Annotated in this window: 58 protein-coding genes and 1 tRNA gene (1 of these 59 running past the window's edge); 26 read left to right on the top strand and 33 right to left on the bottom strand. The window is 58.2% G+C overall.

Features of this window, described 5'->3' with window-relative positions; translation table 11 throughout:
- The 9 genes from sdhA to IE087_RS18645 form a co-directional block, all read right to left on the bottom strand.
- Positions 1 to 1,561 carry the 5' portion of a succinate dehydrogenase flavoprotein subunit gene (sdhA, locus tag IE087_RS18685; protein ID WP_189370907.1) on the bottom strand. Its footprint begins 245 nt before the window's first position, so the window shows 1,561 of its 1,806 coding nt (coding positions 1–1,561); its start codon is at positions 1,559 to 1,561; its stop codon lies off the left edge, out of view.
- Positions 1,562 to 1,612: 51 nt separating this feature from the next.
- Positions 1,613 to 1,984 (bottom strand): succinate dehydrogenase, hydrophobic membrane anchor protein, encoded by a 372-nt coding sequence (gene sdhD, locus IE087_RS18680; protein ID WP_189370906.1) that lies wholly within the window; start codon positions 1,982 to 1,984, stop codon positions 1,613 to 1,615.
- 13 nt (positions 1,985 to 1,997) lie between these two features.
- Positions 1,998 to 2,381 (bottom strand): succinate dehydrogenase, cytochrome b556 subunit, encoded by a 384-nt coding sequence (gene sdhC, locus IE087_RS18675; RefSeq protein ID WP_189370905.1) that lies wholly within the window; start codon positions 2,379 to 2,381, stop codon positions 1,998 to 2,000.
- Positions 2,382 to 2,532: 151 nt separating this feature from the next.
- A complete protein-coding gene (locus IE087_RS18670) occupies positions 2,533 to 3,192 on the bottom strand; it encodes a DUF1194 domain-containing protein (protein ID WP_189370904.1) in 660 nt (219 codons plus the stop codon).
- A gap of 50 nt (positions 3,193 to 3,242) precedes the next feature.
- Complete coding sequence (locus tag IE087_RS18665) at positions 3,243 to 3,953, bottom strand: DUF4344 domain-containing metallopeptidase (protein WP_189370903.1); 711 nt, start codon at positions 3,951 to 3,953, stop codon at positions 3,243 to 3,245.
- A 76-nt stretch (positions 3,954 to 4,029) separates the two neighbouring features.
- Positions 4,030 to 5,061 (bottom strand): MaoC family dehydratase, encoded by a 1,032-nt coding sequence (locus IE087_RS18660; RefSeq protein WP_189370902.1) that lies wholly within the window; start codon positions 5,059 to 5,061, stop codon positions 4,030 to 4,032.
- On the bottom strand, positions 5,061 to 5,264 hold the full coding sequence (locus tag IE087_RS18655; protein WP_189370901.1) for a DUF1737 domain-containing protein: 204 nt from the start codon (positions 5,262 to 5,264) through the stop codon (positions 5,061 to 5,063). The genes IE087_RS18660 and IE087_RS18655 overlap by 1 nt, the downstream gene beginning before the upstream one ends.
- A 4-nt stretch (positions 5,265 to 5,268) precedes the next feature.
- Positions 5,269 to 5,823, bottom strand: coding sequence for an NnrU family protein (locus tag IE087_RS18650; protein ID WP_189370900.1), 555 nt, complete (start codon positions 5,821 to 5,823; stop codon positions 5,269 to 5,271).
- A 3-nt stretch (positions 5,824 to 5,826) separates the two neighbouring features.
- The gene (locus IE087_RS18645; RefSeq protein ID WP_189370899.1) at positions 5,827 to 6,681 is read right to left on the bottom strand and encodes an HpcH/HpaI aldolase/citrate lyase family protein; all 855 of its coding nucleotides are present in this window, start codon (positions 6,679 to 6,681) and stop codon (positions 5,827 to 5,829) included.
- A 352-nt stretch (positions 6,682 to 7,033) separates the two neighbouring features.
- Between IE087_RS18645 and IE087_RS18640 the strand changes: the two genes are divergently transcribed.
- Positions 7,034 to 7,351 carry a hypothetical protein gene (locus IE087_RS18640; protein ID WP_189370898.1) on the top strand — a complete coding sequence of 106 codons (318 nt, stop codon included), beginning with the start codon at positions 7,034 to 7,036 and terminating at the stop codon, positions 7,349 to 7,351.
- A gap of 143 nt (positions 7,352 to 7,494) precedes the next feature.
- Here the strand turns inward: IE087_RS18640 and IE087_RS18635 are convergent, their stop codons facing one another.
- Positions 7,495 to 7,929, bottom strand: a complete 435-nt coding sequence (locus tag IE087_RS18635; protein WP_189370897.1) for a GNAT family N-acetyltransferase — start codon at positions 7,927 to 7,929, stop codon at positions 7,495 to 7,497.
- Positions 7,926 to 8,678, bottom strand: coding sequence for a sulfite exporter TauE/SafE family protein (locus tag IE087_RS18630; RefSeq protein ID WP_189370896.1), 753 nt, complete (start codon positions 8,676 to 8,678; stop codon positions 7,926 to 7,928). The genes IE087_RS18635 and IE087_RS18630 overlap by 4 nt, the downstream gene beginning before the upstream one ends.
- A 168-nt stretch (positions 8,679 to 8,846) precedes the next feature.
- Between IE087_RS18630 and mdh the strand changes: the two genes are divergently transcribed.
- Together mdh and IE087_RS18620 are read left to right on the top strand one after the other, a co-directional pair.
- Positions 8,847 to 9,809: a malate dehydrogenase gene (gene mdh, locus IE087_RS18625; protein WP_189370895.1), complete on the top strand. Its 963-nt coding sequence runs from the start codon at positions 8,847 to 8,849 to the stop codon at positions 9,807 to 9,809.
- Positions 9,810 to 9,880: 71 nt separating this feature from the next.
- Entirely contained in the window at positions 9,881 to 10,684 is an 804-nt protein-coding gene (locus IE087_RS18620; RefSeq protein WP_189370894.1) for an adenylate/guanylate cyclase domain-containing protein, read from the top strand.
- Here the strand turns inward: IE087_RS18620 and IE087_RS18615 are convergent.
- Positions 10,681 to 11,658, bottom strand: a complete 978-nt coding sequence (locus IE087_RS18615) for a glycosyltransferase family 2 protein (protein WP_189370893.1) — start codon at positions 11,656 to 11,658, stop codon at positions 10,681 to 10,683. The genes IE087_RS18620 and IE087_RS18615 overlap by 4 nt on opposite strands.
- Positions 11,659 to 11,888: 230 nt before the next feature.
- Between IE087_RS18615 and sucC the strand changes: the two genes are divergently transcribed.
- The 14 genes from sucC to IE087_RS18545 all read left to right on the top strand — a co-directional run bounded on the left by sucC (position 11,889) and on the right by IE087_RS18545 (position 25,211).
- Positions 11,889 to 13,082 carry an ADP-forming succinate--CoA ligase subunit beta gene (sucC, locus tag IE087_RS18610; RefSeq protein ID WP_189370892.1) on the top strand — a complete coding sequence of 398 codons (1,194 nt, stop codon included), beginning with the start codon at positions 11,889 to 11,891 and terminating at the stop codon, positions 13,080 to 13,082.
- A gap of 59 nt (positions 13,083 to 13,141) precedes the next feature.
- A complete protein-coding gene (locus IE087_RS18605) occupies positions 13,142 to 13,582 on the top strand; it encodes a hypothetical protein (RefSeq protein ID WP_189370891.1) in 441 nt (146 codons plus the stop codon).
- The gene (locus IE087_RS18600) at positions 13,579 to 14,292 is read left to right on the top strand and encodes a hypothetical protein (RefSeq protein ID WP_189370890.1); all 714 of its coding nucleotides are present in this window, start codon (positions 13,579 to 13,581) and stop codon (positions 14,290 to 14,292) included. Before IE087_RS18605 ends, IE087_RS18600 begins: the two co-directional genes overlap by 4 nt.
- A gap of 62 nt (positions 14,293 to 14,354) precedes the next feature.
- Positions 14,355 to 14,780 (top strand): hypothetical protein, encoded by a 426-nt coding sequence (locus tag IE087_RS18595; protein WP_229801458.1) that lies wholly within the window; start codon positions 14,355 to 14,357, stop codon positions 14,778 to 14,780.
- Between the two features lie 313 nt (positions 14,781 to 15,093).
- Positions 15,094 to 15,570 (top strand): methyltransferase domain-containing protein, encoded by a 477-nt coding sequence (locus IE087_RS18590; RefSeq protein ID WP_189370888.1) that lies wholly within the window; start codon positions 15,094 to 15,096, stop codon positions 15,568 to 15,570.
- A gap of 45 nt (positions 15,571 to 15,615) precedes the next feature.
- The gene (gene sucD / locus IE087_RS18585; RefSeq protein WP_189370887.1) at positions 15,616 to 16,500 is read left to right on the top strand and encodes a succinate--CoA ligase subunit alpha; all 885 of its coding nucleotides are present in this window, start codon (positions 15,616 to 15,618) and stop codon (positions 16,498 to 16,500) included.
- Between the two features lie 92 nt (positions 16,501 to 16,592).
- Complete coding sequence (locus IE087_RS18580) at positions 16,593 to 17,252, top strand: alpha/beta hydrolase family protein (RefSeq protein ID WP_189370886.1); 660 nt, start codon at positions 16,593 to 16,595, stop codon at positions 17,250 to 17,252.
- 23 nt (positions 17,253 to 17,275) lie between these two features.
- A complete protein-coding gene (locus IE087_RS18575; protein WP_189370885.1) occupies positions 17,276 to 20,233 on the top strand; it encodes a 2-oxoglutarate dehydrogenase E1 component in 2,958 nt (985 codons plus the stop codon).
- Between the two features lie 4 nt (positions 20,234 to 20,237).
- On the top strand, positions 20,238 to 21,770 hold the full coding sequence (odhB, locus tag IE087_RS18570) for a 2-oxoglutarate dehydrogenase complex dihydrolipoyllysine-residue succinyltransferase (RefSeq protein WP_189370884.1): 1,533 nt from the start codon (positions 20,238 to 20,240) through the stop codon (positions 21,768 to 21,770).
- A gap of 4 nt (positions 21,771 to 21,774) precedes the next feature.
- Complete coding sequence (locus tag IE087_RS18565; RefSeq protein ID WP_189370883.1) at positions 21,775 to 22,134, top strand: VOC family protein; 360 nt, start codon at positions 21,775 to 21,777, stop codon at positions 22,132 to 22,134.
- Positions 22,131 to 22,523: an MAPEG family protein gene (locus IE087_RS18560; RefSeq protein ID WP_189370882.1), complete on the top strand. Its 393-nt coding sequence runs from the start codon at positions 22,131 to 22,133 to the stop codon at positions 22,521 to 22,523. The genes IE087_RS18565 and IE087_RS18560 overlap by 4 nt, the downstream gene beginning before the upstream one ends.
- 13 nt (positions 22,524 to 22,536) lie before the next feature.
- Positions 22,537 to 22,947: an MAPEG family protein gene (locus IE087_RS18555; protein ID WP_189370881.1), complete on the top strand. Its 411-nt coding sequence runs from the start codon at positions 22,537 to 22,539 to the stop codon at positions 22,945 to 22,947.
- 78 nt (positions 22,948 to 23,025) lie between these two features.
- Entirely contained in the window at positions 23,026 to 24,414 is a 1,389-nt protein-coding gene (gene lpdA, locus IE087_RS18550) for a dihydrolipoyl dehydrogenase (RefSeq protein WP_189370880.1), read from the top strand.
- A gap of 296 nt (positions 24,415 to 24,710) precedes the next feature.
- On the top strand, positions 24,711 to 25,211 hold the full coding sequence (locus IE087_RS18545; RefSeq protein ID WP_189370879.1) for a fasciclin domain-containing protein: 501 nt from the start codon (positions 24,711 to 24,713) through the stop codon (positions 25,209 to 25,211).
- 64 nt (positions 25,212 to 25,275) lie between these two features.
- Here the strand turns inward: IE087_RS18545 and IE087_RS18540 are convergent, their stop codons facing one another.
- From IE087_RS18540 to IE087_RS18525, 4 genes are read right to left on the bottom strand one after another with little or no spacing between them, the layout of a single operon-like run.
- Positions 25,276 to 25,878: a pyridoxamine 5'-phosphate oxidase family protein gene (locus tag IE087_RS18540; protein WP_189370878.1), complete on the bottom strand. Its 603-nt coding sequence runs from the start codon at positions 25,876 to 25,878 to the stop codon at positions 25,276 to 25,278.
- A complete protein-coding gene (locus IE087_RS18535) occupies positions 25,865 to 26,596 on the bottom strand; it encodes a lysophospholipid acyltransferase family protein (protein ID WP_189370877.1) in 732 nt (243 codons plus the stop codon). The genes IE087_RS18540 and IE087_RS18535 overlap by 14 nt, the downstream gene beginning before the upstream one ends.
- Entirely contained in the window at positions 26,593 to 27,495 is a 903-nt protein-coding gene (locus IE087_RS18530; RefSeq protein ID WP_189370876.1) for a cell division protein FtsX, read from the bottom strand. Before IE087_RS18530 ends, IE087_RS18535 begins: the two co-directional genes overlap by 4 nt.
- The gene (locus IE087_RS18525) at positions 27,495 to 28,172 is read right to left on the bottom strand and encodes a cell division ATP-binding protein FtsE (RefSeq protein ID WP_189371094.1); all 678 of its coding nucleotides are present in this window, start codon (positions 28,170 to 28,172) and stop codon (positions 27,495 to 27,497) included. Before IE087_RS18525 ends, IE087_RS18530 begins: the two co-directional genes overlap by 1 nt.
- 148 nt (positions 28,173 to 28,320) lie before the next feature.
- On the opposite strand from IE087_RS18525, the gene IE087_RS18520 reads away from it, so the two are divergent.
- Positions 28,321 to 29,133 carry a zinc-ribbon domain-containing protein gene (locus tag IE087_RS18520; protein ID WP_189370875.1) on the top strand — a complete coding sequence of 271 codons (813 nt, stop codon included), beginning with the start codon at positions 28,321 to 28,323 and terminating at the stop codon, positions 29,131 to 29,133.
- Between the two features lie 3 nt (positions 29,134 to 29,136).
- Here IE087_RS18520 and IE087_RS18515 read toward each other — a convergent pair whose 3' ends face one another.
- From IE087_RS18515 to argH, 6 genes are all read right to left on the bottom strand, one after another.
- A complete protein-coding gene (locus IE087_RS18515) occupies positions 29,137 to 31,737 on the bottom strand; it encodes a TIGR02302 family protein (RefSeq protein ID WP_189370874.1) in 2,601 nt (866 codons plus the stop codon).
- 66 nt (positions 31,738 to 31,803) lie between these two features.
- A complete protein-coding gene (gene lysA, locus IE087_RS18510; RefSeq protein WP_189370873.1) occupies positions 31,804 to 33,069 on the bottom strand; it encodes a diaminopimelate decarboxylase in 1,266 nt (421 codons plus the stop codon).
- Between the two features lie 40 nt (positions 33,070 to 33,109).
- Complete coding sequence (locus tag IE087_RS18505; RefSeq protein ID WP_189370872.1) at positions 33,110 to 34,300, bottom strand: sugar-transfer associated ATP-grasp domain-containing protein; 1,191 nt, start codon at positions 34,298 to 34,300, stop codon at positions 33,110 to 33,112.
- Between the two features lie 88 nt (positions 34,301 to 34,388).
- The gene (locus tag IE087_RS18500) at positions 34,389 to 34,706 is read right to left on the bottom strand and encodes a DUF2834 domain-containing protein (RefSeq protein WP_189370871.1); all 318 of its coding nucleotides are present in this window, start codon (positions 34,704 to 34,706) and stop codon (positions 34,389 to 34,391) included.
- 3 nt (positions 34,707 to 34,709) lie between these two features.
- A complete protein-coding gene (locus IE087_RS18495; RefSeq protein ID WP_189370870.1) occupies positions 34,710 to 34,886 on the bottom strand; it encodes a hypothetical protein in 177 nt (58 codons plus the stop codon).
- Entirely contained in the window at positions 34,883 to 36,274 is a 1,392-nt protein-coding gene (gene argH / locus IE087_RS18490; RefSeq protein WP_189370869.1) for an argininosuccinate lyase, read from the bottom strand. Before argH ends, IE087_RS18495 begins: the two co-directional genes overlap by 4 nt.
- Before the next feature lie 25 nt (positions 36,275 to 36,299).
- Here argH and IE087_RS18485 point away from each other — a divergent pair, with 25 nt between their 5' ends.
- From IE087_RS18485 to IE087_RS18475, 3 genes are all read left to right on the top strand, one after another.
- A complete protein-coding gene (locus tag IE087_RS18485; RefSeq protein WP_189370868.1) occupies positions 36,300 to 36,866 on the top strand; it encodes a TlpA disulfide reductase family protein in 567 nt (188 codons plus the stop codon).
- A 162-nt stretch (positions 36,867 to 37,028) separates the two neighbouring features.
- On the top strand, positions 37,029 to 37,439 hold the full coding sequence (locus tag IE087_RS18480) for a hypothetical protein (protein WP_189370867.1): 411 nt from the start codon (positions 37,029 to 37,031) through the stop codon (positions 37,437 to 37,439).
- On the top strand, positions 37,429 to 38,352 hold the full coding sequence (locus IE087_RS18475) for a sterol desaturase family protein (RefSeq protein WP_189370866.1): 924 nt from the start codon (positions 37,429 to 37,431) through the stop codon (positions 38,350 to 38,352). The genes IE087_RS18480 and IE087_RS18475 overlap by 11 nt, the downstream gene beginning before the upstream one ends.
- Positions 38,353 to 38,442: 90 nt before the next feature.
- Here the strand turns inward: IE087_RS18475 and IE087_RS18470 are convergent, their stop codons facing one another.
- The 7 genes from IE087_RS18470 to IE087_RS18440 form a co-directional block, all read right to left on the bottom strand.
- Positions 38,443 to 39,507, bottom strand: coding sequence for a Hint domain-containing protein (locus IE087_RS18470; RefSeq protein ID WP_189370865.1), 1,065 nt, complete (start codon positions 39,505 to 39,507; stop codon positions 38,443 to 38,445).
- 153 nt (positions 39,508 to 39,660) lie between these two features.
- A complete protein-coding gene (locus IE087_RS18465) occupies positions 39,661 to 40,578 on the bottom strand; it encodes a lipid A-modifier LpxR family protein (protein WP_189370864.1) in 918 nt (305 codons plus the stop codon).
- A gap of 229 nt (positions 40,579 to 40,807) precedes the next feature.
- Complete coding sequence (locus tag IE087_RS18460) at positions 40,808 to 41,986, bottom strand: glycerate kinase family protein (RefSeq protein ID WP_189370863.1); 1,179 nt, start codon at positions 41,984 to 41,986, stop codon at positions 40,808 to 40,810.
- A 62-nt stretch (positions 41,987 to 42,048) separates the two neighbouring features.
- The gene (locus IE087_RS18455) at positions 42,049 to 43,764 is read right to left on the bottom strand and encodes an SLC13 family permease (protein WP_189370862.1); all 1,716 of its coding nucleotides are present in this window, start codon (positions 43,762 to 43,764) and stop codon (positions 42,049 to 42,051) included.
- Between the two features lie 390 nt (positions 43,765 to 44,154).
- A complete protein-coding gene (gene makC, locus IE087_RS18450; protein ID WP_189370861.1) occupies positions 44,155 to 44,556 on the bottom strand; it encodes an alpha-pore-forming tripartite toxin MakABE regulator in 402 nt (133 codons plus the stop codon).
- Between the two features lie 74 nt (positions 44,557 to 44,630).
- Entirely contained in the window at positions 44,631 to 45,029 is a 399-nt protein-coding gene (gene makC, locus IE087_RS18445; RefSeq protein ID WP_189370860.1) for an alpha-pore-forming tripartite toxin MakABE regulator, read from the bottom strand.
- A 26-nt stretch (positions 45,030 to 45,055) separates the two neighbouring features.
- Entirely contained in the window at positions 45,056 to 45,421 is a 366-nt protein-coding gene (locus IE087_RS18440) for a hypothetical protein (RefSeq protein WP_189370859.1), read from the bottom strand.
- A gap of 723 nt (positions 45,422 to 46,144) precedes the next feature.
- On the opposite strand from IE087_RS18440, the gene IE087_RS18435 reads away from it, so the two are divergent.
- The 5 genes from IE087_RS18435 (at position 46,145) to IE087_RS18415 (ending at position 51,695) form a co-directional block, all read left to right on the top strand.
- A complete protein-coding gene (locus tag IE087_RS18435) occupies positions 46,145 to 47,761 on the top strand; it encodes a peptide ABC transporter substrate-binding protein (RefSeq protein WP_189370858.1) in 1,617 nt (538 codons plus the stop codon).
- Positions 47,762 to 47,842: 81 nt separating this feature from the next.
- Positions 47,843 to 48,775 carry an ABC transporter permease subunit gene (locus tag IE087_RS18430; RefSeq protein ID WP_189370857.1) on the top strand — a complete coding sequence of 311 codons (933 nt, stop codon included), beginning with the start codon at positions 47,843 to 47,845 and terminating at the stop codon, positions 48,773 to 48,775.
- On the top strand, positions 48,739 to 49,707 hold the full coding sequence (locus IE087_RS18425) for an ABC transporter permease (RefSeq protein WP_229801457.1): 969 nt from the start codon (positions 48,739 to 48,741) through the stop codon (positions 49,705 to 49,707). Before IE087_RS18430 ends, IE087_RS18425 begins: the two co-directional genes overlap by 37 nt.
- 39 nt (positions 49,708 to 49,746) lie before the next feature.
- Positions 49,747 to 50,694 carry an ABC transporter ATP-binding protein gene (locus IE087_RS18420; protein ID WP_189370856.1) on the top strand — a complete coding sequence of 316 codons (948 nt, stop codon included), beginning with the start codon at positions 49,747 to 49,749 and terminating at the stop codon, positions 50,692 to 50,694.
- Positions 50,694 to 51,695 (top strand): ABC transporter ATP-binding protein, encoded by a 1,002-nt coding sequence (locus IE087_RS18415; protein WP_189370855.1) that lies wholly within the window; start codon positions 50,694 to 50,696, stop codon positions 51,693 to 51,695. Before IE087_RS18420 ends, IE087_RS18415 begins: the two co-directional genes overlap by 1 nt.
- Before the next feature lie 185 nt (positions 51,696 to 51,880).
- Here IE087_RS18415 and IE087_RS18410 read toward each other — a convergent pair.
- From IE087_RS18410 to IE087_RS18395, 4 genes are all read right to left on the bottom strand, one after another.
- Positions 51,881 to 51,956, bottom strand: a tRNA-Trp gene (locus IE087_RS18410).
- A 49-nt stretch (positions 51,957 to 52,005) separates the two neighbouring features.
- Positions 52,006 to 53,244: a CoA transferase gene (locus IE087_RS18405; RefSeq protein WP_229801456.1), complete on the bottom strand. Its 1,239-nt coding sequence runs from the start codon at positions 53,242 to 53,244 to the stop codon at positions 52,006 to 52,008.
- Positions 53,241 to 54,080, bottom strand: coding sequence for an HTD2 family dehydratase (locus IE087_RS18400; RefSeq protein ID WP_189370854.1), 840 nt, complete (start codon positions 54,078 to 54,080; stop codon positions 53,241 to 53,243). The genes IE087_RS18405 and IE087_RS18400 overlap by 4 nt, the downstream gene beginning before the upstream one ends.
- 315 nt (positions 54,081 to 54,395) lie before the next feature.
- Positions 54,396 to 55,685 carry a tetratricopeptide repeat protein gene (locus IE087_RS18395; RefSeq protein WP_189370853.1) on the bottom strand — a complete coding sequence of 430 codons (1,290 nt, stop codon included), beginning with the start codon at positions 55,683 to 55,685 and terminating at the stop codon, positions 54,396 to 54,398.
- Between the last annotated feature and the right edge of the window lie 312 nt (positions 55,686 to 55,997).

The following is a 55,997-nucleotide window of genomic DNA, read 5'->3' as shown; positions in this document are numbered from 1 at the left end:
TGGTCAGCTCCAGTGTCTCCATCAAGTCGGAATTCCAGACAAGTGACGTGTCGGTGACTTGCAGATCGCTCTGCTTTTCGGCCACGGCCTTCATCTTCTCCTCACCCTCGGCCAACGTCTTGTCCGTGCGGAATACGGCGGCGTCCTGCTGCATGGTGCGTTGCATCTCAAGGCGCAGTTCTGCTGTGGGCACGTGGCCTTTGGCATAGCGCAGCCCGTCGAAGCGGCTGAACGCAGCCTCAATCGAGCGTTTATTCGGCGTGGGCACAGGTGCCTCCGCGTCCACCACATCCTTAGCACGGATGGCAGCGGCGCGACCAAACACCACGAGGTCGATCAGCGAGTTGGAACCCAGACGGTTGGCACCGTGCACTGAGGCACAGCCCGCTTCACCCACTGCCATCAGGCCGGGCGAGACGTTGTCGGGGTTGTCCTTGGTTGGTGCGAGAACCTCACCCCAGTAGTTCGTGGGGATGCCGCCCATGTTGTAGTGCACGGTGGGCAGGACCGGGATCGGTTCCTTGGTCAGGTCGACGCCCGCGAAGATGCGCGCGCTTTCCGAGATACCGGGCAGCCGTTCGGCCAGTGTTTCCGGCGGCAGGTGGTTGAGGTGCAGGTGAATGTGATCGCCCTCGGCGCCTACGCCGCGCCCTTCGCGGATTTCCATGGTCATGCAGCGGCTGACCACGTCGCGCGATGCGAGGTCTTTGTATGTCGGCGCGTAGCGTTCCATGAAGCGCTCACCTTCGGAATTGGTGAGGTAGCCGCCCTCACCCCGCGCACCTTCGGTGATCAAGCAGCCCGAGCCGTAGATGCCGGTGGGGTGGAATTGCACGAATTCCATGTCCTGCAGGGGCAAGCCAGCACGGGCTGTCATACCACCACCGTCACCGGTGCAGGTGTGGGCCGATGTGGCCGAGAAGTAGGCGCGGCCGTAACCACCTGTCGCCAGCACAACCATCTTGGCCGCAAACAGGTGCATGGTGCCATCATCCAACTTCCAGCACAGTACGCCCTGACACACGCCATCTTCGGACATGATCAGGTCGATGGCGAAATATTCGATGTAGAATTCCGCGTTGTTCTTGAGGCTTTGACCATAAAGCGTGTGCAGGATCGCGTGGCCGGTCCGGTCAGCGGCGGCACAGGTGCGCTGTACGGGGGGGCCTTCACCAAATTCGGTGGTGTGACCGCCAAACGGGCGCTGGTAAATCTTGCCCTCTTCGGTGCGCGAGAACGGCACGCCGTAGTGTTCCAGTTCGTAAACCGCCTTGGGCGCTTCGCGGGCGAGGTATTCCATCGCGTCCGTGTCACCCAGCCAGTCAGACCCTTTGACCGTGTCATACATGTGCCACTGCCAGTTGTCGGGCCCCATGTTGGACAGGGACGCCGCGATGCCGCCTTGAGCCGCAACGGTATGAGAGCGTGTCGGGAACACTTTTGTCACGCAAGCGGTGCGCAAGCCTTGTTCGGCCATGCCCAGTGTCGCCCGCAGTCCAGCGCCACCGGCACCAACGACCACGACGTCATATTCATGCGTCTCGTAATCATATGCAGCCATTTCGGCCTCCTATCGATTCAAAGCGGCGCTGGCGAAGCGCGCTTGGTTATTTCAAAGCGCGATGCGCGCGATCGCGAACAGGCCTGCCGCGATCATGGTGTAGGCAAATGCCGTGGTTGCGATTAACGTCAACTTACCTGCCGTGCCATGCACGTAATCTTCGATCGCGGCGTGCGCTTCACGCATCAGATGAATCACGATCACGATTAGGGACAGCCCCATCAGAATAGCCGGGATCGGGCGACTGAAGAACGCCAAAACTTCGGCGTGGCTGCCGCCAAGAGCTGAAGCAAACAGGATGACAAGGATCGGCACCAGCGGCAACAGAAGCACGGAACTGACAATCATCTGCCAGTGATGATGGGTTCCTTCACGTCCGGACCCAAGGCCCATGGCGCGTTTACGGTCTGTCAAATAACGCATCTCGACCCCTCTCCTAGACTGCAACGACAACAAAGATGGTCAGCAACGTGGCAAGAATGAACATGCCCTTGCCCATGTCTTCCGACACCGGGACCTGCACAAAATAGCCAAAGTCCCACAACACGTGTCGGAGCCGACCCAGCATATGATAAAAGATGCCCCACATGGCGGCGATCAGGATCAACTGACCCAGAATACTGCGCAACAGCCCATCCACGACCGCAAATGCCGCTTCGGACGACGCCGCAGCCAAAAGCCATGCAACCACAAGCACAGAGGCGATGAGGCACCCAATGCCGGTGATGCGCACCATGATCGAAGACATCGATGTCCATTGTGGTCGATAGATTTGCAGGTGCGGCGAAAGTGGGCGGTTGCCCCGGTTGACGTCTGCCATTGTGCATCCTTTGTGGTCGGTTGCTTCTTGATACCTCTTTTTACGGCCATGTCACGCGCGACGCCTTCACAATTGGCGCGGTTTTTTGGCGCATTTGCAGGATTCTGCGCAAACGTGATCACGGTTGAAATGCGTGTGATCACAAGTTTGGTCACTGTGCAGAATAAGTCACCTGTTTTGTCGTCTCGCGTTGCAGCTTGCGTTTGATCTGCTCGGGGTAGTCCTCGAATCCCCGCGCTGTCACGACGAAGGCACCCGGCCCCGTGATCAGATTTTCAAAGAAATAGGCTGTCAAATCCGTGTCGTCCGTCTCAATCGCGATGGCATTCACGGTGATGTTTTCCCGCATCAGAACTTTGCGCTGCGTCGCAGGCTCCACCCCTTCGTTCGAGACGCCATCACCGGACACGTCGATCACCTTGCGCTGGCAATACGCCACCGGGGCAAAGGCGGCACGCGATACGGCAAGCGCTTCACCAATGGCGGTTGAATAATTCCGCCAGACGCGCGCGTCGCCTTCGATCCGATCAGCGAGGGCCAGCACGTCCTGGTAGGTCTGGATTTCGGTCCATGGCACGGTCTGACGCTGTCGCGACGCACCCGTCCATTGTACAAGGCTGACCTGCGCGCTTTGCGCAATCAGGGCATCCGCCACGATCCCGTCCCGCAACGCATGGGCCACGCCGTCCATCTGGATACGGTATTCATCGGCATCGACTGACCCCGACACATCCACAGCCAGAAGCAGCGCCAGCTCGCACGCACGCGCTGGCGACGCCCATGCCAGACAGATCAAAACCAAGCGCCACATGACAGAAGCCTAGCGCGTCCCGTTATACAGTGCACTTCACAAACGCATCGTCATTCGAGCGCGTCGTAAAGCGTGCGCAGATGGCCTTCGAACTCGGTACACATGATGATTTCGGTGGTCCCAAGGTCATAAAACGCATTGGCCTCGCCGCATTCCTCAACCCGGACAGTCAGCGTAACGGGCAGGTCGAAATCGTCGTTCAGTGCAGCGATTTCAGCCTGCATCAGGTCCGTGGTCAGCAGGGCATGCCCACCGTGGTCGAACTGGATCGTATTGCCCTGACCCGCGATTTCATCAAAGGCCGGGCCCCAGCTGTCGAGCGCCAGCGCAAATTCATCCGGGCAGGTTTCGGCGCGCTCTGGCGGCAACCCGAGGTCAATCGCAAAATCCTCGCGTGCTTCGGGATTGGCACCGTAGAACAGGCATACCGTGTTGTAGAAACGTTGCTCGTCCGGCCCATGCGTGTCCCAATACGCGATATCTGCGGCGGCAGCGGCCTCTCCAAGAAAGCCAAAGGCGGCGTCATAGGCCAGCGCCTGCGCCGCTTCTTCCTCGTAGAATCCATCGATCAACAGGATGGAGGCGACATCCGCCGCGTCCTCCTCCTGTCCAAAGACCGGCAGGGCCAGAATGTCGATCAGTGCGTGTCCCAGTTCATGATAGAAGACACCCAGAAGATTGGCCTCGACAAAGGCCTCACGCTCTTCATCCGCAACGGCCATGCCCGGCACAAACAGGAACGGCAAAACATATCGCAGCATGGTGTCTATCCTTCACGTCCTGCGGGATGGCGGGTGGGGCGTCGTCGTCAGACGCGCGTCACCCAGACATCCCTCCCTACATGGGCATCAAGGCCCAGTAGTCGAGATCAAGCAAGACCTCCGGCAGATACTTGCCGTCCTCGCCCCGCAACTGGAATGGCGCGCCGCCCTTCGTTGCGACCAACCGCAAACGGATTGCACCAACTCCTGGGACCGAGGTTTCGGCCTTGTCCAGCACCTCGGACCAAGCGCGGACCGTATCACCCGCCAGGCAGGGGTTGGCGTGTGCCCCGGCGTTCAGACCCACAACCATCTGCGCATTGGCCAAGCCGTTGAATGACAGTGCCCGCGCCATCGAAATCACATGGCCGCCATAGATCAGCCGTGTCCCGTCGGGGCGTGCAGAGGTATCAAAATGCACCTTGGCCGTGTTCTGCCAAAGGCGGGTCGCCATCATATGTTCGGCTTCTTCGATCGTCACGCCGTCCACATGATCGATCTGTTCGCCAATCTCGTAGTCCCCCCACCGGTGGGGTTCGCCCGCCAGATCGAAGTTGTAGTTTGCAAAGCTCAATCCCTCGGGCACCGCGAGTGTCCCCGCGGGGACAACCTTGTCCAGCTCAGGGATGACAGTCTCAGGCGCGGGCGCATCAAGATCGCCTTTTCGCACCATCACCCAGCGCACATATTCCAGCACCGCTTCATCCCGCTGGTTCCGCCCGGTCGTCCGCACATAGACAACGCCGGACTTGCCGTTCGAGTTCTGCTTGACCCCGATCACCTCGGATTGCGAGGTGAGCGTGCCACCCGGCCAGACCGGTTTGAGCCACCGACCTTCGGCATAGCCCAGATTGGCAACCGCATTCAGTGACACATCCGGAACGGTTTTGCCAAAAACCGTGTGAAAGGCAATCATGTCATCCAGTGGAGAGGCTGCCAGACCGCAGCCTTGCGCAAATGTATCCGAAGAATAGAGAGCATGACGTGCAGGATAAAGCGCGTGATAGAGCGCCCGCTCTCCTGCGCCAACCGTCCGCGGCACAGCATGGGTCAGGACGTCACCGACACTGTAGTCTTCGAAAAACCGGCCTGCATTGGTCTTGGCCATCACTGCTCTCCCAACTTGATATCCGGGGTGTAGTCCCCCGGGACGTCTTTCACGACGGCCTGTCCGCACCGCATGATCCCCGCCGCGTGATCCCATGTCTGGGTTGGTGAGCCATGCAGGTCCCACCCGGCATTCAAGGCCGCAGTAACCTTGTGGCAAAAAGCGGACGTGTCCTCTTCGGACAGAAAGCGGTACAATTTCATGGATTTACCCCGGGAATGGCCAGACACCCAGCCAGTTGTGGACCCAGCCGATCACGCCCAGCAGAACAACCGATCCGACGAGGAACATCGCGTCCTTGGCCAACGTGCCTTCCGGCCCGCGCTGCCAGCCGGGTTCGGCTGCATTGATGATACGTGCTGACGCAACAGCCCAAATCAGTAACCCGCCAAAGAGCAGCATCGACGCGGCATCCCCATTCACCAGCAAATGCGCGATGGCCCAGAGGCTGAACCCGGTCAACATGGGATGGCGCATGCCAGACACCAGCTTGCCGCGCTTGGGTGCCGGGCTGAGCAGGTAGATCGCGATCAGCATAAGCAGGTTGTTAATGTGGACCATGAACTCGGGCGGCAGCCAGACATGGACAAAGGCCACGCCCCGATAGCCTATGACCATCAGCACAATGGACCCGGCCACCGCCAGGGCGACAATGCCCTTGCCGGGATCCCCCATGGACGCCCGCCGTGCGGGTGCAACCCGCTTGAACAGGTGCGCCGCCCACCACAGCGCCACACCCGCAATCAATACAATCCAATACATCGCTTATCCCTTTGCCATCTCCGCGATAGCGTCGGCCTTGGCCAGTATCTCGCGTGCAGTCACGATGTGCAGATTCTCAACGATCCGTCCATCCACAACCGCCACACCCTGACCGGATGCTTCCACCTCTTCAAAAGCAGCGATCTGACGGCGGGCCAGGTCAATTTCGTCCTCGGACGGTGAGAATGCAGCATTGGTGATGTCAACCTGCGCGGGGTGAATCAGCGTCTTGCCGTCAAAACCCATATCTCGGCCCTGTTCGCATTCGGCCTGCAGGCCTTCGTCATCCTTGAAAGCATTGTAAACGCCGTCGACGATGGCACACCCATGCGCCTTGGCGGCCAACAAGCAAAGACCCAACCCGGATTGCAGCGGCAGACGATCCGGCCGGAAGCGTGTTTGCAACTCCTTGGCCAGATCATTGGTACCCATGACCATGCCCTGCAGCAATGGATGTGCCGCGATGGCGGGCGCATTGATCATGCCCAGTGGCGTTTCCATCATCGCCCACAGAGGGATGTCCCCAATGATCTCGGCCAGCGCATCCAGATCGGCGGGCGAGGAGACCTTGGGCAACAAGACTGCGTCGGCGCCCATATCCTTGGCTGCCTGCGCATCATCCCGCCCCCACGCGGTGTCAAAGCCGTTGATCCGTATGATCTTCAGCCGTGCGCCGTAGCCGCCCTGAGCCAGCGCCTTGGCCAATGTGGCCCGCGCGCTTTCCTTTTCCTCCAGCGATACGGCATCTTCGAGATCGAAGATGATCGCATCCACCGGCAATCCGCGCGCCTTGTCCAAAGCCCGAGGTTTCGAACCGGGAATGTACAGAACGGAGCGAAGGGGACGGTCGAGGGCCATGGGATGGATTCCTTGCGAGTCATAAAGTTGCGCGGAAAGGGGCATTTTTTACCAGATAGTTCAAGGTCAATTTTGCTGCATTGCAGAAAATTCTACTCCGTACCCTTGTTTACAGGCCGTTCCATCAAATTGAGAACAACTGCGCACGGTGCGTTAACCACTATTCAAACCTCGATCCGCAGTCTGTTCCTATTCCGATCGCTCTGGGAGGACCGTTTCGGCAGGGCCGCTGAACACTTCACGGAGTGGGCGATGGGATCAGATGTGAACCGGGGCTGCCCGGTCATCGCCGGGGTTCCGGCTGGGCCAGATGACCAGAGGTGACGCCTTCCTTTGTGAAAGGCTGAACGTGATGACACGGATGATGAATGTGATGACAGCGGGCGTTCTGGTGCTTGCGGCAATGGCGAATGCGGCGCAAGCCCAGCAGGCCCGCAATTGCGGACCCCGCGATGTGGTGGTGAGCCGCCTGGCCGAAGGCTACGGCGAAACGCGCCAGTCCATGGGTCTTGGTGCCAATAACTCGGTGATCGAGGTTTTTGCCTCGGATGAAAGTGGGTCTTGGACGATCACGGTGACAACGCCCAATGGAATGACCTGCCTTGTTGCGAGCGGCCAGGCCTATGAAACGCTCGCCGAAGCCTTGCCAGCCAAGGGCAGCGACGCGTGAACCGGCGCGGCGGGCGACACATCCGCCTTACAATCATCTGACAATTCTCAGTAAGGCGCACCCCCGTGCGCCTTTGCATTGCCCGGACCAGACACCATACTAGCCCGACCCATCGTAAGGCGGATCATGATCCGCCATTACCTTCAACGCACAGGACCGCGGCGGATGGTCATCCCCCATTTCTCGTCTGCGCCGAAGCCCAGTTTTTCGTAGAAGCCTCGTGCCTCTGCCGTGCGCCCGGTCAGCAACATAATTTTATAGCAGTCCACCGCCCACGCAGCCGCAATCGCCGCCTCCATCACCTGTCGCCCTTGCCCGGTTCCGCGATGCGTTTCGTGCGTGACCACATTTTCTATCAATGCGTAGGGACGGCCACCTTGTGTCATGTTGGGCAAAACGTGGAGCGTTGCCATCGCAACCAGATGATCCGATAAAAAGGCACCCCAAACCGATGTGCCCGGGTGGTCCACCAACGCGGCAAAGGCCGAGCCCAATGCAAGGGGCTGTTCTCCAACAAGATGCCGATACAACTTCATGGCTTGGTCTCTATCGCCGACTGTCAGGGTCCGCGTAGTCATGTCAGGCCATCCCAGATCAGCTTTGTGCCAGTCATCACCAGCAGCACATAGGTCAACAAAAAGAAAGCACGTTCGGGCACAAGGTGATGCGCACGGACACCAAGCCAGGCTCCCAGCAGCGCAAAGGGTGCCAACGCGATGTTTGCGATTGCTGTCTGCGCCGTGAACATGCCCAGAAAGGCGTAAGGCACAAATTTGAAGATATTGATCGCAGTAAAGATCAGGACGGTGTTGGCCTGATACTCTGTCTTGGACGGGCGCAATGACAGCAGGTAAACGGCCGCGGGCGGTCCGCCCGCGTGGCTGACAAAACTGGTGAACCCGGCAACGGTGCCCGTCCCTGCGCCGACCCATGCAGGCAAAGCGCGCGACGCAGTTCTGATCCAGCCGCGGTTGCGCCCGACTTGCCAGATGACAAAGCCGACCGAGATGACGCCGATCAGCACTCGGAACACGTCCGGCTCTGTACGTGAGTACAACAGCGCGCCCAGCGCAACTCCGGGTAGCCCACCCGCAATCATCAAGGCTGACACACGCCAATCCCACTTGCCCCAGTACGGCTTGAGGGTTGCGGCATCGATCAGCATGAGCAAAGGTAAAACAACGCCCAGCGCCATACCCGGTTCGATCACCAGCGCCAGAATCGACGCTGATGCAAAGGACGCGCCAGACCCGAAACCTCCCTTGGAAATGCCCGCAAAGACCACTGCCGGTGCAGCGATTGCAAAAAACCACAGATCAAGGTTCACGCCCGCACGACCCTTTAAAAAACCCGTTATGGCGCACCCTTAGCGTGCCAACGTGATATTCACCAGCAAGTGCACCAAGGCACGCTGCAGTGCGGCACACTTGCGCACCCCCCATTCTCGCGCTAGGCACCGCGCCAGCAAAAACCCCTACTGCGGAGATTTTCACCCATGGCCAGACCCAAGATTGCCCTGATAGGCGCCGGTCAAATCGGCGGGACACTTGCCCACCTCGCAGCTTTGAAAGAGCTGGGCGACGTTGTCCTGTTTGACATTGCGGAAGGCACACCCGAGGGCAAAGCCCTCGACATCGCGGAGTCTGGTCCATCGGAAGGCTTCGATGCCAAATTGAAAGGCACGCAGTCCTATGCTGACATCGCCGGTGCAGATGTTTGCATCGTGACGGCTGGTGTTCCTCGCAAACCGGGCATGAGCCGCGATGATCTTTTAGGCATTAACCTCAAGGTTATGAAATCAGTTGGTGAAGGCATTGCCGCCAACGCGCCCGACGCCTTTGTCATCTGCATCACCAATCCGCTTGATGCGATGGTTTGGGCGTTGCAGAAGTTCTCAGGCCTACCCGCCAACAAAGTCTGCGGCATGGCCGGTGTTCTGGATAGCGCCCGCTTTCGCCATTTCCTTGCTGACGAGTTCGATGTGTCGATGAAAGACGTTACAGCCTTTGTGCTGGGCGGCCACGGTGACACGATGGTGCCTTCGGTGCGCTATTCGACGGTTGCAGGCATCCCCCTACCCGACCTAGTCAAGATGGGTTGGACCACGCAAGAAAAACTGGACGCCATCGTGCAACGCACCCGTGATGGCGGTGCCGAGATTGTCGGCCTGCTGAAAACCGGTTCCGCTTTCTATGCACCTGCAACCGCGGGCATCGAAATGGCCGAAGCCTACCTGAAAGACCAAAAACGCGTGCTGCCCTGTGCAGCCCATTGCGACGGTGATTTCGGCCTGAAAGGCATGTATGTGGGCGTGCCCACGGTGATTGGCGCTGGTGGGATCGAGCGGATCGTGAACATCAAGCTTAACAAGGAAGAGCAAGAGATGTTCGACATCTCGGTCAAAGCCGTTCAAGGCCTGATGGAAGCCTGCAAGGGCATCGACGACAGCCTCGCGTAAATTTGCCGCGGCGATGAATTTAAGGGCCGGATGCCGTCGCATCCGGCCCTTTTTATGTTTATATGGTTCACATGTCCCAATCGCGTCCCATCGAACGAAAGCTGACCACCATTCTGGCGGCGGACGCGGCCAATTACTCTGGTAGGATGAGTCTGGACGAGGAAGGTACTGTGCGTGCACTCCGTGCAACGCGCGACGTCATAGATCGGTCCGTCGCTGAGTGTGGAGGACGCATTGCCAACACCTCTGGCGATGGACTGATCGCCGATTTTCCGTCTGTCATCGGAGCAGTCAGATGCGCAGTAGAAGTGCAACGCACCTTGAACGCGCGGACCGATCTACTGCCATTTCGGCTGGGCATTCACCTGGGCGACGTCATCATTGAAGGTACAGATCTTTTGGGAGATGGCGTGAACCTGGCCGCACGCTTGCAAGAGATGGCTGACGTGGGCGGTATTCTGATCTCGCAACATGTTTTCGATCACGCGCACGGCAAATTGCAAAAGGTCGAATTGCGCCCACTTGGTCCTGCGACGCCGCGACACCTAGCGGAAGAAGTTGCTGTCTACGCGGTCGTCGCAGACGGGGTGACTGCGCCACGGCACCTCGACAACCTCGGTCCGAAGGTCATGGGCGCGAAGGCGTTTGCGCCAGCTTCGGATGATGCGGCACAAGATGACGAGACAGGAACCCATACAAAGTTCAAGAAGGACCGAAACCGCATTCTCGGGGCAATCGGTGGACTTGTGATCTTGGACTTTGCAACCGGTTTGCCATTTCTAGTCACAGCTATTCCCGAGGCTGCACTGTTGTATATCCTCTATAACAAGTGGCGCACCTATCGAAACAGTCAGGCCGACGTTGCAACGCCCTAGGCTTCGATCAGATTACGCAACCACGGGTATCGGCGGACAACATCCGCGTCGAACTCAGAGGGGCTGAGATCGGGTGCCTCTGCGCCAATCGTCGAGGCCGGGTCAAACGGAACTTTGCAAAGCAAGCCATGTCGTTGCAGCCGTGCCTGCCGATCCTCGGTCAATGCAAAAAGCATATGGTGGGCGGCCACGCCGTCAGTCACCGTTTCACTCCGCTCCAGCATCCAGTCGACCTGGGCCTGTCTGTGCGCCTGCGGGATGGTGTTGCGCGCATTGGGTGGAGTACGTAAATGCCGCAGTATTTTCAGAATGCCGTGTAGCGGTGTGATCCCGTCGAAGTGCAGCAGCCGAGCCGTTCGAGATATCTGCTTTGGCGCCCGATTCCATTTCTCCCGCCCAGGCACGGTTGCATTGTGCACGCCAAGCCTTAACCCCCCGCCAACGCGTATGCCGCTTTTGCCAGCACCATGCGAATACTGTCCGCGTTTCATAAATCCTGTGAAAAGCCCGAAGGCGTCGCGCGCTGCCTCCTCCTTGAGGTCGGACGTTACACGGAACAGACCATCGAAAAGATTTGCCTGACCCGCTTTGGGAAAAATGCGCTCAAGGACAGGAATGTTTAGCTCAACCTCCGGGTTCTGGTGCGCCTCCAGCTCGCCCGCGAAATCGCCGTCCTGCCAGATAAATTCATCCGCATCGACGTGAAACAACCAGTCAAGCGCGCACCTGTTATGCGCCACATTCGCGTTGATCGTCTGTCGACGCATCTGCATATGCGGGCGACCGTGGTTGGGCCTGCGCTTGCGCCAATACATCTGGTCGCACACCTGAACATTGCAGCCAGGAACAGCCTGCACCACGTTAACTGCAGGGTCATGCGGGTCATCGAAAAAGACAAAAACCGCGGATGCACCGGTATGCAGATGCCAAAGGACGTTCGTGAGAACCAGGGCCGCCGGTTCCTTGACCGTCATCACCACGCCCCACCGCACACCGTTTTCCGCAGGTTTTATCAGGTTTTGCGGACCCAATCGTCTGATTCCCTCTCCGTTTCATTTTTGTGATCACACGATTTATTGCAGTGATCACAAATGTTGGATTTTAGCGCACAAATCCGCCGCTGCGACATATTTTCCGTTTACGCGCCGTTCAGTGTTGGTCGTATAGGCCCAACGTTGACGTATCTATACGGGATCAAACCGCCATGAACATCCATGAATACCAGGCCAAAGCCCTTCTGCGCAGCTACGGGGCTCCGGTTTCGGACGGCCGCGTCGTTCTCAGAGCTGAGGAAGCGAAAACGGCAGCGGGCGCACTGGACGGGCCCATGTGGGTGGTCAAGGCGCAAATCCATGCCGGTGGACGCGGCAAAGGTAAATTCAAAGAGGCCGACGCAGGCGACAAAGGCGGTGTGCGTCTGACCAATTCGGTCGAGGAAGCCGCCGAAGAAGCCAAGAAGATGCTGGGCCGGACACTGGTGACACACCAAACCGGACCCGCCGGTAAACAGGTCAACCGCATCTATATAGAAGACGGTTCCGGCATCGAAACAGAGATGTATCTTGCCTTGCTTGTCGACCGTGTCACCAGCCGCGTATCATTTGTCTGTTCAACCGAAGGCGGAATGGACATCGAGGAGGTCGCGGCAGAGACCCCAGAGAAAATCCTGAGTTTCAGCGTTGATCCGGCCACCGGCTACCAAGCCTACCATGGCCGTCGCGTCGCCTTCATGCTGGGCCTCGAAGGCAAGCAGATCAAGCAGTGCGTTGGCCTGATGGGGCTGCTGTACAAAGCCTTCGTCGAGAAGGACATGGAGATGCTCGAAATCAACCCGCTGATAGTGACTGACAGTGGTGATTTGAAGGTACTCGACGCAAAGGTATCCTTTGATGGGAATGCCATCTATCGCCACGCTGACGTGAACGAGCTGCGTGACGAAACCGAGGAAGACCCAAAAGAACTGGCCGCTTCCAAATACGACCTGAATTACATCGCGCTCGATGGTGAGATCGGCTGCATGGTGAATGGCGCGGGCCTTGCCATGGCGACCATGGACATTATCAAGCTGTACGGCGCCGAGCCAGCCAACTTCCTTGATGTGGGCGGCGGCGCAACCAAGGAGAAGGTGACTGAAGCCTTCAAGATCATTACATCCGACCCGAACGTCAAAGGCATTCTGGTCAACATCTTTGGTGGCATCATGCGTTGTGATGTGATCGCCGAAGGTGTTGTTGCCGCGGTGAAAGAAGTCGGCCTGCAAGTGCCTCTGGTAGTTCGCCTCGAAGGCACGAACGTTCAACAGGGCAAGGACATCATCAACAATTCCGGTCTGGACGTGATTGCAGCCGACGACCTGAAGGATGGTGCCCAAAAGATCGTGAAAGCGGTCAAGGGCTGATCTGGTACTGAGGAACGGGTACGGTGTTGAGACGAAATTCAGTCCGGTTTGCGACATGTGTGTTCGCCGTACTGTGGTCCGGCAGCACCCTTGCCCAGCCTTCGGAGGCGGAGATGATCAAGGTGTTCAACGACATCTGCATCTCCGGTTTCCCGGCACATACCCAGATCGAACAACGCTTGTCTGCAAATGGCTTTGTAAAGAAAGAACGTGGTATATGGGATCACCCAAACTACGGCGCATTGGCTCCCAACCGGAGCGGCAACAGAGAGATCAAGTCGTGTTCCTTGGTGTCACGTGACGACTTGAAATCCATCGGAGTGGCCGACCAGCTTCAGCGCAGCATCGGGCAGTTGGGTATTGCAGTCACGACGGCTGAGCGCCATGGCGTTCGGCTGTCTGTTGATTTTGTCCAATCTGGACGCAAAGGGCGTGTGACGGTTGATCCGGCGCGTGGCGGGCGGGCGGTTCTTGCTGTCTTTCCCTTGGAGGAAAAATGATGCGCAAAACCTTGCTGTTGCTATCAACTTTGACCCTAGTAGCCGCTTGCAGCAGTGAACGGCGTCCTGACATTCCGGTGCAGTCCGCTATGCCCCCAGTTGGATTGGCCTCGACCGCAGTATGGCTCGAGCAACGTCAGGGCAATGCGCCGCGCGTGCCGTCAGAACGCGACATAGCCACCTCGGAAATCCGGTCCGTTGTGTCCGGCCGCAGCACTGCTGCCGCAACGCCCGTCGCACAGCCGGCAATCCCCGATCGCGCAGAACCGAGTGGAACCATCGCATTGGCTGCACAGGCCTTTACCGATACCTGTGTCGCATCTTTGCCGGACATGACAGGCGTTGAACAACGCTTCGATCAGGTCAGCCGACGCGATTTCGGGGTCGTGCCCAATGAAGCTGGGCGAAACTACTTTCTATCCGGCCAGCGACGAGGCGACATTTTCATGAGCGTCGCCCTTGGCGCCGGACGCTCCAATATCTTCCAATGCAGTATTTCCGTGCGTCGTCAGGACCAAGCCCAAATGGCGCAAACGCTGGTCAATACCGTGACAGATGCGGGCTACGCATTGACGCGCGTGGCAGCTACCGGAGATGCACAACAGGAATGGACCATTTCCGGCGCTCCGGAAGGAACAAGACTGAAAATGGTGACCCGCACGAATGTCCTGGGTCAGAAACTCACCGGAGTGTGGATTGTATGGCGCTAGGCGCACGTCATATCCTTGGCGCTTTGTGTCTGTGCGGTTTGGCCTTGCCAGCGGCCGCCGGGATGCATCCTGCGATTGATGCGTTTGTGTCCTACTGCTTCAAGGCTGGCCAAACAGTTGCGCGCGCACAAATCAATATGGAACGCGTCGCTGGGGCCCCCTTACCCTTCGAGCTGGTATTCTGGGATAAATCCCTTGAACCCGCGCCGGGAACACCTGATCACGCGGAACGCCGATGCGAAGTGCGTTTTCACGGCGATCACGCGCAGGCAGCGATGTCCGCGGTTCAGGCCAAGATGGCTACGCCACCGATCTTTGGCGTCGCTATTCCCCTGCCTCAGCCTTATGGGCCCGAGCCTGGGACCGTTTACATTCAAGCCCGCGAACTGCTGCTTGAACGTGTGGCCGTCGTCCATATCGGCACACAAGACAACCAAACCTTTATCGCGGTGGATAGGCTTCCTGCAGGTATGGGGCTACCCGAATGACGGACCTGCGCCCCTACCCCAGCTACGCCACGCCAGAGGCGACCCCGTGGGCAGATTACTCTCCGACCCCATGGGTTGTTGCGCGCTGTGTTAGCTGTCATCTAACCTATCTGCGCAATCCCTTGGACTATGTTGCGCTGAAGGAGGATTTCGCCTGGGAAAATACCCATGCCGAGAATCAACAGACGAACAAAGGTTCGACTGAGCTCAGTCCCGCGATCCGTTCAATGCGCAAAAAGCAGAAGCTTGTTCACAAGCTGAAACATGAATGCACGAACACCTGGTTTAACAATGACCAAGTCTTGGATGTTGGTTGCGGCAAACTGGTGAACGTGCCCGAGCCGATGCCCCCTATGGCATCGAACTCAGCAAATCCCTGGATGCCTATGCTGACGATTGGATGCGTGCGCGCGGCGGGTACTGCGTACATGGCGCCGGTGCCAAGGCGATCTGGGATTTCGCACTCGACATGTTCGATAGGGTCATCATGCACAGCCACCTTGAACACGAGGTGGATCTGATGGGCGTTCTAAAAGGTGTTTGGCGTGTGTTGAAACCGGGCGCCCCAGCCTATGTTCGCGTGCCGAACTTTGGGTCGGTCAACCGCCGTGTCACTGGCGGGAAATGGTGCGGCTTCCGCTACCCCGATCACGTCACCTACTTCACGCTTGATACGCTGCGCGATGCTGCAGCGCGTGTCGGCTTCACCGTCGAATTGGTCAACCGTGTTGGCCTGCCCATCGACGACAACATCAAGGCACTGTTGCGCAAGGGGTCCGCCCCCGCATGACACGCCCCGCACATATCATGGATACCCCCGAAGGAGACGCCCAAAATGGCCGTATTGATTGACGAAAACACCAAGGTGATCTGCCAAGGTCTGACCGGGTCGCAAGGCACGTTCCATACCGAGCAGGCCATCGCCTACGGCACCAAAATGGTAGGTGGTGTGACACCCGGCAAAGGCGGCCAGACGCATCTGGACTTGCCCGTTTTCAATTCGGTTCACGAGGCGATGGAAAAGACCGAAGCAAACGCCTCAGTCATCTACGTCCCTCCACCCTTCGCCGCCGACTCGATCCTCGAAGCCATCGACGCCGAGATGCCCCTGATCGTCTGCATCACCGAAGGCATTCCGGTGCTGGACATGATGAAAGTGCAGCGCGCTTTGGAAGGGTCAGCCAGCCGCTTGATCGGCCCCAACTGCCCTGGTGTCATCACGCCTGATGCGTGCAAGATCGGCATCATGCCCGGTCACATTCACAAGCGCGGGAGCGTGGGTGTCGTCAGCCGGTCGGGTACGCTTACGTATGAGGCTGTGAAACAGACAACGGATATGGGTCTGGGCCAATCTTCGGCCGTGGGCATCGGTGGCGACCCCATCAAGGGGACCGAGCATATCGACGTGCTCGAGATGTTCCTGGCAGATGACGAGACCGAAAGCATCATCATGATTGGTGAGATCGGTGGCTCGGCAGAAGAAGACGCCGCCCAATTCCTCGCCGACGAGAAGAAAAAAGGCCGCTGGAAGCCAACCGCTGGCTTCATCGCAGGCCGCACCGCCCCTCCGGGCCGCCGCATGGGTCACGCAGGCGCGATTGTCGCCGGTGGCAAAGGCGGCGCCGAAGACAAGATCGAAGCGATGCGGTCCGCGGGCATCGTGGTGGCCGACAGCCCGGCGACGCTGGGTGAAGCGGTGATGGAAGCAATCAAGGGATGAGGCTTTCGCCCCACATAACGCTGTCACGTGCAGCGCTGACCATGTGGATCAGCGCATTGATTTTGGTGCCCGGGCTCGCATCGGCGCTAAGCATGGGTCAGTTGACAGGCGAAGTGTGGGGCAGCGGCAACCGGAATCTCGTGGTGATACTGCATGGCGATGGTGGGCCAGGACGGTACGACAGCTATGCAGACACATTGGCTCAAAGTACCCGTGATACCACTGTCGTGACCCTTAATCGGCCAGCCTACCAATACAACGGTCAGAGCAGTCCCGGGCAGAACCCGTCGAAAGATCACTATACCGAGACGAACAATGCGCTGATTGCGCAGTCACTTGCCGCGATGAAGGCATCGCTTGGAACGCGCAACCTGATTGTCATGGGACATTCAGGCGGCGCAGCCCACACCGGTATCATCATTGGGGCCTATCCTGGTATTATAGATGTTGCGATCCTCACGGCCTGCCCCTGCAATGTTCCGCTTTGGCGCATGCACAGGAGCGGCAAAAATACCTGGAAACAGAGCCAGTCACCACATGATTTTGCAAATCGTTTGCCACACTCCACCAAGACATATGCGCTCACCAACATGAATGACGAAAACACGCTGCCACTTTTTGCTCAGCAATATGTGGGAATTGCAAAGACGTCGGGTGCGGATATCGAACTCATCACCCCTGAAGGCGGCAACCACAAGTGGACCGCATACAAAGTCAATGTGGACAAACTGATCCGCAAACACCTTCGTTAAGCCTGAACGATCGGAGCATCACAATGACCGACCAATCCCCCAACGACCAGTTCCATGCCTCATCCTTCATGCAGGGGCATAATGCGGAATATCTTGAACAGATGTACGCCCGTTATGCCAACGACCCTGCAGCCGTTGATGAAAGCTGGCAGGCGTTCTTCAAGGCGATGGGCGATGACGAGGTCAGCGTCAAACGCGAGGCAGAGGGACCGTCTTGGGCGCGCACGGATTGGCCCCCGCAACCCGGTGACGATCTGACCGCAGCTCTCACTGGCGAATGGGCGCCCGAACCGGAAGTGAAAGGCGCAGGCGACAAGATCAAAGCGAAGGCCGCCGAAAAAGGCGTTGAGGTCTCCAACGACCAGATCAAGCGCGCCGTACTGGACAGTATCCGCGCACTGATGATCATCCGCGCCTACCGCATCCGGGGGCACCTTGTGGCCGATCTGGACCCGCTGGGCATGCGCGATCAAACCCCGCACCCGGAACTGGACCCCAAGTCCTACGGCTTCTCCGAGGCCGACATGGACCGCCCGATCTTTATCGACAACGTACTGGGCCTGCAGGTCGCTACGATGCGCGAAATCGTAGCGATCGTGAAACGCACCTATTGCGGCACCTTTGCCCTGCAATACATGCACATCTCGGACCCCGAGGAAGCCAGCTGGCTCAAGGAGCGGATCGAAGGCTTCGGCAAGGAAATTCAGTTCACCCGCGAGGGGCGCAAGGCCATTCTGAACAAGATGGTCGAGGCCGAAGGCTTCGAGAAGTTTCTGCACGTCAAATACATGGGCACCAAACGCTTTGGCCTTGATGGCGGCGAAAGCCTGATCCCCGCGATGGAACAGATCATCAAGCGCGGTGGAGCGCTGGGAGTGAAGGACATCGTGATCGGCATGCCCCACCGGGGGCGCCTGTCCGTTCTCGCGAACGTGATGGCCAAACCCTACAAGGCAATCTTTAACGAGTTTCAGGGCGGCAGCTTCAAACCCGAGGATGTCGATGGCTCGGGTGATGTAAAATACCATCTCGGCGCCTCGTCCGACCGCGAGTTCGACGGTAACACGGTGCACCTCTCACTCACCGCGAACCCCTCTCACCTCGAAGCCGTGAACCCTGTGGTTCTGGGCAAAGCACGCGCCAAACAAGACCAGAACAATGACCACGAACGCACAAGCGTTATGCCGATCTTGCTACACGGCGATGCGGCCTTTGCAGGTCAGGGCGTCGTGGCTGAATGCTTCGCCCTGTCCGGCCTACGCGGACATAAGACAGGCGGCACCATGCATATCGTGGTGAACAACCAGATCGGCTTTACCACTGCGCCGCACTTCTCACGCTCGTCCCCCTATCCCACCGACAACGCGCTGGTGGTTGAGGCACCGATCTTCCACGTGAACGGCGACGATCCCGAGGCCGTGGTGCACGCCGCCAAGGTTGCCACCGAGTTCCGCCAGAAGTTCCGCAAGGATGTGGTGATCGACATCTTCTGCTACCGCCGCTTTGGTCACAACGAGGGCGACGAGCCCATGTTTACCAACCCGGTGATGTACAAACGGATCAAGAAGCACAAAACGACCCTCACACTTTATACCGAGCGTCTGGTCCGTGACGGCCTGATCCCCGAGGGCGAGATCGAGGATATGAAAGCGGCCTTCCAGGCACGCATGAATGACGAATTCGAAGCGGGCAAAGATTACAAACCGAACAAGGCTGATTGGCTGGACGGGAAGTGGTCGCACCTCGACAAGAACAAGGACGACTACCAGCGTGGCAAGACAGCCACCGCGCCGGAAACACTGGCCGATGTGGGCAAAGCGCTGACATCCACGCCGGACGGCTTCCCGATGCACAAGACCGTCGGTCGTCTGATCGAAGCCAAGAGAAAGATGTTCGATAGCGGCGAAGGGTTTGACTGGGCCACGGGTGAGGCGCTGGCCTTCGGCTCGCTTCTGACCGAAGGGTTCCCCGTACGCCTTGCCGGTCAGGATTCAACCCGCGGCACGTTCAGTCAACGGCACTCGGGCTATGTGAACCAAGAGACCGAAGAACGGTACTACCCTCTCAACCAGATTCGGGCGGGTCAGGCGCAATATGAAGTCATCGACTCGATGTTGTCGGAATACGCGGTGCTGGGCTTTGAATACGGCTACTCGATGGCTGAACCGAATGCCCTGACGCTGTGGGAAGCCCAGTTTGGCGATTTTGCCAACGGTGCGCAGATCATGTTCGATCAGTTCATAAGCTCGGGCGAGAGCAAGTGGTTGCGCATGTCAGGCCTGACCGTTCTGCTGCCACACGGGTTCGAAGGGCAAGGGCCAGAACACTCCTCTGCCCGCCTTGAACGCTTCCTGCAGATGTGCGGTCAGGACAACTGGATCATCGCCAACTGCACGACACCAGCCAACTACTTCCATATCCTGCGCCGACAGATCCACCGCGACTTCCGCAAGCCGCTGATCCTGATGACGCCAAAATCCCTGCTGCGTCACAAGCTGGCCATCAGCAAGGCCGAGGAGTTCACAACCGGCTCGTCCTTCCACCGCGTCCTGTGGGACGACGCTGAGCACGGGAACTCCGACACCAAACTGGCCAAGGACGACAAGATCAAGCGCGTCGTTATGTGTTCGGGAAAGGTCTATTACGACCTGCTCGAAGAACGTGACGCCCGCGGCATCGACGACATCTATCTGATGCGGATTGAACAGTTCTATCCGTTCCCGGCGATCTCTCTGGTCAAGGAACTGGAGCGGTTCAAAGGAGCCGAAATGGTCTGGTGCCAGGAAGAGCCCAAGAACCAGGGCGCCTGGACATTCATCGAGCCCAACATCGAATGGGTCCTGACCCGCATCAAGGCCAAGCATCAGCGCCCCGTCTACGTAGGCCGCGCCACATCTGCCAGCCCTGCCACAGGTCTGGCCAGCCAGCACAAAGCCCAACAAGCCGCGCTCGTCAACGAAGCGCTGACCATCGAAGGATAAGACAATGACCACCGAAGTCCGCGTGCCCACACTGGGCGAAAGTGTCACCGAAGCCACCGTCGCCACATGGTTCAAGAAACCCGGCGACAGTGTCGCGGTGGACGAGATGCTGTGCGAGTTGGAAACCGACAAGGTTACGGTAGAGGTGCCCAGCCCAGTCGCCGGAACTCTTGCCGATATCGTGGCCGCCGAAGGCGAAACAGTTGGCGTTGACGCCCTGCTGGCCAACATTGCCGAAGGGGCCGGTGCGGCCGCTGCCCCATCCGGTGACGGACCGAAAGAGCATCACGAAGAGCAGCGTGACGCCGCGCCCAAAGCTGCGGCCGGCGGTGAAACTGTCGACGTGATGGTGCCGACCTTGGGCGAAAGCGTAACGGAGGCAACCGTCAGCACATGGTTCAAAGCTGTTGGTGACAGCGTCGCGCAAGACGAAATGCTCTGCGAGTTGGAAACCGACAAGGTCAGCGTCGAAGTCCCCGCGCCCGCTGCGGGTGTCCTTGCTGAAATCACGGCGCCCGAAGGGACCACCGTTGATGCATCCGCCAAGCTGGCGGTGATCTCCTCTTCCGGCGCTGCCGCTGCGCCTGCCGCAGCAGCCCCCGAGGCCGCTTCGGCTGCTGTCCCCGCGGGGACAGGGCGTTCGGATGTTGAAAATGCGCCGTCGGCCCAGAAAGCGATGGCCGAGGCCGGGATCAGTGCCGATCAGGTCACCGGCACGGGCCGTGATGGCCGTGTGATGAAAGAGGATGTGGCCAAGGCCGTCGCAGCGGCAGCCACCGCGCCCGCACCGGCGGCCCCTGTCGCAGCCCCCCGCGCACCTGTCGCCGCGGACGATGCGGCTCGCGAGGAGCGGGTGAAGATGACCCGCCTGCGCCAAACCATCGCAAAGCGTCTCAAGGACAGCCAGAACACTGCCGCCATGCTCACCACCTACAACGAGGTGGACATGACCGAGGTGATGGCCCTGCGGAACGAATACAAAGACCTGTTTCTCAAGAAACATGGCGTCAAGCTGGGCTTCATGTCATTCTTCACCAAGGCGTGTTGTCATGCTCTGAAAGAAGTGCCCGAAGTGAATGCCGAGATCGATGGCACAGACATCGTCTACAAGAACTTCGTACACATGGGCATTGCCGCGGGCACGCCCACGGGCCTCGTGGTGCCAGTGATCCGAGACGCGGACGCCATGTCGTTCCACGCCATCGAGCAGGCCATCGCGGAAAAAGGCGCCCGCGCGCGCGACGGCAAGCTGAGCATGGCCGAAATGCAGGGCGGCACGTTCACTATCTCGAATGGCGGCGTCTACGGCTCGCTCATGTCCTCGCCCATCCTGAACCCGCCGCAGTCAGGTATTCTTGGCATGCATAAAATCCAAGATCGCCCCATGGCGATTGGCGGTCAGGTTGTGATCCGTCCGATGATGTACCTGGCGCTTTCCTACGACCACCGGATCGTGGACGGCAAAGGGGCGGTGACGTTCCTCGTGCGGGTAAAAGAGGCGCTGGAGGATCCGCGACGTCTGTTGATGGATTTGTAAGCATATGGCCTTGCAACTTGCACTTGTGAAAATTCCGGTCGCTGACTTGGCCGCATCTTTGCGGTTCTATGAGACGCTATTGGATTGCAAGGCAAGCTTTGTCGCCGAACAATTCGGGTGGGCGCAATTCGACCATCCGGAACCAGGTCTGGCGCTATATGTATCTGGCGCAGGAGGCGGCCATCGAACGCTCGGCGGATCAGTAGACTTTCATCTTGCGACGGCCGACATTGACGCTCTTCACGATCAAATTGCATCAGTTGCCAGCGTGGCAGCCATCCACGAGAATGCCGATGGATCCCGCAGCCTCGAGGTTGAAGACCCGGATCGAAACATCCTCAAGACAATGGCGACCTCCCAATGACCCCAGAACTCACCTATCTGACCTACGCAGTCATCCTGCTGATCGCTCACGCAATCATTCAGGCCACCTTCTCAGACCTGTCAAAAGGCCTTGGCTGGGCGCTTGGCCCGCAGGACGAGCACCGCGACCAGAACATGATCGCTGGCCGCATCCAGCGCGCTCTCAAGAACTACCTAGAAACACTCCCCGCCTTCATTGCGCTCGCGCTGATACTCAAGGTCACGGATCTTGGCACGGCCACATCGGCCACCGGCGCCGCACTTTGGTTCTGGGCGCGTGTCGCCTATATCCCCGCCTACGCCTCGGGCATCCCCATGGTACGCTCCATCGCATGGTTCGCGTCTCTTGGCGGGCTGGTGCTGATGATCCTGCCGTTGTTGGGGGCCTGACCGGACAGACACGATGACACCGGAACTCACCGCTCTTGCCCTCGCGGCCATGCTTCAAGTGCTGCAATTCGTGCTTATGGCTGTGCCCACGAACATCGAATTGCCGAAGGGCAAGACGCTGTCACCGAGGGACCGCAAGCGTTTGGGCGGTGACATTCAGGATCAGGTGTCTGACAAAACCGCCCGTTTGATCCGAGCATGGGAAAACCACTTCGAAAGCCTCGCGCTGTTTACGATCGCCGTCATCGTTGTGTCGCTCGCAAATGCAAACACGGCCTTTACTGCCACCTGCGCCTGGACCTACCTGACCTCCCGCATCCTATACATACCCGCCTACTATTTCGGCCTGACCCCTTGGCGGTCACTGATCTGGTTCGTAGGCTTTCTCGCCGCGCCCTGCATGTTAATTGCAGCGCTCTTATGATCTTCTTCTGACTGAAAATACCACGGGGGTCCGGGGGCAGCGCCACCGGTCCGACGCCAAAACAAAAGGACCAAACCCATGGCTTCTTACGACGTAATCATCATCGGCTCCGGCCCCGGCGGCTATGTCTGCGCGATCCGCTGCGCACAGCTGGGCTTGAAAACAGCCTGCGTTGAAGGGCGCGAGACGCTGGGCGGCACCTGCCTGAACGTCGGCTGCATCCCGTCCAAAGCACTGCTGCACGCCAGCCACATGCTGCACGAAGCCGAACACAACTTTGCCGCCATGGGTCTCAAGGGTAAAAGCCCGTCGGTCGATTGGAAGCAGATGCTGCAATACAAGGCCGACACCATCGGCCAGAACACCAAGGGTGTCGAATTCCTGTTCAAGAAGAACAAGATCGACTGGCTCAAAGGCTGGGGCAGCATCCCCGAGGCCGGCAAGGTCAAGGTGGGCGACGAGGTTCACGAAGCCAAGAACATCATCATCGCCACCGGGTCCGACGTCGCCACACTGCCGGGTGTCGAGATCGACGAAAAGGTTGTGGTCAGCTCAACCGGCGCGCTGGAGCTGGGCAAGGTGCCCAAGAAGATGGTGGTGATCGGCGCGGGCGTGATCGGGCTGGAGCTCGGCTCGGTCTACAAGCGCCTTGGAGCCGAAGTGCAGGTGATCGAATTCCTGGATGCCGTCACACCCGGCATGGATGTCGAGGTCCAGCGCCAGTTCAAGAAGATCATGACCAAACAAGGCCTGGGCTTCACCATGGGTGCCGCCGTTCAAAAGGTCGACGTCGCCAAGAACAAGGCCAAGGTGCACTACAAACTGCGCAAGGATGACAGCGAACACGAAATGGACGCTGACGTCGTTTTGGTTGCGACGGGCCGCAAACCCTACACCGACGGGCTTGGTCTGGATGCGCTCGGCGTCAAGATGACGGACCGTGGCCAGATTGCAGTGGATGCCCATTGGCAAACCAACATCCCCGGCATCTACGCCATCGGCGACGTGATCGAGGGGCCAATGCTGGCCCACAAGGCGGAGGATGAAGGCATGGCCGCCGCCGATCAGGTGGCGGGAAAGCATGGGCACGTGAATTACGGTGTCATCCCCGGCGTGATATACACCCACCCCGAGGTCGCCAATGTAGGCGCAACCGAAGAGATGCTGAAAGCCGAAGGGCGTAAGTACAAGGCGGGCAAGTTCAGCTTCATGGGCAACGGTCGCGCCAAGGCAAACTTTGCAGCAGACGGGTTCGTCAAAATCCTCGCCGACGCTGAAACCGACCGTATCCTTGGTGCTCATATCATCGGTCCAAGCGCCGGTGACCTGATCCACGAGGTCTGCGTGGCGATGGAATTTGGCGCTTCCGCCGAAGACCTGGCCCTGACCTGCCACGCCCACCCCACCTACTCCGAAGCGGTGCGCGAGGCGGCGCTGGCCTGTGGTCTTGGGGCGATTCACAGCTAAGCTCGGAATTACAAAGACGCATGCAAAAGGGTCGGTTTGTAGATAACCGGCCCTTTTTATTTGAGTCGAGGCCTAGTCATAGGACCGGCTCTTACGTCCAGAGAATTACAGAAAAAGCACAAAACTGGCGACCATCCGCCACCGAACGGAGGCGACCTCGGAGCAAATCCGCTGCATGGCGCGTTCACGCCGATGTAACGGGATGCGTGTTATTCCCTTTTTGGCAAACCGCCCTCTTTGTTAGAGCAGCCCGTCTGGGTTGATTGATTAATGCCAAACGACAAGAGGACATCATCATGGATCGTCGCAGCACTTTGAAACTGATCGGGGGCGGCGCTGCCCTGTTGACACTGGCCGCATGCGCGCAACCACAAGACCCGGACATCGTCGATATCGCGGCAGGCGATCCGAACTTCTCAACGCTCGTTGCTGCTGTGCAGGCCGCAGGGTTGGTTGATACACTTAAAGGCCCCGGCCCCTTCACTGTCTTCGCGCCTACAAATGATGCATTCGCCGCACTGCCCGCAGGCACGGTCGACAACTTGCTCTTGCCGGAAAACAAAGACCAGCTGGTCAATATCCTCACTTACCATGTTGTACCGGGCCAGATCACCGCGGGTGACGTGCTGGGCACGCGCCAGAACGTGACAACCGTCCAAGGCGGCACACTCGATGTGAACGGGATCGTCGGCAAGTTCGGGTCAGGCGTGAAAGTGAATGATGCCAATGTCATTCAGCCAGACATCTTTGCGTCAAACGGTGTGATCCACGCCATCGACGCAGTGCTTCTGCCTTAAATCAGGTCCGAGCAGAGCCGGAAATTGACAGCGTTTCTGGCCCGTTTTCTGTATCAGAAAACGGCTACCACATGGCCCGGGCCGCGCGCTCGGGCCATGCAGCATCATAAGATGCCCCGCCTTCATCCCCTTCGGACACTTCTGCAAGTATCTCGCCCGGGGTCGGCAGGCCCTCGACATCGTTGCGGGCCCACAGTCCAGCGCGAATCACAGCGCGCGCGCATTGGGTGTAAACCTCATCTACGCGGATCACGATGACGGTGGCCGGATGCCGCCCCTTCTGTTCGAACCGCTGCCGCAAACCTTCGTCCGCTGTTAGCCGCGCCTGACCATTCACACGCACAACCGTATTTGAACCAGCCACCATAAACATCAAGGATGCGCGGCCGTCTTCTACGATGTTCCGCAGGCTGTCGAGCCTCTGGTTCCCGCGCCAATCCGGTAGCGCCAGTGTTTTGGGATCAAGCTGAAGCACAACAGGTCCATCATCACCGCGCGGACTGCCGTCAGTGCCGTCCGGGCCGACCGTCGTCAGCACAACAAAGCGTGACGTGGCAATCCACTTGGCGTAGAGCGGGGTCAGATGGTCCGCCACCTTTCGCAACGAGGGTTGTCCTGGGGTGCCGTAGAGCGCTTCAAGCGCCGGAATGTCTTCAATGAACTCCATTGGGCTCAAACCCTCCTTCGCGCATCAGGGCATCTGATCGTTCCTCTACCGTAGCTTCCAGCTGGTCCAGGAACGTATCACGGTCCAAGCCGTTAGGCATCGCTGGCAAAAATTCGACAATGGCAGTCCCCGGTTTGCGCATGATGCCCGTGCGTGGCCAAAAGACACCCACATTGGTGGCCACGGGTACACAAGGCTGCCCCAGTTGTTCGTAAAGTACGGCTGTGCCCACCTTGTAGGGCTTCTTGACCCCAGGGGCGACCCGCGTGCCCTGCGAATAGATGATCAGTTGACCTGGTGTAGCGCGCCCGGCCTCCACATCCCGGACCATTTTGACAATGGCTGCGCCACGCTTTCCGCGATCCACTGGCACACAATCCAGCCGCTTCGCATACAGTCCGATGATCGGCGTCCACAAGATTGACCGTTTCATGATGAACTTTGCCGACGGCAGCGCAGTAAAGATCATCATGATATCAAGGAATGATTGATGCTTGGCCGCAATCAGCACCTCACCCTCCGGCACGTCTCCCCTTACTTCGGCCTTAAGGCCAACCATCCATCGCATCGACCAGAACACGTACCGGCTGTAGGTTTTACAGGCCGAGCGTGCGCCATGCTTGCTGACGATGGCATAGGGGGCCCATAAAAGCCCGATCACCAACATCATCACGTAGATATGGCCGACAAAGACCAATGAGCGAACATATTGAATCATGTGAGGGTCCTCAGGGCACGACTGGCGGCGTACGCCGTCGCAAGCAAGGCGACCGCTGCGCAAACGACTGGCAAAACGATGGGGACCAGCCAACCCAAACCGCTGAACCCAAGCCCGGTCAGAAAACCCGGTGTTTCTCCGCCCGAAGGCATTATCCACACGGCGATCAGCCCGATGAACGTCCCTACCGCTGAACCGACAAGAGCGCGCAATGTAAACCGTCGCACAAACGCATTGGCGATGTAGCTGTCCGTGGCCCCAACAAGGCGAAGAACAGCGATGACCTGTGCATTAGCCGCTAGAGCTGCATTGGCCGCCAACGTCACCATGGCGGCAACGGCACCGATGATCAGCAAAGCAACGGTCCAGCCAAGGAGGCGCATCCGCTGCGCAGCAGACACCAGTGGTTCACGCCAGCGGCCATGATCGTCCAGCACCGCGCCGGGGACCTCTGCTGCCAGGCGCAAGCGCAAGCCGGTGGCATCGAACCCCTGGTCCGTCGCTTCGATCTCGATCAAGCGGGGGATAGGAAGTGTGTCCAACGGCAGATCCTGCCCGAACCAAGGGGCCAGCAAAGCCTGCTGTTCTTCGTCGGTCAGAGCGCGCGCGTTAGCGATACCAGGGGTTGTCGACAGCACTTGCAAAGCTGCGGTTGTCTGGATTGCCCGCTGATCTTCGGGTGCGACGATGCGAATGGTTGCGGTGCGCGCCAGTTCATCGCCCCACCGGTCAGCCAAACGACCCGAGGCCAGTGACAAAGCCAAGGCGAACACAGCCAGAAAGGCCATCGCGCCCGATACGAAAAGGGTCAACTGTGCCGTAAATCCCGTCGGTGGCACCACGCGGTCGGCATGTCGATCACCGGCGGCAAGAGCCCGCAGGGTGTTCCGGTCAAACATCACAGGTCCGCTCCTGCCAGCTGTACGCGTCTGTTCGAGATACGCAGGACGCGTGCTTGCACCTGGGCTTTTGCCGCACGGATCAGGGACAGGTCATGCGTCGCCAGCAGCACGGTTTTACCCATCTTGTTCAGCTCGACCAGCAGGGTCAGCAAACGTTGCGACATATCCCAATCCACATTGCCAGTCGGTTCATCCGCAAGCACTACATCCGGCGACATGATCACCGCCCGGGCCAGCGCTGCACGCTGGCGTTCGCCCCCTGACAGCTCGGGCGGCATGGCATCGGCGCGATGTGTCAGGCCAACCCATGCCATGAGTTCCGTCAAATCTCCGTTCGCCGTGTCCGCCTGCCGTCCCGAGACAGTCAAAGGCAGTGCAGCATTGTCGGAAACACTTAGATGATCAAGGAATTGTACATCCTGATGCACGACACCGACCCTGCGCCGGATCATGGCCACGTCGTCCCGCTCGAGGCTCCTTACATCCCGTTCAAACAACCGAACATGACCGGCCGTCGGCAGGAGCGCACCATAGCAAAGCTTCAGAAGTGTGGTCTTGCCTGCGCCTGACGGGCCGGTCAGGAAGTGAAACGACCCTGGGGCCAACTTGACGGAAATGTCGGACAGCAGCTCGCCCCCGCCATAGCTGTAGGCTACATTTTCCAGCTCGATCACGTGCACCCTCGCCCTCTTGGCACCTGTTGTGCCTTAGCACCATGCCAGTTTCAATCTGTATGCTCTGGCAGCGGTGGTCGCACTTATGTCTTTTCTGAACAATTCCTACAACATATGGTGACACGCAAAACCGAGGCAGGACCGAAAAATGCGGCTGATATGTCCCAATTGCGATGCGCAATACGAGGTTGTCGATGACGTGATCCCCTCTGAGGGGCGCGACGTGCAGTGTTCGAATTGCGGCCAGACCTGGTTTCAGCATCATCCCGACCACGCCCCCGAGGAACCGGAAGAGGCGGACGCGCCTGCAGATCTGGCGCCGCCGGATGATGAACCGGTCGAAGACGAAGAGCGTTCCGAAGCCCCAGAGCCGCAACGGCGTGAGTTGGACCCGTCAGTTGCGGATATCCTGCGCCAGGAAGCAGAGATCGAAGCCCAAGCCAGGGCGACCGAAACAGAAGGCCTTGAAAGTCAACCCGACCTGGGCCTTGACAGCGCCGAAACGGACGCAGATCGCCGTGCCCGCGAAGCGCGCGAGCGGATGGCGCGGATGCGCGGCGAAGAAGCAGTTCCCGAACAAATATCGGAAGCAGCTGCAACAGCAGCGGCCATCGGATCCCGCCGTGACCTTTTGCCCGATATCGAGGAAATCAACTCGACCCTTCGGTCGACCAGTGACCGGCAGACCGCGTCTGGGGTAGATTCAGCAACCGACCCCATCGAGATGGCTCCGCGGAAATCCGGTTTCCGGCGTGGTTTCATGCTGATGATCCTGCTGGCGGTGATCCTCGGCGCGATCTATGTCTTTGCACCGGATATCGCGCGGGCAGTTCCCCAGGCCGACCCATTCCTCAGCGCCTATGTCGCACAGGTGGACAGCGCCCGTGTATGGCTGGATGGGCAGGTTGCAGCGGGGCTGACATGGCTCGACAATCTGACCGCGCCGGCAGAGGAAGGCTAAGCCTTAAAACCGGTCTAGCAGACGCTTGAGGTAGTCAAGTTCTACATCAGGACGTTCGCCGTCGCCCGAGCGGCGGCGAATTTCATCAAGCAGATCGCGGGCGCGGCGGTACACGTCCTCGCCCTGAAGCAGCCCTTCCTCGGTGCCTACAGAACCATTTGCACCCGGATCACGGCCCAGGGGATCACGCGCTTCGGCGCGACGGTCGCTTTCGCTAGTGCCCTGCCCTTGCTGCGCGTTCTGCTGTTCCTGCTGCATCGCTTCGCCCAAGGCGCGCATGCCTTCGCGTAGCGCCTCCATGGCCTGTGACTGGTTGTCGATGGCCTCTGCGAAATCCCGTTGACGCAAGGCCTCTTCCGCACCGTCCATGGCACGGCCTGCACGATCCAGCGCGTCGCGCGCATCGTCGCCTTCTGGGGTTCCAGCCCCCGGCAGACTGCCCTGTTGGCGACGCAGCTCATCTCGCAAGGCCTGCTGGCGATCAGCGAGGGATCCTTCGGATTGTCCTTCGGCCTGCTCGTTGCCGTCTCCGCCGCCCTCGTCGGTGCCTTGCTCGCCCTGACCTTCGCCACCCTGGCTGTGCTGATTGCCGCGGCCCTGACCACCGTCACGGCCTTCGTTGCCCTGGCTCTCGCCGGTTTGCGCATTCGGATTGAACTGCTCTTGCAAATCGCGGAACGCCTGATCGCTCAGACCTTGCTGTTCACGCAGGGTCTCGGCCAATCCCTCCATGGCCTGTTCTCCAGGGCTTTGGCCTTCGCCGCCCTGCCCTTGGGTGACCTGCATGTTCTCCAACATCTCTTGCAACTCGCGCAGGGCCTGTTCGGCCTCAGCCATCCGACCTTGTTCCATCAGCTCCTGAATGCGATCCATCATGCGCTGGATATCGTCCTGCGTCATTTGCATCTGGTTTTGGGGCTGATTGCGCGGGTTCTCGTCGTTCTCTTGCCGATCCAGCTCTGCTTGGCGGGACAGTTGCTGCATGTAATCATCGGTCGCCCGGCGCAGCTCTTGCATCAGCTCCTCGATCTCGGCCTGACTTGCGCCATCGCGCATGGCTTGTTCCAGCCGTTCGCGGGCACGGCGCAAACGCTCCAAAGCGTCCGACAGGTCCCCTTCCTCAATCCCGAGGGCAAGGTCCCACATATCGCGCGCAACATCTTCCTGTTGCTCGTCTGTCAGGCCGTAACTGGCAAGTGTTTCAAGCCGGGTGATGACACGGCGCAGGCGCAATTGATCCACTTCGCGGCGGAACACGTCGTCCGGACGATGGGCCACGGCGCGCAGAATCTGCGCAACACGAGCGCTATTGTCTTTCGACCACAACAAATCGCGGCGTTGTTCAATGATGGAGGCAGCCATCGGATCAAAGAACCGCCGTCCAGGCAGGATCATCTTGAATGGTTCGGTTTCCGACTGCTGTTCTGCAGCATCAAGGGCCGTCATGACAACGGTCACGGGCAGGTTCGCCCATGGATGCTCCGAGAAATCCTCGACCAGCGCCTCTTCGAACTCTGTCCGGCCGCCAGTAAACGGCATCGGCAATGAGGCGGTGATTTCAGGACGCTGTTCCGGTGCGATGCTCAGACCGTGGCGTCGGTCCACTTCATCCAGGTCCAGGGAAAATCGGGCCTCACCCACCTCCACCCCATAGTCATCAGACGCACCAAAGGGCAGTGTCATCTCGCCCAGCGCTGTCGCCTCCGGCGCATCCAAAACGGCAATCGCAGGCGGGGCATCCGGCAAGACAGTGACTGCCCATGTTCGTCCCCCAGGTCCATTGATTGCAATTTCACCCGATTGAGCAACTGTGAAATCCTGTTCCGGCTCTGAGGCTGGCGGCACCTCTCCGATGCGACTCGATACGGTTTCCGCAATAGTTAGCGCACCCACTTCGCCATACAGGCGGAGAGTGATCAGCGACCCAGCGGGCACTTCAAGCGGTCCTTCGGGAATGTCATTCAGGTAGATGGTGGGTCGACCGGTATAGCGTGGGCTTTCAGCCCAACCTTCCCAAACAGGACCTGTCGCCAATCCGTTGCCAGCACCGGGCGTCATTTCGGCAACCGAACCAACTCGCCAGATAGACCCAAAGATGAGCGCCACAGCAAAAATCAGGACGGCAACATATCGCAAGGCGTAAGGATCGCGGCGCGCAATTCGTAAGTCGGCAGGCACAGGTTGGGCCGCCGCGGCGCGTTCAGCCATTCGCGCCTGGTGCGCACGCCACACCGCAGTCGACGCAGCATCGTCGTCTCCGATAGCTTGTTCATCCATCAGTGCCTGAATGGGGCGTCCCGGCAACGTTTCATCCAACCGGACTAGGGCGGCTTCACGCGTTGGAATGCGGAACCGGCGAAGAGCGTAGATCAGTGCACCAATACCGGCCAGCGCCGCAACGACACCGAGGAACCAGACCAGTTCGACCATGACCGTGTCTTGCAGGCCTAGCATCAGTATCGCCAGAACCGCCAGCACGACGGTAGCCAGCGGCCATGTCGCTTGCCAAAAGGCTTCGGCAAACATTCCAGCGCGGGTCAACGCCAGCGGCCAGCGCAATGCTTTCAGCCCATGCCGAACGTCATGCCTGGAAAAACTCGCCATTCATCGCGTCCCTTGCCGGTGTCGCGGCGCACCATAGCGCCACAGCCTCAAGCGGCCCTGAGAAGGTCAGAGCCATTCAGGAATGGTATCGCGATTTATCATTTCGTCAAAGGTCGGACGTGCGCGGATCACCGCGTATTGATCGCCATTGACCAAAACTTCGGGGATCAATGGTCTTGTGTTGTACTCACTGCTCATAACCGCGCCGTAAGCTCCCGCTGACCGGAAGGCGACAAGGTCTCCGGCCACAAGGGGTGGCATCATACGCTGCTTGGCAAACGTATCGCCGGATTCGCAGACCGGTCCCACGATGTCATAGGGGGCCTGTTCCGTGCCCGGAGCCGGTTCAACCACAGGAACGATATCATGATGCGCCTCGTACATCGCTGGACGGATCAGGTCGTTCATCGCCCCATCAAGGATCAGGAAATCACGCCCTTCGCCCGATTTGACATAGATAACCTCTGACACCATCAGCCCCGCATTGCCCGCGATCAGGCGGCCCGGTTCAATCTCGACCTCGCACCCCAGATGGCCCACCGTCCGCTTGACCATTGCGCCGTAGTCAGTCGGCAATGGCGGTGCTTCGTTCGAACGGGCGTAAGGAATGCCCAACCCGCCACCCAGATCCAAACGGCGAATATCATGCCCGTCCTCGCGCAGCTGCACAGTCAACTCGGCCACTTTCTGATAGGCCAGTTCAAACGGGGTCAGATCGGTCAACTGGCTGCCGATATGCACATCGATCCCTATGACTTCGATATGGTCCATCGCGCCTGCCATGGCATAGACTTCGCGGGCACGGGCGATGGGAATACCAAACTTGTTCTCGGATTTTCCGGTTGAGATCTTGGCGTGGGTCTTGGCATCCACATCCGGGTTCACGCGTATGGTGATGGGTGCAACAACACCAACCTCTCCCGCGACACGGTTCAGTACCTCCATCTCGGGCTCGGATTCCACGTTGAACTGACGAATGCCGCCAGTCAGGGCCGTGCGGATTTCCTCCGCAGTCTTGCCCACGCCGGAAAACACGATCTTGTCACCCGGGACACCTGCAGCCTTAGCCCGCGCGTATTCGCCGCCGGATACGACATCCATACCTGCGCCTGCTTGTGCAAGAGTTTTCAGGATCGCCTGATTGCTCGCCGCTTTCATCGCATAGCAGACAAGATGGTCCATTCCGTCGAGAGCATCGTCAAACAACGTGAAGTGACGCAGCAGGGTGGCCGTCGAATAGACATAGAATGGAGTACCTACGGCGACCGCAATCTCGGCCACCGGCACATCCTCGGCGTGCAGAACGCCATTCCGATATAGAAAATGATCCATGGGCGCCTGCCTAAATCAGCAAACGCCCATCTTCAATGCATCACCTGCTTTGTTTCGTATCTGCAATCCGTTGCGCCATAAGGTCATCGCGCATTTTCACCATTGCGTTGGAACAGGCGATTGCGGCGTCAAACTGCGGCATAAACGATTCATTCATAATGCCGTCACCCGTCGCCAGCTGATACAGCGTGTGATATGGATTGTCGTTGCACTCAACTACCAGCGGACCGGTGTCTGACAAGGCGATGTCCCACCCAAAGACGCCGAACTCCGGGAACATCATATGGGCGTCCATGGCGAGTTGTTTGACCTGATCCCACATCGGAACTTGCACACCAACAATAGGCGCTTCGGTCGTGGTGTGTTGATCAATCCACTCAGCCCCCAGTCCGGTGCCGCGTTTGCAGCGGGCAACGACACCATCCTCCGCCCCGACATGCGCCAGCATGGAACCGGCTTGCCAAAAGTTGTCAGACATTGCGGACGGTGACGGAATTTTCCACAGCGAATAAAGAACCTTAGGGCCATTTTCGTCGCGCAGTGTGACAACGCGCAAGGTGCCGATGGACGGACCCGCGACCTTTGTCAAATCCGGATGCTGTTGGATTGCCGATTGGAAGATAAAGCCCTCGGGGTAGTCCTCGATCAATTCTTGGGCAAAGCCCGCTACATCCGCTTCTCGTCCATTGCCAAGGCGAAGCATGTCGCCCGAACACTCGGTGATCAACGCTGATCCAACACTACGCGAGCCGTTACAGGGTTTGCCAAAGATCGGGTACACAGCTTCATTTTTTAGATAAGTGGTAATCGCCTGGACATCCCGAAGAACCGGTAGAGTGCCGAAAGCACGATATGGATGCACCACTGCTTGGGTGTGCGTTGTGGCCACCCCAAGCCGATCCAACAACGACGTGTACATGACCTTGTCATTGGTAAAGGACCGAATTGCCGTAATCTTCATCGGGGACAGGCGCATGTTCAATTGCTTGTTGCCCTGGACACCGACGAACGTCTTCTTAACATCCAACGGCATGTCCGCAGCGAATACTCCCAGGTCGTAGTATTCCGTCAGACTCAGCTTGTTCTGCCCGCCACGCAGCGCCCACATTTCGCGCATTTGGCGCAGAGGAGACACTCCGTCGCGCCGCGCCACTTCAACAATCATCTGTGACGTGGGTGGGATTGGGTTGGCCGGTGCAGCCAGTAATATCTTGGGAGCGACCTGTTCCATGACGCTATTCCTTTGCTCGAACGCGTTGTACCTGATCGCGAAACAATCAAAGGAATTGGGCGAAATTAGGGCTCAAAATGGTCCAATTTTATTGAACTGGACGGGAACGTAGGAACAGATACAGGGGTAATCCGCAGCTGACCCCGATGCAAAATGTTGCCGGAATTGCAACCAATGCGGACCAGTTTCGGCGTATGGCGACCTCCGACATGATCCAAAGGGTCAGTGCGAGGGCTGCAATCGTCAGATCCCAAACCAATCCGCTTGTGGCCGCATTTACATGCCACGCATCGACCATGGCCATCAGGTCCCAGCTATTGGTCTGAAACCAAGTGACAAAGTAGTACATCGGATGAATGGCCCCCCAAATGGCAAGGCCAAGGTACATCATGCGAATGGGGGCCATGGATCAGAAGAGGCTCACACCGACGGACAAGGGGCCACGGCTGACCCCCACGGTACCACCCGCATGCACGCCGCCTGCCCCTACACCGATATTAACACCAGCGTGTGGTTGAACGGGCTCACCATCCGCTCCGCAGGCTGCGACGGTCAGCAACGACAAGATACAAAGTATGCGGATCATGCGATCACCTCTCTCCATCGAGCAACCTGCGCAAGGACCTGAACCGGCGCAGTACCTCCGTAACTTGTACGCGATGCGACGGAATTTTCCACGGTCAAAACATTGAAAAGATCGTCAGTGATGCTTTCATGCGCGGTTTTCATCTGATCAAGCGTCAAATCGGGCAGGTCGCATCCCTCTGCTTCGGCCAGTGCTACAAGGCTGCCCGTGATGTGGTGCGCATCGCGGAAAGGCAGACCCAGCACACGTACCAACCAGTCCGCCAAATCCGTTGCGGTAGAAAATCCGGAGCCTGCCGCCACAGCGAGGCTGTCGCGGTTTGCGGTCATATCGCGCACCATCCCATCCATGGCCGCCAGCGCCAGCATCCAATTGTCAGCGGCATCAAAGACTTGTTCCTTGTCTTCCTGCATGTCTTTCGAATAGGCGAGCGGCAGGCCTTTCATCACCATCATCAGTGCCGTGTTGGCCCCAAAGATACGACCGACCTTGGCCCGGATTAGCTCTGCCGCATCAGGGTTTTTCTTTTGCGGCATAATGGACGACCCGGTCGAAAACCGGTCGGACAAGGTAACAAACCGGAACTGGGCTGAAGACCATATTACCAATTCCTCGGCAAAGCGGGACAGATGTACAGCACAAATGCTGGCCACACTCAAGAATTCCAACGCAAAATCGCGGTCGCTCACCGCGTCCAGAGAGTTGGCGGCAGGCCGGTCAAACCCCAACGCTTCTGCCGTCATCTGCCGATCAATGGGAAAGGACGTCCCTGCAAGAGCGGCAGCCCCCAGCGGGCTTTCATTCATCCGCGCCCGCGCGTCACGAACACGGGACAGATCGCGACCAAACATCTCGACATAAGCCATCATATGATGGCCCCATGTGACAGGCTGCGCCGTCTGCAGATGGGTGAAGCCGGGCATGACCCAATCCGCGCCAGCCTCTGCCTGATCCAGAAGTGCGGCGATCAACGACAATAACGCTCCCTCAGCGGCATCAAACTGATCCCGCACCCATAGTTTGAAATCGGTCGCCACCTGGTCGTTCCGACTGCGGCCAGTGTGCAAACGCCCCGCTGGCTCTCCGATCACCTCTTTCAATCGCGCCTCCACATTCATGTGGATGTCTTCCAATGCCGTCGAAAACTGGAACGTGCCTGCGTCAATTTCTGACAAGACCGTGAGCAGCCCTTCCCGTATCGCCTCCACATCCTTATCACTCAGAATGCCGGTGGCGCCCAACATGGCGGCATGGGCGCGCGAACCCGCGATGTCCTGGGACGCCATGCGCTGGTCAAATCCGATCGAGGCATTGATTGCCTCCATGATCGCATCTGGCCCTGCCGCAAAACGGCCTCCCCACATTGCATTCGCGGATTTGTCGGTCATCTGGTCGCCCACCTAAGGAAGAGACATGAAAAAAACTGTTGTCGCAGCCCTCTACATGGCCCTGAGCCTTGGTGCAATTCCCGCGCTTGCCGACACGGACGCCGCTGCAGCATTGCGTGACGGCGACATGAAAAAGCTGATCTTCCATGGGACGCCCGAAGCGGTATCAAGACAATCCTTTGATCTCGCCGACGGCGCAGGCCAAGGGTCTCTGGCTGACTACGATGGCAAGCACATTCTTGTGAATTTTTGGGCCACCTGGTGCGCACCTTGCCGACACGAGATGCCAATGCTCTCTGAACTCCAAGCGGAATTCGGCGGCGACGACTTCGAAGTTGTGACGATCGCCACAGGCCGCAACAACCCGGCCGCCATCGTGAAATTCCTGGAAGAGATCAACGCAACCAACCTGCCTCGCCACCAGGACCCAAAGCAGAAATTGGCTGCGCAAATGGGCGTCTTTGGCTTGCCCATCACTGTTCTGATTGACCCCAAGGGGCGCGAGATCGCCCGCCTGCGCGGTGACGCGGATTGGTCCTCTGACAGTGCCAAGGCTATTATCAGGACGCTTATCGGGTCAGAAAACAGCTAATCGCCGCACGCTGCGCAGAACCGCGTTTAATCAAACAGTACCAAAGCCTTGGGGTGATCCACAGGTTGGCACACTTCTTTTCGCCGCTCTGACCTGACGCGACGCCAAGCTTGACGATTGCGTCCTACCTCTCCTGAAATGTGCCATAGGGAGGATCAGGCCGTGCCATTGCACATCCTGTTGATATTGGTGGTTGGTGGTATTGCAGGTGTTGCTCTCGCGCTGCACTTTCTTGGTCTGTCCAAAACCAAAGCCCTCGATTTGAATACCGTGCGCTCCGAATGGTTGCGGCACTATCCGGATGACACGTTCGATGATGAAGACAGCATCGATGTCCTAGTCAGCTTGGACGCCAGTCGCGGCCTACTTCGATCGGACCAAGGATATGGGCTTGTTTGGACGATGGGCACGGATACCAGTGCCCGCCGCTTGGGTACATCATCTTGGCGTGAAACCCGGTCCGGAGTGACCTTTACCTTTGACGACCCCTCAGCCCCATGGATCACAATACAGCTACAGGACAGCGAACGACATTTGTGGCTGTCCTATCTGAGGAAGTTCCATGGACCTTGAATACCCGGACGTGGTGCAGCTTGCTGTGCCATTCTTCATAGCCGCCATAGCTATTGAACTGGCTTGGATCGTGATCAAGCATCGCGGAGGGCGCTACGAAACGCGTGATGCCGTCACATCGCTGATCATGGGGGCTGGCAGTGTCGCGTCAGGCATTCTGCTAGGTTTCATCGCCTGGGGGTTCTTCATGTGGCTCTGGGCGATCACCCCGCTCGATCTTGGCAGCAGCATCTGGGTTGTGTTGATCTGCTTCATCCTTGATGATTTGCGCTACTATTGGGTTCACCGCTTTGGGCATCGTATCCGTTGGGTCTGGGCCAGCCATGTGAACCACCATTCCAGCCAACACTACAACCTGACCACTGCGCTGCGGCAGACATGGACCGGAACATTCACCTTCATGATGGTGGTCCGCGCGCCCTTGATCTTACTTGGTTTTCACCCGGCCATGGTACTGTTCGTCGGCGGGTTGAACCTGATCTACCAATTCTGGATTCACACGGAAGCTATCGGGAAGATGCCGCGCTGGGTCGAAGCGGTCATGAACACACCCAGTCACCACCGTGTACATCACGGACGCAACGCACGATATCTGGATGCGAACTACGCGGGTGTCTTTATCGTTTGGGACAAACTGTTCGGAACATTTGTTCCAGAACTGGAAAGCGAAAAACCGGACTATGGACTGGTCCAGAACATCGGCACATTCAACCCGATCCGGGTAGCGTTTCACGAGTGGGTTGGCATCTGGAAAGACGTCACGCAGCGCGGTCTGACGCTAAGGCAGCGCATCCTCTATGCCATTGCACCACCAGGCTGGAGTCACGATGGATCCCGCGACACCTCTGCGACAATCAAAACGAAACACCTGGCGCGCGCGCCCCATGACAAGGGCACACCAGGGTTCAGTTAGGCAACGTCTTCTGACCAGAAATATGATGGGGGAGCCCGAAGGGCGGGGGCAAAGCCCACTGAACAATGTCGTCGCGCAGCGTCTATCGAACTACGCAGCGTGGTGCAAAATCGCGGCTTCACTAGTACTCAGATTGCGACGGGCGTAGCTCCCGTAGGTATGAGGATCGCGTTCTAGGTTCGGCATACCTGCTACCAGTCGCGCGCGATCTTCCTCACTCAGCATCGACAGAGCTGTATTGGCCGGATGGAAACTTTCTGTCTCAACGCCGTTGGCTCGCAAGACCTCGTGCTTGGGAAGCAGCAGGTGAACATAGGTTACCTTCCTGGCCTTAAGGTCAACCGTGATTGTTGACCCATTGACCAAGTCCTTGGCCGCCACCAGCACCTCCGGCGTGTTGAACAAGTCCTTGGCCACGTCACCCTTGATCAGCATCCGGTGTTCCGGTGACACCAGCAATTCCTGATCAGGTCGCTCCACCCCAAGCGCACCTGTTGCAATGCGGATTGGGCGCAATCGCGGGATAGCAAAGAGCCGCGCTCCGGTCATATGTCGGCTTCCGGTCCACAGAATTTCCTGCGGGCCATTGTCTTGGGTCTGAACCTTGTCCCCTTCGCGCAAATCTTCGATTAGACGCGGTCCATCGGGTGTGTCGATCCAAGTGCCGGGTGTAAAACAGATCACACCACCGGCCCCATCCGGGGTCGGATCACCATAGGCAGTGTTGATGGTATGATGCACAACCCACAAATCGGTTTTCCGCGGTGGAATATCATCAAGGAACATTAGCAATGGCGGTGCACCGCGCCCGACTTCGATCACCGTCACCGTGTAACTTTTTGCCCCGTCCGTCACGACAAAGCTGCTGTCTGTCATCAGCGGCTCTGACTCTTCCGGTTCGGATGTCAAAGGAGAGTTGCCGATGGCTGCCCCGACAAGTCGGTGCACCATCCGCGCTGCCCTGCGGCGGATCACATCTTCTCCGTTCGCCCTGTCCAGGCGCAATACATCCTGCGGACCATCCACACGCACGGCGTCCCCACGCCAAGCCCATGCTGCACCCACCGCCAGCGACGGCAAAGGTGCGGCCTCGAGACCGTCCACTTCCGTTTGCGACCAGGAGATGACAAACGTGCCACGAAAGCCCGTTTCCATTGCCTGTATGCCTGCCTTACTTTTTTTATTGCAAGCACGTTAGCAAAGTGATTCGCGTCTGTGAAGACTGGATTTTTATAAGATTACAGTGTGTTGCATGCGAAAGGTCACGTAACGTCAGCGATCCGCCCACAAATTCCGTCTCAACACATGCTAGAAAGGCACGCGCCAGCGGATAGCGCCCACGATCTGGCCCTCGTCCTGCCCCTCGAACTCTTCACCCAGATAGGTCACTCCGTAAAAGCCTGATACACCCGTTTCGCTGCGCCACATTACTCCGGCGCGCAACCTCTCTCGCGTGTCTTCTGGACTGACCCCACTGCTGGCCGGCAGGAATTCACTGTCTGTCACCCGCGCAAGGTCAGCCCCCAGCACAAAACTGAATCCGGTCCAATCCGACTGGACCGCGTCGTAGCGTTGTCCAGTAGCGCCGTCGCGTACCAACAACTCGCCCTGCCCAAAACCGCCATAGGTGAAATCCACACCGGCCCTGACAAGGGTCTCAACTCCAGCCCGCGCTTCCACAAAGGGACGCACAGACATGGCCTGCCCAATGGCAAAGCTACGCCCGGCCTCAAAAACCATGTTGGGCAGAACCTCATTGCCAACCTGCGCATCACGCACCGCATCAGATGGCGTAGCAATGTTGAAGGCATCGTGAAATGCATCCTGAAGTTCATCGAGCCGGGTCTGCGGGCCAAGAAACACAATGTCACCGCCCACGGAATACTCCATCGGGCCCCGTGTGAAATGCGTATGCAGCCCCGCTGACAACGCACCGGCATAGGGGCGATCCCCTGGTTCGGGTGTGCGGATGTCATCGGGGGCAAGGATTTCAGCGGACAGCCGAAGTTCCAACAACTGGCCGAACCCAGTTGGCGCTGTACCATCCCAAGCCGGACCCCAAACACGCGAGGACTGGAACCCACCAGTGCGCCAACGGTCTTCGCCATCGCCAAAAAAGTCGTTGGTGATCAGGCGGCCGTAACCCAGCCGTTTCCGATCTTGTGCGTCCGCGTGGCCGGAGAAACAGAGCGTCGCACAAAGTGCAGCGGTCAACAATTTGAGCATTAAGATGCCTCGACAAGCGTGCCCCCCCGGGCCTGATCAGTGTTAGCCTAGCGGGTTCTGATTTGCCTAGTGCCGATCCGCCACAGTTGTAGAAACTTGGACTGGGATCATGCCTTACTTGTGCCTGAATTGTCCGCGCGTCGCGCAATCAGTCCAAAGCTAGAAGACAAAGAATACCCCTCACGCGCAAGCGTCGAAGCTGGCGGACGATCGCCCGCCAGCATCAAGGTTAGGCATGTGCGACCCGTTTCTTTCGCGACATGCGCAAGCCGACGCACATCATACGCATTGCATCCTCCGCCGCGCGGCGCAGCAGACGGTCACCGTCACGGATTGCTTCTTCGAGTGTGCAGGGCCGTTTGAGGATGGACGCAAAGGCAGAAATGCCGTGAGAAAACGTCTGATCCACGCCTTTGCCGATGGTGCCCGCAAGCGCTACAGTCTGAATGTCTCGTTCTGCAGCACGTCGAGCTACTTCACAGGGCACTTTGCCATAGGGACTTTGACCGTCCAGGCTGCCTTCTGCCGTGATAACAAGATCGGCCTGATCCAGCAGTCTATCAAAGTCGAGATACTGCATCATGATATCAAAGCGTGGATGCAGTGTGGCACCCGCAAATGCCATCAGACCGGCGCCCAGACCACCAGACGCACCTGCCCCTTGTGCGGTACCAACATCTAGGCCGGTTTCGGCTCGAATAAAGGTCGCCCAGCGCTCCAGAGCGGACTCGAGATAGTCCACCTGTGTCGGTGTGGCGCCTTTCTGCGGGCCAAAGACCCGGGCGACACCTTTCGGCCCCAGCAACATGTTGTGCCAGTTCACAGCGACGTCGATACGAACCGATCTGAGCCGCCGGTCGAGGCCCGACATGTCAATCCGGTGCAGCCACATCAGTTCGCCTCCGCCACGCCCGATCTCGGCCCCTTCTTCGTCAAGAAGCCGCGCACCGAGAGCTTGGGCAAGGCCTGCGCCGCCATCGTTAATCCCGCTGTCACCGCAGCCGATCAGGATTTTCTCTACGCCAGTATCCAACGCGTGCAGGATCAGTTCGCCAACACCATATGACGTGGTCAGCATCGGGTTGCGGCAATCCTGCGGTACCAGTGACAGACCCGCTGCCGCGGCCATCTCAATCACCGCAGTGCGCGGTCCGCGGCCACCCAGAATGCCATAAAAGCTGTCGACCGGTTCGCCGACAGGCCCAGTAACACACGCCGGGATGATCGCGCCACCCGTGGCGCGTACCAATGCTTCGGTTGTGCCTTCGCCGCCATCAACCATTGGGGCCTGCAGAATGCGGGCCTCGGGCATGGCCCGCAGGATCCCCTTGGAAATTGATTTGGTGACGGCGTTGACAGAGAGGGATTCCTTAAAGCCGGATGGCGCAACAAGAACAGTCATGGTCATGGGTCTGGTTCCTTTTGTCTGAGAGGTGGGAGGGAGGGTTGGGAGTATCGGCCGGACGCGGATCAACGGAACAGGCGGGAGAGATCCCGTTTGATCTGCCTGTGTGCGACGCGCAGATCATTGCGGGCCTGCGCGATGATCGGCGATCGTTGCGCGGCCCGGTTGAGTGTCGAGCGCGCCCCACTTGTGTCACCTCGAACAATGGCCGTCTCGCGTTCCGGCCGCAGCGTGGGGCGCTGGCTGATGGAGGGCGCTGTGGGTGCCTCGATTGCAACATGCATCTGGCCGCTCGGAAGAGACGGGCTGGGGGCCGCGAAGGTCGGCGATTGTGGTTGCACGGGATCGAGCTTGACCAGTTGATCCGGCCATACCCAAAGCGCGAAGGCGACAAGCAGCGTGACCTTGATAGGCGCGAGCGGCAGGGCGAGTTTGAACAGGTCTTTTTGAGTGAACCCGGCCGACTCGTGCATTCCGAAGATGGCCACAGGCTTGGCACTTGCCATCAGCGTCTGGCAAAACCCTGTGCCCATTACGGCAATCAGGATGGTCAGCGTCGCGTCATGCCCCAAACCAGCTACCGGCAAAGCCAAGGCCGGAACCAGAATAGCTGCACGGGCCGAACGTGATGTGATGGCCAGGTGCGAAATCACCGCAATAATCGACATGAAGATCACGACAGAACCGGTATGGGTGGCCAGTTCTGGTGGCAAAAGCTTCATGGCCCCTGCCGCCAGCCATTGATCCGCGCCCGTGTCCAGCACAGCGACCGACAGCATCAGCGTCGCCGCCATGTACAGCACCAACTCCGTATCGACTGAGCGAAAGACTTCCTTGGGCTTGCGTGCGCAAAATGGAGGCAACAAAAGCAAGACCGCCCCGCACAACGCGACTATGGATTCGTCCAAACCGTGCACGGGTTTGGCGATCCAAAAGGCGACAAGCCCAGCCAGCACAATCAAGATGCGCCGCTGTACCGGGGTAAGGGATCCGCTTTTGGCCGAAGGCGCGATACGAGCGTGTTGTAAATCCCGTGGAACGAAGATCGCAAAGATCAGGACAGTGGCCAGAACAACCGATACTCCGGCAAGCGGTGCGCCAATGCGCAGCCAGTCAAGATAGCCAATCTTTGGCCCACCGGTTGCGTCAATCGCCTGAACCGCGACCAGATGCGCTCCGGCACCAATTAAGGACCCGCCCGCAGACAGCAGTATCGCTGTCGGAAACAGCAAAGCCAAAGGTTTGACAAGCCGGTGATCCGGCAAGGCCGACAGAAGACCGAGAAACACCGGCAGCAAGAGTGCAGCGCGCCCTGACGTACTGGGCAAGAGAAACGCGGTGGCCGAAATAGCCAAGCCCGTTCCGAGGAAAAAGGGTAAAACCCGTGGTGCAGTTCGCGTCAGTGGTGCCACGAGGCGCTCCACCAGCCCCGCTTCCTTGACCACGGCGGCGATGACAAAGGCTGCGAGCAAGAGCCACACGATCTGTGACCCAAGTGTATCGGTCAAAGCCTCGGGCGGTTGCGCCCCCAAGACCACGAGGGCCAGGGCCGCGATCAGAGCAACCAGACTGTCCGGCAACCGGGTCGCAACCCAACCGATCATCGCACAGACAATGACGATGAGAACGATCCGGGCATCAGGGGAGAGAGTGGTGGCTTGGAACCAGATCGTCGCGCCAAGAACTGCAGCAGAAACGGCCGGCAGCAGAACCGTTTTCAGCCCATGAGCCAGAACAGAGTTTGCTGTGCCAAATGTTTCATGGTCTGCGGTCATCGTCATCGTCTGTGCCTTTCGTCGGTCGGCGCTTTCGCGGTTTGTTGACCAAAGGAGTAACGACGCGGCTCATTGCCGGTACTTACAGGGCGATGAATGAGAGCCCTTCAGTTTTATGAACGTTTTGTGACAGCCACTGGGATGCGCTGACTCGTGGACATCTGCTGGCAAGCCCCCGGAGACGGCTTTTCACCAATGCACTCGATCGTGATGAGCTTTGGCTGACAAGTCGCGGCCAATGGATGAAGCGCTTGAAGGCGCGCATCCTCAAAGTAAAAGCGTCACGAAAGTTGGAAACTGCATTTTCGGCAATGCGCGGTCACGTTGCCGATTGGTCGGTAGTGGGGCGCAAGCAAGCCCCCGGCAGGATCGGGGACTTGCATGGATTATGCTCGGTTAACCGAGATTAATCAGGAACGGATCAAACGTCAGCTTCTTATCATCATCAAACTGGAGCGTCGCATTATACTGGAACGACTCACCGGTAGATCCGCCTGGCGGTTGGAATTTGGATTCCCAGACCCCCGCTGACAACGGATCCGGCACAGGACTGATGTATTTGTCGGTCACGGCCTGACCTGAAAAGCTTGAAATTGTGGCGTTTGTACCAGGATCGATCGGTGCGACAGACCAGACAATGGTGTCGCCATTGTGCAGCTTGGTGCTGAGTTCGTCCTGACCTTCGTTGTACGAACCCAAGTAACCATTCGTGTCGACAAGATAAATGTTTTCGCTCAGATTGCCGCTGGCAAGGGCGCCTTCGACATCAACCATCATAAGTACGTCTACTGTGGACATGTGTCTTCTCCTGTGGTGTGCAATTGTTGATATTGCTCGGCCGAGAGTGGAACGATCGGGCGAGCGTTCATTCGTCATGCGACGACCAAGAACGGGTCAAACGTCATGTTCTTGCCCTCGAAGGATAAGGTCATCGTGTACTGGTAAGATGTCCCGGCTGATGTTCCGCCGGGCGGTTGGAATTTCGATTCCCAGGATGTCGGTGCAAGCGGGTCCTGAACCGGGTTGATGTACTTGTCGGATACAGCAGTGCCCGAGAAGCTGTGTATTTCTGCCGAGGTGCCGGGATCGATCGGCGCGACTGTCCAGACGATCGTGTCTCCAATGTTAAGCGTTGTTTTCAGCTCATCGGTGCCCTCATTGCCGGACCCCATGTATTTGTTGGTATCAACCATGTACGTGTTCGCGCCTAGGTTGCCGCTGCTCAGGGCGCCCTCAACATCTACAGCGATCAGAACGTCTACGGTGGCCATTACGATTCTCCTTTTTGTCATAAATTTCAGCGTTTTCGTCGCTGAAGAGTGATTGCGTGGAGGAGCACTCCACTGAAACCAACTTCCCGCAAAGGTAGATTTTTTACCTGAAACAATCGCGAAATCATCGCGAAATCGACTTGAGGCGGATCTTGTATGCTCCAGCCCAAAGGCTGGGTCACACCAATACTCACAGGCGAGATGCGGCCTTGGACTAAGGCGGCGATCAGGCAAATAGGCACTAAACGCCTCCCAACCAAAACACGCAGTGCACCACATTCATCACCATTCGACGGGAAGGGATTGGGGCACCGTCCAAAGCCGGTTTCGGATTTATTTCGGAAAGATTTCAGGACCTGGGGAATCTTTAACAGCATAGTCCAGTAGTGCATGGAGACGTTTCGTGAGGCGCTTCATGCAAGTTGCGAAAAGGCAGACACAGCGAGCCGAAAACCGCGTGGTGCGCGAAGTTTGATACTTCCCTTGCTGCGCTGGTCTTACCGCTGGTGTCGCCTCTGCGGCAGTGGGCGAAGGCGTACTTTTTGATGACCAAGTTATGCGTAATAAGTACTTGCGCCTTCGCTTACCGCGCCGCACGTAAACTCCAGTTAGGTTCACCTGATTTCACTGCGGCGCGCCCCGGTCCCGCAGCACAAATGTATTAGAGTTTGAGCCTAGGCTATGCTCCGTTTGGGTGGTAAAAGGTTGCAAGTATGTGGTGCAGTGCCACCAAACACGGGTCGAATTATTCGCCCCCCCCACCGAGCGGCCACAATGTACTTTCCCGCCACGGATGAAAACCGATTGTTGAACGAATCAAAGGCGCAGGCACCGAACAAAGTGCGGGTCGAAACGAAAGACGTTGTGACACGTCGACGGTCTTTGGAAACTCTTGTAATGTTTCGTACAGCAGCAGTTGATTGTTCGTCGCGCTTCTGTTCTTGCTCAGAATGAAACGCAACCCACTGTTTTTTCGCCAAACTTTGGCGAATGGCGGAAGTTCGCCGACCATCGCGTATCCTGACGTCAATTCTGCTCGACACTACTTTGGTCTTTGGCGCACGTAAGTCACAGTGCCAACACAACTCATATGATAATAAACAGAGGAGCCCCCTATGAAGCGCCGTCCGTTTCTTTTTGCAGCCTTAGCAACAACCTTTCTTACAACCCCTGCTTTTGCTGCCGACGTCCCCGAAGGAGTGACACTGGCAGACGAACAGACCTTCACATACCGGACACTTGACGAGTTTTCCTCGTTTGACCCGCAGGTGGTCGAAGATGTGGATGGATCCAACGTCGTTCGGGATTTGTTCGAAGGTCTGTACAACCAAGATGCCGACGGCAACATCGTGCCCGGGGTTGCGCTGAACCACGAGGCATCTGATGACAACCTGACATACACGTTCAATCTGCGCGACAATGCCAAGTGGTCTGACGGTACGCCCGTGACTGCGGGTGACTTCGTTTATGCATGGCAGCGCGCGGTCGACCCGGAACTGGCCTCGCCATATGCCTGGTACATGGAACTGATGGCGATCGAAAACGGCGCGTCCATCATCGCGGGTGAAATGGAGCCAACTGCGCTGGGTGTTTCAGCACCTGACGATACAACTCTGGTCGTCAAACTGTCCGAACCGCTGCCTTACTTCACCAAGATGGTCACGCACGCCACCACATTCCCCGCCCCCAAATGGGCGATTGAGGAACACGGGGCGCAATGGACCCGACCAGAGAACATGGTCAGCAACGGAGCTTACGTCCTGACGGCCCACGTCCCCAAGGAACGCTCTGTCCGGTCACGGAATGAGATGTACTGGGACAACGAAAACACTGTTCTGGATACGGTCACCACGTATGTGATTGGCGACGAAGCACAGGGGCTGACCCGGTGGCGCGCTGGCGAAGTCGACATGACGGACATTCCTGCAGGCCAATACCCTGCGCTGTCCCAAGAGTTTCCAAACGAGGCATTCGCCCTGCCACGTCTGTGTAACTACTATTTCAACTTCAACCTTGCCTCTGGCCCCGAAGCCTTCAAAGACGTGCGCGTACGTCAGGCTTTGGCATTGGCTGTAGATCGCGAAATTATCGTGGATCGCGTTTTGCAGGGTGGCCAATTCCCCGCTTTCTCCTTCACGCCTGCCGCAACGGCTGGGTTCGAGACGCCAGACATCGAAATGGCGAGCATGACACAGGCTGAGCGCGACGCGAAAGCCAAAGAACTGCTTACCGAAGCGGGCTATGGGGAAGGCGGTGAACCTCTGAGCTTCACTTACCTCTATAACACATCCGAAGCCCACCAGCAGGTCGCCATTGTTGCCACCCAAATGTGGAAACAGAAACTGGGCGTGGACGTCACGCTCGAAAACCAGGAGTGGAAGGTTTTCCTCGAAACACGCGGTGCCCAAAACTACGATATGGCGCGTGGCGCATGGTGCGGTGACTACAACGAGGCATCCACGTTCCTTGACCTCCTGACCACCGAGTCAGGCTACAACGACGCCAAGTTCTCCAACGCTCGTGTTGACGAATTGATGGCGGAAGCCAAGTCCTCGAACGATCCTCAACCGCTCTATACCGAGGTAGAGCAGATTGTGGCCGCCGAGATGCCCGTTATCCCGATCTACCATTACTCAACCAACATCATGCTGTCCGAGAGCATCCAGGGGTGGCCGATCAATAACGTCGAGCAGAATTGGTACGCCAAGGATCTGTACCGCATCGCCGACTGATGTGACCGTAACTTTACGCTCCGGCCTCGCGCCGGGGCGTAACCGCGGGGCATCCCCCCCGCCGGAATCTCGGAGCCCACAATGCTCAACTATACCCTTCGCCGTCTTTTGATGGTGATCCCGACGTTGTTGATCCTCGTGATCTTCGCGTTCTACCTGATGCGCCTCGCGCCGGGTGGACCCTTCACCTCGGAACGCCCCCTGCCCCCCGCTGTCATGGCCAATGTGCTTGAACGCTATGGCATGGACGAACCGCTTTATGTCCAGCTTTGGACCTATATCAAGAACATCATCTGCTGCTTCGACTTCGGCCCGTCCTTTGCGCAAAAAGACCGAACGGTGAACGATGTCATTGCGCAGGGTTTTCCGGTGACATTGACCTACGGGTTCTGGTCGGCCGTCTTTGTACTTATGCTGGGCGTACCGCTCGGGATCATCGCGGCCCTTCGACACAACGGGTTCTGGGACTATACGATGACGGGCCTCGCCATCTTTTCCCAGATCTTTCCGAACTTCGTGCTGGCGCCACTGCTGGTACTTCTTTTCACCCTCTCTTGGGGTCTGTTACCCGGCGGCGGCTGGAACGGCGGGCAATGGCAATACATTGTGATGCCAGCAATAGCGCTTGGTACATCCTACATGGCATCGGTCGCACGCCTGACACGCGGCTCAATGCTTGAGGTTCTGGGTTCGCCCTATATCCGCACGGCGCGGGCCAAGGGCCTGCCCGAACGCACAATCATTCTGCGCCACGCGCTTAAACCCGCATTGCTGCCAACCCTGACCTATATGGGGCCTGTCTTTGTCTACATGATCACCGGATCGGTTTTCGTCGACGTGTTCTTTTCCACCGGTGGCATAGGGCAGGACTTTATCGACGGTGCCTACAGCCGCGACTATTCGATCCTGCTGGGCCTCGCCATCCTTTACGCCGTTCTCACCTTTGCGCTGACACTGGCGGTTGACCTGCTTTATGCATGGATCGACCCGAAAGTGCGGGCAGGCCTGTCATGATCGGTGCCGTCAAACGTCGCCTCAATTCTGCTGCGTTCGCTGATGAACGCGCCGGGGAAATGGTCGCTTCCCGCTCGTTCTGGGCGGATGCTGGGCGTCGCTTTCTGCGCAACCGTATGGCGGTTTTCTCAGTGGGAATGCTCAGCGTTCTGATCCTGTTTGCCATCGTCGGCAACTTGTTCTCCCGCTGGTCCTTTGAGGAGATCGACTGGAACGTCCTTGGCCGCATCAAGGAAGATGGCGGTCCATCATTGGAAAACGGGCATTGGTTTGGCGTCGATGAACTGGGGCGCGACCTTTATGCACGCGTTGTTCAGGGCACGCGTACCTCTTTGCTGGTGGGCTTTATCGCTGGCCCGGTTTCGGTGCTCTTGGGCGCCACGCTGGGTGCTTTGGCAGGCTACTATGGCGGTCGCTTTGATCGCACCGTTCTGGGCGCGTACACCATCTGGCTGGCCATCCCGTACATCATATTCTTCGTTGTATGGCAGGCCTTCTTTGGCCGTTCCATGAGCCAGATGATCCTCGTGATCATTCTCGTGAACTGGACTGCCGGTCTGCTGCTCGTGCGCGGGCAGGTGATGATGCTGAAGAACCGCGAATTTGTGGACGCCGCCCGGATGCTGGGGATGTCAGATTTTGCCATCATCTTCCGTCATCTTGCACCCAATGTGCTTTGGGTTGTCGTAATCTATACGTCGCTGGTCATTCCGGAAGTGATCATGATGGAGAGCCTGGTGTCGTTCCTTGGTGTTGGTATTCAGGAACCCAACACCTCGCTTGGGGCGCTCTTGTCGGAAGGAGCCAGCACCATGACGTTCGGAACCTTGTGGCAGTTGGGATTCCCGGCGGCAGTTTTCGTGTTGGCCCAAGTCTCGCTTTTCTACATCGGCGACGGATTGCGGGATGCGCTCGACCCGAAGGAGCGGTGAGATGAACCAATTGAGCAACACAGAAACCCGAGGCAGATCATGCTGAGTGTCGAAAACCTGCACATCCGCTTCCGCACCGGTGATGGTATGGTGCACGCGGTCAACGACGTATCCTTCTCCGTGGACACCAGCAGCCGCATGGCGGTTGTCGGTGAAAGCGGCTCTGGCAAGTCGCAGATCGCCCTTGCCGTCATGGGGCTGCTGGCCAAGAACGCTGAGGTCGACGGGCGTATCCTTTGGAACGGGCAAGACCTGCTGGCCGCCTCCCCCCGCGAGATGAACCGGATCCGTGCGCAGGAAATCGGTATTATTTTCCAGGACCCCATGTCATCCTTGAATCCCTACATGACGATTGAACGGCAGTTGACCGAGATTGTGGAGCACCACGAAGGAATGTCTCGTCGCGATGCACGCGCGCGTGCACTAGAGGTGATGGATGCGGTTCGTATCCCCGATGCGAAAACTCGGTTGCGGGCCTATCCGCACGAGTTCTCCGGAGGAATGCGCCAACGGATTGTCATCGCAATGGCGCTGATGTGCAGGCCTAGCCTGATCCTTGCAGATGAACCGACAACCGCACTCGATGTGACGGTGCAAGCCCAGATCATGCAGTTGCTGCAAGATGTCCAAAGCGACTTGGGAACTTCTGTCGTATTGATCACGCACGACCTTGGCGTAGTTGCCGGGTTCTGCGAAGACGTGCTCGTCCTGTATGGTGGGCGGATCATGGAGACTGCGAGAACCGACACCCTGTTCGACCGGCCCTCGCATCCCTACACGCGTGGCCTATTGCGTGCTGTCCCGAATATCGAAGACCCTTCGGACACACTGATCGCCATTCCCGGCAGCCCACCAAACCAGCACCGCTTTCCGCAAGCCTGTCCTTTCGCGCCGCGCTGTACGGACGCCGTTGATACTTGCCGCGAAACTCTGCCCCAACTGCGCGACGGCCGGGCCTGTCTGCGCCCTATCGAGGAATTGACTTGATGCTCGCGGTTCAGAACGCTCATGTTGAATTCCGCGTGGCCCAAACCAAAAAATGGCCGTGGTCACCTGCGGGGGTGGTCCATGCAGTCAATGGGGTTTCCTTTGACCTGGAACCGGGCCAGACCATTGGTATCGTCGGTGAATCAGGCTGTGGGAAATCCACACTGATCCGATCGGTTGCGGGGCTCACCCCGTTGGCCTCAGGCACCGTCACCCTGGATGGTGAGCGTGTCCAATACGATAACCGTGCATCGATGCAACGGTTGCGGGCAACGATGCAGATGATCTTTCAGGATCCAATTGCGTCCCTCAACCCGCGAATGACGATCCGCGAGATCGTAACCGAACCCCTGTCCTTTTTCCGGCCGGAAATGCATATCGACAAACGCAAGGCAGCTGCGTTGGCGATGCTTGAACGGGTGGGTATCCCGCCCGCACAGGCAAACCGTTTCCCGCATGAGTTCTCGGGTGGGCAATGCCAGCGGATCGGCATCGCCCGCTCGTTGGTCGCCGAACCCAAGGTACTGCTGTGTGATGAGCCGGTGTCGGCGTTGGATGTTTCCGTACAGGCGCAAGTGGTAAACCTTCTCAAGGAACTGCAGCGTGAGATGGGCCTGGCGCTCGTTTTTGTAGCGCACGATCTTGGCGTTGTCCGCCATATCTCGGACGAGGTATTGGTCATGTACATGGGCGCGCAGATGGAGCGTGCGCCCGCCGCCGATCTTGTCCGTGCCCCAAAGCACCCCTACGCTCAGGCCCTGTTGTCCGCAGTGCCCATACCCGACCCGACCGTCCGGATTGCGCCGCAAATGCTGGAAGGTGATTTGCCAAGCCCAATGGAGTTACCCCCGGGCTGTCTTTTTGCTTCACGATGTCCGCACGCCATGACGAAATGCGCAAACGCAAAACCGCCAATGTTACACCGCGACGGGCACGAGGCCGCATGCTTTCTTTTGGAAGACACACCTGAAGAACTAGACGCGTCGTTGGAACATCATTGAGCTGCGGAGCATACAGGACAGGCTGCGCTAGTGATCATATCTGTGGTTTGGAGTGACGGGTGGTACTTGCAAACAGGGCTCAAAAAAATACTCATGTCATCGCCCCGAATGAGGCAGGCGATCATTGCAAAACAGGCAAACCCAATTCTTGCCTAGCGATCCAGTATGAATTGCATCTTGAGACTTGGCAGGGGCAGCAGGGTTCGAACCCGCGACCTACGGTTTTGGAGACCGTCGCTCTACCAGCTGAGCTATACCCCTGCACGCTGGATTGAATTACGCGGCGCGCCTTCGGTTTGCAAGAGTGAAATCAGGCCGCCGTGCGGGAAGTTCGATAGCTGCTGGACTGGACAATACCTGCATCAAAGAGCTGGGCAATTTCGGTGTCGGACAGACGAGCCACATCACCCAACACTTCTTCGGTATGTGCGCCCAGCGTCGGCGCAACCACTGCTGCAGGCCGGTCTGTTGCCGTGAAAGTGGCGGGATGTTTAGGGACAGGAAAGCGTCCAACACCCGGTTGTGTCACCATGTCGAACATCGGGTTTTCCGGTCCAAGATCTGGATCTTCCGCCAAGGCTTCGCGAACTGTTCGGAATTCGGACCACGTCAATCCTGCCCGATCAAAATCAGCGCGGAAATCAACCACACGGCGCGCGGCAAACCAAGGGCGCAGTACATCGGTTATTTCATTCCGGCGGCGCCATCTCTCGCCCTCATCCTGTAATGAAACACCATAGCGGCGTTCCATGGCAGTGATGGCATCTTGGGACTGAGTTGCTTTGACCAGGCCGTCCCATTGGCGATCAGTCAGTCCGATGACCATGATCCGTCGGCCATCTGCACAGAGAAAGTCCTGTCCGTATGCCCCATAAAGTGAGTTACCAGCCTTGATCCTGTCACAAGGGTTCAAAACAGCCTCACCAATCATGCCCAAATGGCCAACTGTCGCTGCAGCCACGTCCTTGAGAGCCAGCGCAACATCTTGCCCGCCACCCCCGCGCAAACGACATCGTTCTGCGGCAAGCAAGGAAGAAACACACATGTTGCCAGCGACTAGATCCCATGCGGGCAACGCGTGTCCCACAGGGTCGTGCGATCCAACCGGGCCTGTCATGTATGGAATGCCAAGTGCCGGGTTCACCGTATAGTCCACTTGGGGTTTCCCGTGCCGATCTCCGGCAAGCGTAACCGTTATCATGTCATCTCTGAGGTCGCACAGTGTGCTGTAATCAAGCCAACCACGCGCCGGCAAATTAGTCAGAAACAGCCCGGCATCATCGCCGGGAGCCGCAGCCAGCTGCTGTACCAGTTCACGACCACTTGGACGCCGCGTATCAACAGCAATGGATTTCTTTCCTTTGTTGAGACCGGCCCAGAACAGGCTTTGCCCCGACGGTGCGAGTGGCCAGCGGTCAGCATCAAGACCGCCACCGATGCGGTCCACGCGGATGACCTCTGCTCCCATCTGAGCCAGGGTCATACCCGCGAGTGGGACGGCCACGAAAGCAGAATGCTCGACCACACGCATTCCCGAAAGGATGGTCATTGTGTGTCCTCCCACATGGCTGTGGCGCACATACCCTGATGGCCGTTCTGACCCGTGTAGAGTGACAAAACGCCGTCTTCTTCTGTTGAGCAAATCTCAAGCTGTGTTCCAGAAAACAAGGGGTGTACGGCACGGAAATCGAAGTAACAGGGCAGTCGCTTTTTTGTCTCAACGGCGTGGCGGATCAGCAGAGCGGCTTGCAAGGGACCCTGCACCACAAGACCGGGATACTTTTCAACCTGCTGTGCATAATCAAGGTCATAGTGGATGCGGTGCGCGTTGAACGTCACCGCCGAGTAGCGGAACAGGAGGGTGGGTGTCATGTCCGACGTTTCGGCTGTGTCTGCCGGCATTGCCCGCGCCTTGGGCGGCGTGAAGCGGTCCGGCACGGGCAGGTAGACAATATCTTGCCGTTCTTCGATAGCGAGCCCTTGTGGGCCGTAAATCTTGTGATCAAGCGTGACCAAGGCCATCGGGCCAGCGCCTGTTGCCTTGGAGTCTACGGACCGGACCGACGTATGGCGTCTCAACGTGTCACCAACCTGCAGGGGCGAATGAAAACTAAGCGCTCCCCCCGCCCACATCCGACGCGGCAAACCCATGGGTGGAAGCAGAACGCCAGGTTCGGGATGACCGTCAGCCCGAAGATGCTCAAGATGTGCCGTGGGCCCAAATGCGCTCCAGTGCCAGAGAGGAGGAAGCAGCGTTCCATCACGCGGCGCGGTTTCATCCGATCGCCCGATCGTCGCGTGAATTCGGGCAGCAGTAGCAACATCTATCCCACCCACGTCCGATACGGTTTTTCCAACCCACGCATCCAGATTCACTTGGTCCATGATGTCCTCCCTCTCTGCCTATGAACGTGACCAGAAGTCATAAAAAATCAATATATTTTAATTACTTACGTGAATACCGTCGTATACCGAACATCGTTTTCTGCGTCCGCAGCATGCCCGCAGGCGTTGAAAAACAATGGCTTTCTAACCGAGTTTGCAAGTGCAGCGAAACTGACAAAAAATTGCGAATTGTTCTTCAGGAGGGACAAAATCGTAACTTTGTGACTCGTGTCGCAGGTGCAGAGTTTCAGACGAACGAGTTCTTCGAATCTCTTTCCATGCCCAGCGAGACCGCTGGTCAAAGACCCAGAAAGGTCATTCGGTCAAAGCTGAAACCTTGTTTGCGCGGGTCCGAAAAGCAACCGCGCGTTCCAATTCGCCCTGTTCAGTCAAGGCACCGATGAAGTAGCTGATGCGGTGACGCGGCAGGCCACCGCGCAGCGCATTCAGAAACACATCTTCGGCCTCGTCGAACCGCCCCTCGCGGACATAGATCAGTGAGGTGTAAAAGACCGGAAACGCAGCTGCCGGATCATGGGCCAAGGCAGCGTCGATATGGGTCCGCGCGGCGGCAAACTCTCCGGCTTCCAACTGCATCATGGCCATGAATTCATGGCTGTAATAATCTGGGCTTCCCTTGTCGAAAACGCTGGCCATGACGCGCATGGCTTCCGCCTCCTCCCCGCCGTAGTACAGTAGATCAGCCAACCAGTACGCCGCAAAATCATCGTGGTTCTTGGCCAGAAAATCCCGCAACACTGTTTGCCCTGCGGGTCGCAACCCAAGCGCCGACAACGCACGCGCCTTCCAGACGTATCCCTCTGAGCTCTCGGGCCAATCCTGCACCACGCGTTCCGCGTCAATGAGTACACGGCGGTAGTTTTCCAGATCCAAATTGGCTTTGGCGCGGTAAAGATAGGCTGATGTCGGTGCGTACCCGGTGTCGATCGCACGGTTCAGCCGAGCATTCGCTGCACCAGACGCCCCCTGATCGTAGAAGGCGACCCCAAGCGCATAAAGGGTCCACGGGTCCTCTTCATCGTATTGCAGCGCCCGTTCGAGGATGCGCTCCGCATCGGCCGGGCGCTGGGTGTCAATATAGAACCATGCCTTTTCGCGATAGGCCCAGACATAGTCAGGAGAGATCGCAAGCGCCGTGTCGATGAGGGTCAGGTATTCCTCTTCCTCCATGTCGCCCATGTAGCGACCGGATGAGGCGAGGCCGGCAAAGGACTCCGCAGACGCACCGCTGTCCAGCGCCCTTTGGAACGCGTCTGTCGCCGCCGCGTAGTCGGACAAGGCCCATTCTGCCCAACCAAGCACATTGAGCGCACCTTGATGGTCGGGGTCCTGCGCCAAAACGTCTTCAGCCACCTGTCTGGCTCGTTTGTGCTGACCCGCGTTGTCATACGCCCGTGCCAGTGACACTTGTAAGTTGCGCGTGTCCCGGGTGGTTTCCCTAATCCCAACCAACGCCGTCTCGCAAATCGCGATCAACCGATCAGGAGGTTCACTTTCGTCAAGACACACAGCGGCATAGCTTTTTTGACTGTCAGAAAGGATCGGCCGCGAAAGCGCCGATTGGGACAGCAACAGCGTCGCCACGGTGCACAATAACAGGTGTTTCAAAGATACACGCTCCGGTTTTGTGCAGCCTAGCAAGGCAACCGGCCAGAGCAACGAAAAAGGCCACGCAAGTTGCGTGGCCTTTCATGAGTATTCTGTCAGGCGTGCGTTAGTTCCGCCTTACGGCTGGTCCTTTGCTGCGACCGTGGTGGTGCGGCCCTGCCCTCGTGACCTTTGCTACGCAAAGGCACTGTCACAGGTGCCGCCCACAGGTCGCGCCGTGCGCGACCTCTTACTCGGTGATTTTGGAGACGACGCCTGCGCCGACGGTGCGGCCGCCTTCGCGGATCG

Origin of the sequence: Tateyamaria omphalii (genome assembly GCF_014651375.1) — a bacterium.
GTDB lineage: Bacteria > Pseudomonadota > Alphaproteobacteria > Rhodobacterales > Rhodobacteraceae > Tateyamaria > Tateyamaria omphalii.
The sequence above is the reverse complement of the archived record's forward strand: the minus strand, read 5'-3'. Positions and strand labels throughout refer to the sequence as shown.

Excerpts from the sequence above, each read along its gene's own strand:
- sdhD (WP_189370906.1), bottom strand. The coding sequence starts at position 1,984 with ATGCGTTATTTGACAGACCGTAAACGCGCCATGGGCCTTGGGTCCGGA.
- sdhC (WP_189370905.1), bottom strand. The coding sequence starts at position 2,381 with ATGGCAGACGTCAACCGGGGCAACCGCCCACTTTCGCCGCACCTGCAA.
- IE087_RS18670 (WP_189370904.1), bottom strand. The coding sequence starts at position 3,192 with ATGTGGCGCTTGGTTTTGATCTGTCTGGCATGGGCGTCGCCAGCGCGT.
- IE087_RS18665 (WP_189370903.1), bottom strand. The coding sequence starts at position 3,953 with ATGCTGCGATATGTTTTGCCGTTCCTGTTTGTGCCGGGCATGGCCGTT.
- IE087_RS18660 (WP_189370902.1), bottom strand. The coding sequence starts at position 5,061 with ATGGCCAAGACCAATGCAGGCCGGTTTTTCGAAGACTACAGTGTCGGT.
- IE087_RS18655 (WP_189370901.1), bottom strand. The coding sequence starts at position 5,264 with ATGAAATTGTACCGCTTTCTGTCCGAAGAGGACACGTCCGCTTTTTGC.
- IE087_RS18650 (WP_189370900.1), bottom strand. The coding sequence starts at position 5,823 with ATGTATTGGATTGTATTGATTGCGGGTGTGGCGCTGTGGTGGGCGGCG.
- IE087_RS18645 (WP_189370899.1), bottom strand. The coding sequence starts at position 6,681 with ATGGCCCTCGACCGTCCCCTTCGCTCCGTTCTGTACATTCCCGGTTCG.
- IE087_RS18640 (WP_189370898.1), top strand. The coding sequence starts at position 7,034 with ATGACACGGATGATGAATGTGATGACAGCGGGCGTTCTGGTGCTTGCG.
- IE087_RS18635 (WP_189370897.1), bottom strand. The coding sequence starts at position 7,929 with ATGACTACGCGGACCCTGACAGTCGGCGATAGAGACCAAGCCATGAAG.
- mdh (WP_189370895.1), top strand. The coding sequence starts at position 8,847 with ATGGCCAGACCCAAGATTGCCCTGATAGGCGCCGGTCAAATCGGCGGG.
- IE087_RS18620 (WP_189370894.1), top strand. The coding sequence starts at position 9,881 with ATGTCCCAATCGCGTCCCATCGAACGAAAGCTGACCACCATTCTGGCG.
- IE087_RS18615 (WP_189370893.1), bottom strand. The coding sequence starts at position 11,658 with ATGACGGTCAAGGAACCGGCGGCCCTGGTTCTCACGAACGTCCTTTGG.
- sucC (WP_189370892.1), top strand. The coding sequence starts at position 11,889 with ATGAACATCCATGAATACCAGGCCAAAGCCCTTCTGCGCAGCTACGGG.
- IE087_RS18600 (WP_189370890.1), top strand. The coding sequence starts at position 13,579 with ATGATGCGCAAAACCTTGCTGTTGCTATCAACTTTGACCCTAGTAGCC.
- IE087_RS18595 (WP_229801458.1), top strand. The coding sequence starts at position 14,355 with ATGCATCCTGCGATTGATGCGTTTGTGTCCTACTGCTTCAAGGCTGGC.
- sucD (WP_189370887.1), top strand. The coding sequence starts at position 15,616 with ATGGCCGTATTGATTGACGAAAACACCAAGGTGATCTGCCAAGGTCTG.
- IE087_RS18580 (WP_189370886.1), top strand. The coding sequence starts at position 16,593 with ATGGGTCAGTTGACAGGCGAAGTGTGGGGCAGCGGCAACCGGAATCTC.
- IE087_RS18575 (WP_189370885.1), top strand. The coding sequence starts at position 17,276 with ATGACCGACCAATCCCCCAACGACCAGTTCCATGCCTCATCCTTCATG.
- odhB (WP_189370884.1), top strand. The coding sequence starts at position 20,238 with ATGACCACCGAAGTCCGCGTGCCCACACTGGGCGAAAGTGTCACCGAA.
- IE087_RS18565 (WP_189370883.1), top strand. The coding sequence starts at position 21,775 with ATGGCCTTGCAACTTGCACTTGTGAAAATTCCGGTCGCTGACTTGGCC.
- IE087_RS18560 (WP_189370882.1), top strand. The coding sequence starts at position 22,131 with ATGACCCCAGAACTCACCTATCTGACCTACGCAGTCATCCTGCTGATC.
- IE087_RS18555 (WP_189370881.1), top strand. The coding sequence starts at position 22,537 with ATGACACCGGAACTCACCGCTCTTGCCCTCGCGGCCATGCTTCAAGTG.
- lpdA (WP_189370880.1), top strand. The coding sequence starts at position 23,026 with ATGGCTTCTTACGACGTAATCATCATCGGCTCCGGCCCCGGCGGCTAT.
- IE087_RS18545 (WP_189370879.1), top strand. The coding sequence starts at position 24,711 with ATGGATCGTCGCAGCACTTTGAAACTGATCGGGGGCGGCGCTGCCCTG.
- IE087_RS18540 (WP_189370878.1), bottom strand. The coding sequence starts at position 25,878 with ATGGAGTTCATTGAAGACATTCCGGCGCTTGAAGCGCTCTACGGCACC.
- IE087_RS18535 (WP_189370877.1), bottom strand. The coding sequence starts at position 26,596 with ATGATTCAATATGTTCGCTCATTGGTCTTTGTCGGCCATATCTACGTG.
- IE087_RS18530 (WP_189370876.1), bottom strand. The coding sequence starts at position 27,495 with ATGTTTGACCGGAACACCCTGCGGGCTCTTGCCGCCGGTGATCGACAT.
- IE087_RS18520 (WP_189370875.1), top strand. The coding sequence starts at position 28,321 with ATGCGGCTGATATGTCCCAATTGCGATGCGCAATACGAGGTTGTCGAT.
- IE087_RS18515 (WP_189370874.1), bottom strand. The coding sequence starts at position 31,737 with ATGGCGAGTTTTTCCAGGCATGACGTTCGGCATGGGCTGAAAGCATTG.
- lysA (WP_189370873.1), bottom strand. The coding sequence starts at position 33,069 with ATGGATCATTTTCTATATCGGAATGGCGTTCTGCACGCCGAGGATGTG.
- IE087_RS18505 (WP_189370872.1), bottom strand. The coding sequence starts at position 34,300 with ATGGAACAGGTCGCTCCCAAGATATTACTGGCTGCACCGGCCAACCCA.
- IE087_RS18500 (WP_189370871.1), bottom strand. The coding sequence starts at position 34,706 with ATGGCCCCCATTCGCATGATGTACCTTGGCCTTGCCATTTGGGGGGCC.
- IE087_RS18495 (WP_189370870.1), bottom strand. The coding sequence starts at position 34,886 with ATGATCCGCATACTTTGTATCTTGTCGTTGCTGACCGTCGCAGCCTGC.
- argH (WP_189370869.1), bottom strand. The coding sequence starts at position 36,274 with ATGACCGACAAATCCGCGAATGCAATGTGGGGAGGCCGTTTTGCGGCA.
- IE087_RS18485 (WP_189370868.1), top strand. The coding sequence starts at position 36,300 with ATGAAAAAAACTGTTGTCGCAGCCCTCTACATGGCCCTGAGCCTTGGT.
- IE087_RS18475 (WP_189370866.1), top strand. The coding sequence starts at position 37,429 with ATGGACCTTGAATACCCGGACGTGGTGCAGCTTGCTGTGCCATTCTTC.
- IE087_RS18470 (WP_189370865.1), bottom strand. The coding sequence starts at position 39,507 with ATGGAAACGGGCTTTCGTGGCACGTTTGTCATCTCCTGGTCGCAAACG.
- IE087_RS18465 (WP_189370864.1), bottom strand. The coding sequence starts at position 40,578 with ATGCTCAAATTGTTGACCGCTGCACTTTGTGCGACGCTCTGTTTCTCC.
- IE087_RS18460 (WP_189370863.1), bottom strand. The coding sequence starts at position 41,986 with ATGACCATGACTGTTCTTGTTGCGCCATCCGGCTTTAAGGAATCCCTC.
- IE087_RS18455 (WP_189370862.1), bottom strand. The coding sequence starts at position 43,764 with ATGACGATGACCGCAGACCATGAAACATTTGGCACAGCAAACTCTGTT.
- makC (WP_189370861.1), bottom strand. The coding sequence starts at position 44,556 with ATGTCCACAGTAGACGTACTTATGATGGTTGATGTCGAAGGCGCCCTT.
- makC (WP_189370860.1), bottom strand. The coding sequence starts at position 45,029 with ATGGCCACCGTAGACGTTCTGATCGCTGTAGATGTTGAGGGCGCCCTG.
- IE087_RS18440 (WP_189370859.1), bottom strand. The coding sequence starts at position 45,421 with ATGCACTACTGGACTATGCTGTTAAAGATTCCCCAGGTCCTGAAATCT.
- IE087_RS18435 (WP_189370858.1), top strand. The coding sequence starts at position 46,145 with ATGAAGCGCCGTCCGTTTCTTTTTGCAGCCTTAGCAACAACCTTTCTT.
- IE087_RS18430 (WP_189370857.1), top strand. The coding sequence starts at position 47,843 with ATGCTCAACTATACCCTTCGCCGTCTTTTGATGGTGATCCCGACGTTG.
- IE087_RS18425 (WP_229801457.1), top strand. The coding sequence starts at position 48,739 with ATGGATCGACCCGAAAGTGCGGGCAGGCCTGTCATGATCGGTGCCGTC.
- IE087_RS18420 (WP_189370856.1), top strand. The coding sequence starts at position 49,747 with ATGCTGAGTGTCGAAAACCTGCACATCCGCTTCCGCACCGGTGATGGT.
- IE087_RS18415 (WP_189370855.1), top strand. The coding sequence starts at position 50,694 with ATGCTCGCGGTTCAGAACGCTCATGTTGAATTCCGCGTGGCCCAAACC.
- IE087_RS18405 (WP_229801456.1), bottom strand. The coding sequence starts at position 53,244 with ATGACCATCCTTTCGGGAATGCGTGTGGTCGAGCATTCTGCTTTCGTG.
- IE087_RS18400 (WP_189370854.1), bottom strand. The coding sequence starts at position 54,080 with ATGGACCAAGTGAATCTGGATGCGTGGGTTGGAAAAACCGTATCGGAC.